Consider the following 55,425-nt stretch of genomic DNA (forward strand, 5'->3'; position numbering starts at 1 on the left):
GTTCCGCAAGATCCTGATCGCCAACCGAGGAGAAATCGCCTGCCGCGTGGCGGCCACCTGCCGCCGGCTGGGCATCCGCACCGTGGCGGTGTACTCGGACGCCGACGCCGACGCGCGCCACGTGGCCTTCTGCGACGAGGCCGTGCACATCGGCGGCGCCGCCGCGCGCGACAGCTACCTGCGCGCCGACCACATCATCGAGGTGGCGCGCGCCACCGGCGCCCAGGCCATCCACCCCGGCTACGGCTTCCTCTCCGAGAACGAGGGCTTCGCCGAGGCCTGCGCGGCCGCCGGCCTGGTCTTCATCGGCCCGCCGGCCTCGGCCATCCGCGCCATGGGCAGCAAGAGCGCGGCCAAGCAGCTGATGGAGACCGCCGCCGTGCCGCTGGTGCCCGGCTACCACGGCGAGGACCAGGACCCGGCGCTGCTGCGCCGCGAGGCCGACCGCATCGGCTACCCGGTGCTGCTCAAGGCCAGCGCCGGCGGCGGCGGCAAGGGCATGCGCGTGGTCGAGGCGCCCGAGGCCTTCGAGGCCGCGCTGGCCTCGGTCAAGCGCGAGGCGCTGGCCAGCTTCGGCGACGAGCGCGTGCTGGTCGAGAAGTACCTGACGCGCCCGCGCCACATCGAGATCCAGGTCTTCGCCGACAGCCAGGGCCACTGTGTCTACCTGTTCGAGCGCGACTGCTCGGTGCAGCGGCGCCACCAGAAGGTGCTGGAAGAGGCGCCGGCGCCGGGCATGAGCGAGGAACGCCGGCGCGCCATGGGCGAGGCGGCGGTGGCCGCGGCGCGCGCGGTGGGCTACGTGGGCGCCGGCACGGTGGAGTTCATCGCCAACCAGGACGGTAGCTTCTACTTCATGGAGATGAACACGCGGCTGCAGGTCGAGCACCCGGTGACCGAGATGATCACCGGGCAGGACCTGGTCGAGTGGCAGCTGCGCGTGGCCGCGGGCGAGCCGCTGCCGCTGGCGCAGGAGCACCTGCGCATCGACGGCCACGCGCTGGAGGCGCGCATCTACGCCGAGAACCCGGACAAGCAGTTCCTGCCCTCGACCGGCACGCTGCGCTACCTGCGCACGCCGGCGGCGGTGCAGTTCATGCGCGGCGGCGCGGTCGACGGCAACCCGCACGGCCCGGCCGGCGTGCGCATCGACGCGGGTGTGCGCGAGGGCGACACCATCAGCCCCTACTACGACCCGATGATCGCCAAGCTGATCGTGTGGGGGCGCGACCGCGACGAGGCGCTGGCGCGCATGCGCCAGGCGCTGGCGGCCTACCAGGTGGTGGGGCTGTCGACCAACGTGGCCTTCCTGCAGCGGCTGGTGGCGTGCGAGGCCTTCGCGCAGGCGGACCTGGACACCGGGCTGATCGAACGCAACCGGGCAGTGCTGTTCCCGCCGGCGGCGCCGGTGGGCATGGAGGCCATCGCGCTGGCGGTGGCGGCGCTGCAGGCGCGCGAGGCGGCCGAGCGCCGCGTCGACGAGGCCGATCCCCACTCGCCCTGGGTGCGTGCCGGGGCCTGGCGCCTCAATGGCCGGGCCCGGCGCGAACTGCGCCTGGCCAAGGCCGACGGGACCATCCTGGAGGTCGCGCTGGTCGAGCAGGGCGGCCGTGCCACGCTGTTCTTCGCCGACCAGGCCGCGCCGTTCGCGGCGGCCTGTGCTGCCGCGGACGTCCGCGTGGACCTGGGCACGCGCCGGGTGCACGGCCAGGTGCACGCCGACGGGGAGCGCTTCCACCTCTTCCATGATGGCCGCCACGACGTCCTGACCCTGCTGGACCCGCTCGCCCATGCCGGCGAGGGCGAGGGGGAGGGCGGCAAGCTGACCGCGCCGATGCCGGGCAAGGTCATCGCCGTGCTGGTCGAGGCCGGCGCCAGCGTCGTGCGCGGCACGCCGCTGCTGGTGATGGAGGCGATGAAGATGGAGCACACCATCAGCGCGCCGGTCGACGGTACCGTCGGCGAACTGCTGTACGCGGTCGGCGACCAGGTCAGCGAAGGGGCGCAGCTGCTGACCTTCGCCGGACGTGCCTGATACATGCCCGCGGCGCGCGCCGGCGCGCCAGGGCTGCGTCTGCGGCGCGGGTCTGCCACAATAGCAGGCGGTACGGCGCGCGGCCCGCGGCAGCGCGCGCCGTGCCGGATAGCCCACACAGACAAGACAGGGCGGCGCGCCTGGCTGCCCGGACACGCGTTGGAGAGCCCCAGATGAAGTTGCAGTTGTATGTGCCGGACGGCCGGTATGCACCGTGGATCGAAGGCTTCGCCCAGGCCCTGCCCGAGGCGCAGTGCCTGACCTGGGAAGGCAGCCGGGGCGAGCAGGCGGACTATGCCGTGGTGTGGCGCCCGCCGCTGGAGATGCTGCGCGGGCGCACCGACCTGAAGGCCGTGTTCAACCTGGGCGCCGGCGTCGACGGCATCCTGCGCCTGCGCGACCAGGATCTCGCCGCGCTGCCCGCGGGCGTGCCCATCGTGCGCCTGGACGACGCCGGCATGGCCGCGCAGATGGCCGAGTACGTGACGCATGCGGTGCTGCGCCACTTCCGCCGCCTCGACGACTACGCCGGCCAGCAGCGCGCCGGCGCCTGGAAGTTCCTCAAGCCGTACCGGCGCGAGGAATTCCCCGTCGGCGTGATGGGCATCGGCACGCTCGGCACGCATATCGCGCGCACGCTGGCCGGCTTCGGCTTCCCGGTGCGCGGCTGGAGCCGCAGCGCCAAGACCGTGGAAGGCGTACAGGGCTTCCATGGCGAGGACGGCCGCGCCGCCTTCCTCGACGGCCTGCGCGTGCTGGTCAACGTGCTGCCGCTGACGCCGGAGACCGAGAACGTCGTCGACGCCGCGCTGCTGGCGCGGTTGGCCAAGGGCGCTTACTTCATCAACGTGGCGCGCGGGCAGCATGTGGTCGAGGAAGACCTGCTCGCCGCCGTCCAGCAGGGGCAGCTCGCCGGCGCCACGCTCGACGTGTTCCGCGTCGAGCCGCTGCCGGCCGAGCATCCTTTCTGGGGCGAGCCCCGCATCACCATCACGCCGCACATCTCGGCGCTCACGCTGCGCGAGGACAGCATCGCGCAGATCGCCGGCAAGATCCGCGCGCTGGCCGAGGGCCGGACGGTCGCCGGCGTGGTGGACCTGCAGCGCGGCTACTGACGCGACGGAATCGAGGAGGGCGGCCACGCGCCCGCACGGCGCATGGAAGCGCATCAGAGGAACAGAGGAGACACAGCATGAACACGCCTGGTTATGTGAAGGTTGTCGAAGTGGGGCCGCGTGACGGCCTGCAGAACGAGAAGGAGATCGTGCCCACCGAGGTCAAGGTGGCGCTGGTGGACCGACTGACCGAGGCCGGCTTCGTCAATATCGAGGCCGCCTCCTTCGTCTCGCCGAAATGGGTGCCGCAGATGGCCGACAGCGCCGACGTGATGGCGCGCATCCAGCGCCGTCCGGGCACGCTGTATTCGGCGCTGACGCCCAATATGAAAGGCTTCGAGGCGGCGGTGGAGGCCGGTGCGGACGAGGTGGTGATCTTCGGCGCGGCCAGCGAGGCCTTCTCGCAGAAGAATATCAACTGCTCGATCGCCGAATCGATCGCGCGCTTCGCGCCGGTCGCGGCCGCGGCCAAGGAACGCGGCCTGCGCCTGCGCGCCAGCGTCTCGTGCGCGCTGGGCTGTCCCTACCAGGGCGAGGTGCCGGTGTCGGCCGTGGTGGACGTGGTGCGCCGCATGCGCGAACTGGGCTGCGACGAGATCGATATCGCCGACACCATCGGTGTGGGCACGCCGGCGCGGGTGCAGGAAGTGATGCGCGCGGCGGCAGCCGAATTCCCCATCGACCGGCTGTCGGGGCACTTCCACGATACGTACGGACAGGCGCTGTCCAATATCCTGGCCAGCCTCGATGTCGGCATCGCCATCTTCCACGCCTCGGTGGCCGGCCTGGGCGGCTGTCCCTATGCCAAGGGCGCCACCGGCAACGTGGCCACCGAAGACGTGCTGTACATGCTGCAGGGCATGGGTATCCACACCGGCATCGACCTGGAGCAGGTGGTACGCGCGGGCGACTTCATCTCGCGCGCCATCGGCCGACCCAACAACTCGCGCGTCGGCCGCGCCCTGCTGACCAAGTGGGGAAGCGCCGAGGCGCCGGCCACCTGTGTCTGAGCGCATGGGGCCACCGGAGCGCCCGGGCATGAGCGAAGGCAATGCAGCGGCGGCGCCGGAGGCGCTGCCGGAATCCGCGCAGCGTGTGGCCGGCCTGCTGGCCGGGCTCGGCCACGACCGGCCCGTGGTGATGCTGCCGGCCACCGGCAAGACCTCGGCGGAAGCCGCCGCCGGCCTGGGTTGCAGCGTGGCGGAAATCGCCAAGTCCATCCTCTTCCGCCGCCTAGCCGACGATGCGCCGGTGCTGGTCATCGCCAGCGGCAGCAACCGTGTCGACGAGGACAAGGTGGCGGCGCGCGTGGGCGCGCTCGGCAAGGCCGACGCGCGTTTCGTGCGCGAGAAGACGGGCTATGCCATCGGCGGCGTCTGCCCGATCGGCCACCGGGTCGAGCCGCTGATGCTGATCGACCGCGACCTGTTCCGCTACCAGAGCCTGTGGGCGGCGGCAGGGCATCCGCATGCGGTGTTCAATCTGACACCCTCGCAGCTGCAGGCGATGACGGGGGCCGAGGTGGCCGACGTGGCGCAGGACGCGCAGCGCTAGGATCGGCCTCCGCCAGGCCGCTGGTTTGCTCCCCTCTCCCACTTGTGGGAGAGGGGAGACCACATTCGCAACTGCAACTGCAACTGCAACTGCGATCGCGCCTGTGACAGCCGCCGCCATCATCGCGGCCGGCCGCGCAGCCGCCTACCCTCAGGAGAATCCGTGCCCTGGACCACCGTGCAACTCGCCGACCTGCAGCGCCAGGCCGAGGCCGCGCAGCGCGCGGTGCCCGTGCCTTCGCCCTGCCGCAATGTCTGCCGCATGGATGCAGCCGGCGGCTGGTGCGAGGGCTGCCTGCGCACCATCGACGAGATCGCGGCGTGGTCGAACGCCGCCGAAGCCGACAAGCGGCGCATCTGGGCCAGCCTGCCCGGGCGCGCGCAGCAGCTTGCCGGCAGCGGCACGATGCCACCACAATAGCCCCATGCCCACACCCACCTCTGCTCCTGCCGCACCGTTCGCCCTGCCTGCCACGCTGCGCGTGTTCGAGCGTGGCTGGCTGTCGGCCAACAATATCCTGTTCGTCGACGGCGACGAGACCGCCCTGGTCGATTCCGGCTATGTCACGCACAGCGCGCAGACACTGGCGCTGGTCGAGGCCGGGCTGGGCGGCCGGCCGCTGCGGCGCCTGATCAATACCCATCTGCATTCCGACCACTGCGGCGGCAATGCCGCGCTGCAGGCGCGCTGGCAGCCGCGCACCGCGATTCCTGCCGCCGAGGCGGAGGCGGTGCGGCGTTGGGATGCCGAGGCGCTCAGCTTCGTCGAGACCGGGCAGCAGTGCGATCCCTTCGGCTTCGACGAGCTGCTGCGCGATGGCGATGAACTCATGCTGGGCGGTATCGCCTGGCGCGTGGTAGCCGCGCCGGGGCACGATCCGCATGCGGTCATGCTGTACGCGCCGGACGAGCGCATCCTGATTTCGGGCGACGCCTTGTGGGAAAACGGCTTCGGCGTGATCTTTCCCGAGCTGGACGGCGAGAGCGGCTTCGCCGAGCAGGCCGCGGTGCTGGAGTGCATCGCCGGGCTGGTGCCGAAGCTGGTGATTCCGGGACACGGGCGCCTGTTCAGCGATGTGGAAGGGGCCCTGGCGCGGGCGCGCGGCCGGCTCGGCCACCTGCGCGCCGATCCGCGCCGCAATGCCTCGCATGCGGTCAAGGTGCTGGTCAAGTTCAAGCTGCTGGAACAGGGCAGCATGCGCCTGGACGCGCTGCAGGCCTGGATGGAGGCGGCGCCGCTGATGCAGCGCATCCACGCGCGCTTCCTGTCGGAGCAGCCGCTCGGTGCTATGCTCGACGAAGTGGTGCGGTCGCTGGCGGGCATCGGCGCGCTGGCGCTGCAGGATGGGCTGGTGGTGGATCGCGGCTGAGCGATCGCAGCGGGAGGAGGGCGTATGCCGAGGATGCCATGGTGGCCGGACCTGCACCAGGCGCGGCCTGAGGTAGATCTGCCTGAAAGGGAGGCACGGAATCGCATGATGCAGACGCTGCATGGACAGGGGTTCATGTTGCGGCCGTTCCGGCACGCCGACGTGCCGCAATTCGTGGCTGCCGTGCGCGAGTCGCGCGCCAGCGTGGGCGTCTGGATGCCGTGGGCGCACGAGGGCTACGATGCGCTCGACGCGCAGGCCTGGTTCGATATCTGCGCCGACAACCTGGCCGCCGGGTCCAGCTACGACGTCGGCGTGTATTCGCCCGATGGCCGCGAGCTCTATGGCGGTGTCGCCGTCAGCGATGTCCACAGCGCCTACAACATGGGCAATCTCGGCTACTGGATCCGCGCCAGCCGCCAGCGCCAGGGCCTGGCCTCGCGCGCGGCGGCGATGATGGCCTGCTTCGCCTTCCACCGCCTGCGCCTGACGCGGCTGGAGATCGTGGCGGCCGAGCACAACGCGGCCAGCCGCGGCGTGGCGGAGAAGATCGGCGCGCAGTTCGAATGCATCGCGCGCAACCGCCTGGTCATGCACGGGCTGCCATGCGCGGCTGCGGTCTATTCGCTGGTGCCGGAATCGTTCGGCCCGGCCAGCCTGGGAGGGAGAGGGTGAAGGGCAGTTGCCTGCGCGGGGCCGTGCGCTTCGAGATCGACCGGCTCGACGGGCCGATCGTGCATTGCCCGTGCCGGACCTGCCAAAAGGCGCATGCGGCGGCCATCCCCTCCTATCCGTATACGGAGTGGCCGCCCGGCCCGCGCTGAACCGCCGCGCGGACCGGCCCGCCGCCACGCGGGTGCTCAGAAGGTCGTGCGCAGGCCCACCTTGACGCTGCGTCCCGCCAGCGGCGCGATGTCGCGCAGCAGGGAGGTCGCATTGCGCGCGTCCTGGTTGGTCAGGTTATCGCCGCGCAGGTAGACCAGGGTCTGGGTGCCGGCCAGCTTGAACTTGTAGCTCAGCGCGAGGCCCAGCAGCGTATAAGCCTCGGTCGGCGTGTCGTTGGCCGGCACGCGGGTCTGGCGCGCGGCATAGGTGACGTCCACGCGCGCGTTCCAGGGGCCCGCGCCGTAGATCAGCGCGCCGCCCAGGCGCAGCGGCGCCAGGCGCGGCAGCGGCTCGCCGGTGTCGCGGTTCTTGCCGCGTACCAGGTCGACGCGGCCTTCCAGGTCGAGGCTGTCGCCGGCGAAGGCGAGTCGCTCGGCCAGGCGCGTGCGGCCTTCCGCCTCGAGGCCATACAGCGTGGCGGGCACGCCTGCGTAGCGGAACTCCGGCAGGGCGCCTGCGGTGCCCGCGGCGACCACGTCGCCCGCCTCATCGCGTGCATGGCCGGTGGCCTGCAGCGCCAGGTAGTTGGCGAAGCGGTTGTAGTAGCCGGACAGGCTGGCGCTGTGGGGCCCGTTCTTGAAGCGCACGCCGAGGTCCAGCGAGGTGGCGCGTTCCTTGGCCGCGTTCGGGTCGCCGACTTCCCAGGTGCCGGTGGCCACGTGCGGGCCGTTGGCGAACAGCTCGTAGAAGGTCGGCGCGCGCTCGGTATAGGCCAGGTTGCTGCTCAGCGACCAGGCCGGCGTCAGCTTGTAGAGCAGGCCGGCCGACGCGCTGGCGGCGTTGAAGCTGCGGCTGGCGTCGCTGAAGCGCTCGTTGCCGTTGGCACTGGATCTGACGCGGCTGTGGTCGAGCCGGCCGCCCAGGTCCAGCTTGAGGTCGCCGCCGGCGGCCAGGGGCAGTTCCTCGAACACGAACAGGGCCGCGTTGTCGGTGTCGGTACTGGGCACGAAGGCTTCCTCGCCCAGCGCCGAGAAGCGGGTCTGGCCGAACTGGGCGCCGACCACGCCGCGCAGCGGGCCGATGTTGCCATGGCGTGCTTCCACGCGCGCATCCCAGCCGCGGTTGCGGAAGATGGTGCCGGTCGCGCCGTGCTCGATTTCCTTGTGCTCGTACTCGGTGTGGCTGAAGCTCGCCTTGACCGCCTCCAGCCAGCCGCCGGTGGCGCCGGACAACTCGCGTGCCTCGCCGGCCAGGGCGAAGCGGTCCTGCTTCATCTTCAGGCGCACGTCGGACTCGGCGGGGGTACCGTATTCGTTGCGGTAGGCGCTGTAGTTGGCGCCGACGAAGCCATCGGCCCAGGTATAGGCGCCGCCCAGCGAGCCGCCGTCCTGCTGGGCGCTGGTATTGGGCAGGCGGCCGTAGGCCTCGCTCTCGCCTTCGGCGAGGGGCTGGCTGGCACGCAGCGCGGCGCTGCGCGCGAAGCCGGGAATGCGCTGGTCGCTGGTCTTGCGGGCAAAGGCATCGGCGTGGATGGCGAAGCGGCCGTTGCCGGCCTCGAGCAGGGCGCTGGCGCCGCGCCCCTGGTCGCCGCCGGCGGTGGCGCTGGTGTCGAGCGCGCCGCCGACGCCTTCCACCGGTGCCTTCGGAATGCGGTTGTCGATCACGTTGACCACGCCGCCGATGGCGTTGCCGCCGTACATCAGCGCGGCCGGGCCGCGCACCACTTCGATCCGCTCGGCCACCAGCGGGTCGACCGGCACCGCGTGGTCATAGGACAGCGAGGAGGCGTCGACGGTGCTGCCGCCGTCCTGCAGGATCTTGATGCGGTCGGCGTCGAGGCCGCGGATCACCGGCCGGCTGGCATTGGGTCCGAAACCGGTCGAGGAGACACCGGGCAGGCCATCCAGGGTCTGGCCCAGCGTGCTGCCCTGGCGCAGCGTCAAGGCATCGCCCTGCAGCGCGCTGGCGGGCGCGACCATCTCGTTGAGTTCGCTGCCGAGCGGGTTGGCGGTGACCACCACGGTCTTCAGGGTGTTGCGCTCGGCGCTTTCCGCGGCGTCCGCGCTTTCGGCGGGAGCGCCTTGCGCATAGGCGCCGCCCGAGGCGAGCAGGGCGGTGAGCGCGGAGATGGCGCGCAGGGCGGAGCGTGAGGGGCGCCGCGAGGCGTTCTTCTTGTGGGCTTGCAGGTTGGGCATGGCTCGCAATCGATAGGGGCCGCGCCGGCGCGGTGCCGGCGCGGAGCGACGCGCGGGGCAAGTGTCCTGAATCACAAATTCGTTGACTCGGTGCGTCCTGAGTCCGTCGATAAGCCGTGCGATGCGCCGTCACGAATGCCCGCAAGGCTCCAGCCTTGCTGCGCGTCGTTCCTGGCCTCGAACGTCTTCTCTGCAGACCGGGCGATCCAACGAATGGAAGAATCAGGACACTAGGCGCCGCCGGGCGCGTGCGGGTATGCGACGGGCCCGGCCGGCGGCGGTCCGCGGGTCGGTGGATGCTGGTGGAGGCGGGGCCGCTCGGGCCCCGGGGATCAGGCGAGTGCGAGCGCTGCCGGTGGGGCGCGCGGATGGAAGGCTGTGAGGGGGGCGAGGTCGGGCCGGGCCGCCTCGGCGCTGGCCGGCGCGTGCGGGTGCCCGTGCGCGAGCACGCCGGGCAGGGCCAGGCTGCAATGCGTGTCGGCCAGGGCCGCCGCATCGAAGAGGACACAAGAGTGGCCGCCGCCCCGCAGGGCGAGCGGGTCGCGCGGGCCTTCATCGAGGGTGCCGTCGGCCAGCGGGTCGGCCAGCGGGTCCGACAGCAGGCCGGCCGCAGCCGGCGCCGCTTCGGCGGCCGCCAGCAGCGGCTGGTTCTGCAGGCCGCCGTGCAGGACGCGGTGCGTCAGGCCGGCATGCTGGGCCAGCAGCAGGCACAGCGAGAGCCAGAGCGCGTGCGCCAGGCTCGGCCGGCGCGGCGCGTGCCGTTCAGTGCGCATGCCCGCAGTCGCAGCGGTCCGGATCGTGACCGCAGTCGTCGTCGCCGTCGTCGCCGTCGAGGCCGTCGAAGGTGTCGTCCCAGGCGGGGAAGGGGTCTTGCCAGGCAGCCCAGGCGGACGGGCCGGCGGCCATCTCGGCATCGTCCAGCAGGCAGGCGTCGAGCAGGGCTTCCAGCGCGGCGCGGTCCATGTCCTGGCCGATGAAGACCAGTTCCTGGCGGCGGTCGCCGAAGCGTGCAGGCTGGCCGTCCTCGTCCAGCATGTCGGCCTCGATGGCGGCGCGGGCCTCGTCCTCGGCCGGCCATTCGGCCGGATCGACGGCCGCCCACCAGGCACCGGCGCCGCCATGGCGGCAGACGCCGCCGGCCTGGCTCCAGCTGCCTGCGGTGTCCATGCGGCCGGCCAGCCAGAAGAAGCCCTTGGAGCGCAGCACGTTGCCATGCTCGCGCAGCCAGTCACCATGGATCAGCGCGGCGAAGCGCTGTGGATGGAAGGGGCGGCGGCGGCGGTAGACGAAGCTGCCGATGCCGTAGGCGGCGGTCTCGGGCACATGCTCGCCGCGCAGTTCGGCCAGCCAGCCGGGGGCCGCGGCGGCGGCCTCGAAATCGAAGCGGCCGGTGTCGAGCAGGCGCGCCAGCGGCACCTGGCCGAAGGAGGCGGCCACGATGTCGGCGCGCGGGTTGAGGGTGTGCAGGATGCCGGCCAGGCGCTCGCGTTCGGCTGCGCTGACCAGGTCGATCTTGTTCAGCACGATCACGTCGCAGAACTCGACCTGCTCGATCAGCAGGTCGACCACGGTACGGTCGTCGTCTTCGTCGCGCGCCTGGCCGCGGTCGCTCAGGTAGTCGGCTTCGTTGAAATCGCGCAGGAAGTGGGCGGCATCCACCACCGTGACCATGGTGTCGAGGCGGGCGACCTGGTCCAGCGTGGTGCCGTGCTCGTCCTCGAAGGTGAAGGTCTCGGCGATCGGCAGCGGCTCGGCCACGCCGGTGGACTCGACCAGCAGGTAGTCGAAGCGGCCTTCGCGCGCGAGCTTGCCGATCTCGGTCAGCAGGTCCTCGCGCAAGGTGCAGCAGATGCAGCCGTTGGACAGCTCGATCAGCCGCTCGCCGGCCTGGGCCACGCGTCCGTCGCCGACCAGGCGCGCATCGATGTTGACGTCGGCGAGGTCGTTGACGATCACAGCGACCCGCTTGCCCTCGCGGTTGGCGAGCACGTGGTTGAGCAGGGTGGTCTTGCCGGCGCCGAGGAATCCGGACAGCACGGTGACGGGCAGGCGATCGGCCATGACAAGCGGAGCGCCGCGTGGCGCTGGTTATTGCAACAAAGTTGCGACTGTAACAGAAAGCCGGCCCGACGCACAGCCGGGCCCAGGCCTCCATCTTAGGCCGGTGTCGATGACACCACAAAGACAGAATGACTGCCCGCCGCCGGCCAGGTGGCGGGCGCGCAGGGCGGCCCGCACAAAACAAAACGGCCCGGCAAGCCGGGCCGTGCTCTGGCGGGGGCGCGCTGCCCGCCGGAAGCCGGCAATGCTCAGTCGCCGAACAGCTTCTGGCGCAGTTCGCGGCGCTGCTGGGCTTCCAGCGACAGCGTGGCGGTGGGGCGCGCCAGCAGGCGCGGCACGCCGATCGGCTCGCCGGTTTCCTCGCACCAGCCGTACTCGCCGGATTCGATGCGGACCAGGGCCTGCTCGACCTTCTTCAGCAGCTTGCGCTCGCGATCGCGGGTGCGCAGCTCGAGGGCATGCTCTTCCTCGATGGTGGCGCGGTCGGCCGGATCCGGCACGATGACCGTTTCGCGCAGGTGCTCCGTCGTCTGGTCGGCGTTCTTCAGGATGTCGTCGCGCAGCTGTTCAAGGCGATGCTTGAAGAAAGCGAGTTGCGCTTCATTCATGTAATCCTTGTCGCCCATCTTCAGGATTTCAGCTTCAGTCAGAAGTTTATTGCTGCTCATGGTTGCTGCTGATTCTCTTGTTGATGCGACCGGCGGGGCGGGGCTCCGCTCGGGTGCAGTGTCCGGCTGCTTGCGCGGCGTGGACGTTTCACTCTGGCTGGCTGCAGTCTTGCTGCTTCGCGTGCCTCCCTTGGACCCGCTTGCAGCGGCGCGCGCCGTGTCACTGCGGGATCCCGATGCCGCCTTGCGGGACGGCGCCTCTATCGTCTCGGCCGCAACGCTAGCTGTCTTGCTGCGGCTTTCCTTCGTTTTTGTTGCGGCTGACATGGGACACCTCTCTTTCGCGTCGATCTGGGATGACGCTTGCCGGTGCCCCGGGGCGGAATCAGGCGGTCTCCGCACGAAGCACTGCGACCGCGCCTGGCGACCCACCTCGTACCGACGACGGACGCCGTCCTGCCGAACTCGGGTGGCGAATTCCAAGCCACGCCGCCCGCACTAAATCCGACCTATTGTACTTGAACAAATTTTTCCGAGATACGGGGGAAAACCGGTCGATTTTGGCGGTCTTTTCCGATCCAGACCCCAAATCCCACCCGAAAGGGGGGCATGCGGGGCCGGACCGGCGGGCCGGCGCTCAGGCCAGGCAGTTGGCCAGGCCCTTCAGGATGGCGTCCTTGGGCAGGTCGACGCCGATGAACACCATCTTGGTGCCAGGCGTTTCGTCGCCCCACTTGGCCCCGACATCGCTGCCCATCAACTGGTGCACGCCCTGGAACACGACCTTGCGGTCCACGTTCTGCATGTACAGCACGCCCTTGTAGCGCAGCAGTTTCTCGCCGTACACCGACAGGATGCCGGACAGGAACTCCTCCAGCTTGCCATAGTGGAAAGGTTGCTCGCTGCGGAAGACGAAGGAAGCGATGCGATCGGTGTGATGGTGGTGGTGGTGGTGATCGTGCGCATGGCCGTGGCCATGGTCGCCATGAGCGTCATGGCCATGGTCATGGCCACAGTCGGCGCCGCACTGCTCGCCGTGCTCGTGGTCATGCCCGTGGTCGTGATCGTGCTCGTCGTCGGCGCGCAGGAAGTCGGGGTCGATCTCCAGCTTGGCGTTCAGGTTGAAGCCGCGCAGGTCGAAGATGGCGTCGATCGGCGCTTCGCCGAAGTGCGCGGTGCGGATCGGCGCGCGCGGGTTCATGTGCAGCAGGCGGTGGCGCAGCTCCGCCACCTCGGGCTCGCCGACCAGGTCGGCCTTGGTGATGAAGATGGCGTCGGCGAAGCCCACCTGGCGCTGCGCCTCTTCCTGCTTGTCCAGCTGCTGCTCGGCGTGCTTGGCGTCGACCAGCGTGACCACCGCGTCGAGCAGGTAGCGCTGCGCGATCTCCTCGTCCATGAAGAAGGTCTGCGCCACCGGACCGGGATTGGCCACGCCGGTGGTTTCGATCACGACGCGATCGAAGTCGATCTCGCCGGCATCGCGGCGGCTGATCAGCTGCGACAGCGCGGCCACCAGGTCGCCGCGGATGGTGCAGCAGATGCAGCCGTTGCTCATCTGCACGATCTGCTCGCGGCCGTCCTGCACCAGGATCTCGTTGTCGATGTTCTCTTCGCCGAACTCGTTCTCGATCACGGCGATCTTCATGCCGTGCTGCTCGTTCAGGATGCGCTTGAGCAGCGTGGTCTTGCCGCTGCCGAGGAAGCCCGTCAGGATGGTGACCGGGATCAGTTTGGACATTGTCGTTCTCCGTGGAAGGGGAAAGGCGCGGCGCCGCACGGGCGGGCGGTGCCGCCTCGTTTATTCGGGTTGCGCCGGCGCTGCCTGCCGCGCAGGTTCGGTGCGCGCGCCGCATTCGGCGCAGATGCCATTGACGGTCAGCTCGACGTGTTCGACGGCGAAGCCGCTGGGCACGCGCGGGGCGTCCAGCCCGGCGGGCACGCTGCCGTCGTCCAGGCAGAAGGTGCGGTCGCAGCGCGTGCAGTGGAAATGGCTGTGCCGGCGATGGACCTGGGCGCGCGCCGCCTCGTGCTCGACCAGGCTGAAGCGGAAGACGCGGTCGTTGCCGGCGCGCTTCTGCGCCAGGCCTTGTTCGACCAGCCAGTCGAGCACGCGGTAGACGGTCACGCGGTCGATGGCTTCGCCGGTGGCGGGAATGCGGTCGAGCACCGCCTGGTGGGTCAGGGCTTCGTCGCTGCCGATCAGGCAGGCCAGGATGCACAGGCGCGGCTGCGTCACGCGCGCGCCCAGCCGCCGCAGGCGTTCGCGCGCGTCGTCCAGGGCGGCTGCGGCCGGCGCGCCGGCCGGCCAGGTCTCGGAGGGGTGGGTCATGACCCGATTTAACCATAGCCCCCTGGGTGATGCAATTTAGTTGCAATTCTGGCGGGGCTGGCCATGCCTTGGCTTCCGTCGCGGCGAATGCGCCTATCATCGCCAACAAGAGGCCGGCGTCCCGCCGCGGGGCGCCGCCGCCAGGGAGGAGACCCGAGATGCTCAATGACGCGAGCGCGCTGCTGTATCCCAACTTCGAACCCTTGCGCCTGAAGGTGGGCGGCGCGGAGATCGCCGGCGTGCGGGGCGGCTCCGGCCCGCCGCTGCTGCTGCTGCATGGCTTTCCCCAGAGCCACCTGATCTGGCACAAGGTGGCGCCGGCGCTGGCCGACCACTTCACCGTGATCGCCACCGACCTGCGCGGCTATGGCAGCAGTTCGGCGCCGCCCGGCGGGCCCGGGCATGCCGCCTACAGCAAGCGCGCCATGGCGCAGGACCAGGTCGCGCTGATGGCGGCGCTCGGCTACCCGCGCTTCGCGCTGTGCGCCCACGATCGCGGCGCGCGCGTGGCGCACCGGCTCTGCATGGACCATCCGGAGGCGGTCAGCCGCCTGATGCTGCTCGATATCGCCCCCACGCTGGCCATGTACGAGCGCACCAGCATGGCCTTCGCCGCCGCCTACTGGCACTGGTTCTTCCTGATCCAGCCAGAGCCCCTGCCGGAAACCCTGATCAATGCCGAGCCCGACTTCTTCCTGGCGCGCTGCCTGGGCCTGGGCATGCGCCAGGGCGGTCCCGAGCCGTTCGCCGCCGATGCCCTGGCCGCCTATGGCGCAGCCATGCGCGAACCGGCGCGCGTGCATGCCATGTGCGAGGACTACCGTGCCTCGGCCGGCGTCGACCTGGAGCACGACCGCGCCGACCGCGAGGCCGGGCGCCGGCTGGCGCCCCCGCTGCGGGTGCTGTGGGGCGAGCACGGCGTGGTCGCGCGCTGCTTCGAGCCGCTGGCGCTGTGGCAGGAAGTCGCGCAGGACGTCAGCGGGCAGGCGCTGCCCTGCGGTCACTACGTGCCGGAGGAGGCCGCCGAGGCACTGGCCGGGGAGATGCTGGCCTTCTTCCGTTGAGGCGGTTGCGGCGCCGGCACGCCGGAGCGCCAGGGCGGCCAGGCACCCGGTGCAGCGCCGCGACGGCCTGTTTTGTGACGCTTGTTTCTCATATCTCCTGTTTTCCGTTCCACCAGGCAGGCGGCCGCTGCGCCGCCAGGCCGCTCCGCCGCCACAGCCAGCGACCGGGTTAGCACTAATGTGTCTGGATGTCTGCAATTGATAGCATTGCGCTCCGCCCACCCCGGAGCCGGCGCATTGCCGCGGGGTGACGCCGGGGCGAGGCCGGATCTGCGGCGCCTCGCGGCACTGGGCGGCCCGCCGCGAGCGGCGGCGGGCACGCGCCTGGCGAATCCGGCCGGGCGCCATACCGTGGACGGGAACAACAGGGTATCCAGGAGAGAAGATGAAACGAGTTGCACTGAAGGTGGCGGCCGCGCTGGCGGTCGGTCTGATTTGGGTGACGCCTGGCGCACATGCTGACGAGTATCCGGGCAGCAAGCCGGTGTCGGCCGTGGTGCCGTTCTCCGCCGGCGGTCCGACCGACAAGGTTGCGCGCGAGCTGACCATGATCATGTCCAAGCACCTGGGTACCCAGATCGTCATCGAGAACCTGGGTGGCGCCGGCGGCACCATCGGCGCCAAGAAGGTCGCGCAGGCGCGCAACGACGGCTACACCATCCTGATCCACCACATCGGCATGTCGACCGCGCCGGCGTTGTACCGCAACCTCGGCTTCGACCCGCTCAAGGATTTCGAGATGGTGGGCGAGATCGCCGACGTGCCGATGGTGATGGTCGGCAACAAGAACCTGCCGCCGAGCAACTTCAAGGACCTGCTGCCGTACATCAAGGCCAATGCCAGCAAGCTCTCGCTGGCCAATGCCGGTATCGGCTCGGCTTCGCACCTGTGCGGCCTGCTGTTCCAGAGCGCGATCCAGACCGAGCTGACCACGGTGCCCTACAAGGGCACGGCGCCGGCGCTGACCGACATCCTGGGCGGCCAGGTCAACCTGATATGCGACCAGACCACCAATATCGCCGGCCAGCTCAAGGCGGGCTCGCTCAAGCCCTACGCCGCCATGCAGGCGCGCCGCGTAGAAGCCTTCAAGGACATCCCGACCGCGGGCGAGCAGGGCCTGCCGGGCGTGGAAGTGAAGATCTGGCACGCCATGTACGCGCCCAAGGGCACGCCCAAGCCGGTCATCGACAAGCTGTCGGCGGCCCTGCAGAAGGCCGTGGCCGACCCCAATTTCCGTGCCAAGATGGCCGAACTGGGTGCCGAGGCGGTACCGGCCCAGCGCGCCACGCCGGATTCGCTGCGCACCTTCCTCGCCGGCGAGATCAACAAGTGGACTCCGGTGATCCGCAAGGCCGGCGTCTACGCCGACTGATCCGCGCCCAGGCTGCCCGGCGGGCGGCTTGCCCAGCGCAAAAGGCCACGCCGGCGGCGTGGCCTTTTGCTTTGCGGCGCCGCTGCGCCGCGCCGGCGGGGGGGCGTCTATAGTGAGGGAACCGCTGTGCGGCGCGTGCGCCGCGCAGCCTCCCGGGCGCCGGCCCTTGAATTCGCGCCGGCCGCCGCCACTTGCTGGGCAGATCCCCTCTCCGAAGCCATCATGGAACAGTATCACGGCACCACTATTCTCAGCGTACGCCGCGGCAACCAGGTCGCGCTCGGCGGTGACGGGCAGGTCACGCTCGGCAACGTCGTCATGAAGGGCACGGCGCGCAAGGTACGCCGTATCTACAACGGCAAGGTACTGGTCGGCTTCGCCGGCAGCACGGCCGACGCTTTCTCCCTGCTCGACCGTTTCGAGGCCAAGCTGGAGAAACACCAGGGCCAGCTGACGCGCGCTGCCGTGGACCTCGCCAAGGACTGGCGTTCCGACCGCGCCCTGCGCCGCCTGGAGGCCATGCTGATCGTCGCCGACCGCGACACCACGCTGGTGCTGACCGGCAACGGCGACGTGCTCGATCCCGAGGGCGGCGTGGCCGCGATCGGCTCGGGCGGCTCCTACGCCCAGTCGGCGGCCAAGGCCCTGGTCGAGAATACCGACCTGGCCCCCAAGGACATCGTGGAGAAGTCGCTCACCATCGCCGGCGAACTCTGCATCTACACCAACACCAATTTCGTCATCGAGACGCTGGAATGAGCGTCGGGCGGCCCGCCCCCGGCCATCACTGAACGGATACCATGTCGCAAACCATGACCCCGTCGGAAATCGTTTCCGAACTCGACAAGCACATCATCGGCCAGGACAAGGCCAAGAAGGCCGTGGCCGTCGCCCTGCGCAACCGCTGGCGCCGCCAGCAGGTGGCCGAGCCCCTGCGCCAGGAAATCACGCCGAAGAACATCCTGATGATCGGGCCGACCGGCGTCGGCAAGACCGAGATCGCGCGCCGCCTGGCCAAGCTCGCCGACGCGCCCTTCATCAAGATCGAGGCCACCAAGTTCACCGAGGTGGGCTATGTGGGCCGCGACGTCGACACCATCGTGCGCGACCTCGCCGAGATGGCGGTCAAGCAGACGCGCGAATCGGAGATGAAGAAGGTGCGCGTCAAGGCCGAGGAGGCCGCCGAGGACCGCCTGCTCGACGTGCTGCTGCCGCCCGCGCGCGACGTCGGCTTCGCCCAGCCCGAGGAGAAGGACACCAACACCCGCCAGGTCTTCCGCAAGAAGCTGCGCGAGGGCCAGCTCGACGACAAGGAGATCGAGCTCGAGGTGTCGGCCGGCCTGCCGAGCATGGACATCATGGGGCCGCCGGGCATGGAGGAAATGACCGAGCAGATCCGCTCGATGTTCGCCGGCATGGGCCAGGGCAAGAAGGCGCGCCGCAAGATGAAGGTCAAGGAAGCCTTCAAGCTGCTGGTCGACGAGGAAGCCGCCAAGCTCGTCAATGACGAGGAGCTCAAGCACAAGGCCGTGGCCAATGTCGAGCAGAACGGCATCGTGTTCCTGGACGAGATCGACAAGATCGCCAGCCGCAGCGAGATCGGCGGCGGCGAGGTGTCGCGCCAGGGCGTGCAGCGCGACCTGCTGCCGCTGGTCGAGGGCACCACGGTGAGCACCAAGTACGGCATGATCCGGACCGACCATATCCTGTTCATCGCTTCCGGCGCCTTCCACCTGTCCAAGCCCAGCGACCTGATTCCCGAACTGCAGGGCCGCTTCCCCATCCGCGTCGAGCTGGAGTCGCTGTCGGTATCCGACTTCGAGGCCATCCTGACCCAGACCGATGCCAGCCTGACCAAGCAGTACCAGGCGCTGCTGGCCACCGAAGAGGTCAACCTGGTGTTCGCGCCGGACGGCATCCGCCGGCTGGCCGAGATCGCCTTCTCGGTCAACGAGAAGGTCGAGAACATCGGCGCGCGCCGCCTCTACACGGTGATGGAACGCTTGCTGGAAGACCTGTCGTTCCACGCGGCCAAGTCGTCGGGCGAGACGATCACTGTCGACGCCGCTTACGTCGACGCGCGCCTGGGCGACCTGGTCGGCAACGAGGACCTGTCGCGTTACGTGCTCTGAGCGCACGCGGCATCGGGGCCCTGGTCCGCTTACCGCGGCCGACCGGGCCGCAACAAAAGCGCACCGCAAGGTGCGCTTTTTTTTGTTCCTCGTCCTGGTTCCTCACCCTTGACCTCGGTCTTGCGTCCCGGCTGCCCTGCGGGAATCGACCGACACGCCTTTCGGCGGGGCACGCCTGCTGTGACGTCCGGCGCGCTCCTAAGCTTGTTCTCGCGGGCCGGACCGGACAACCCGGCTGCGCGCTGTCCATCTATCCATCCATCGCACGTGCGCGCGCGCCGTGCTGTGCCAAGCAGGGGGCTGTCATGAATTGGGACCAGATCGCAGGCAAGTGGGACCAGGCCAAGGGCCGGATCAAGGAGAAGTGGGGCCAGCTGACCGACGATGACCTGGCACGCATCCAGGGCAAGCGCGACCAGCTCGCCGGCCGGATCCAGGAGCGTTACGGCTACACCAAGGAGCGCGTGGAAGAAGAACTCAAGGCCTGGGAGCGTGACTCACGCTGGTAAGCCAGGTAAGCATTGGTAAGTGCGCTGGCGCCTGCCGGCGCGCGCTGCGAAGCTGTGCGGCCGCAGTCGCTTGAGGGCGCTGCGGCCGTCGCCTGTACGGGGCGCACGGCGTGGCCGCCGCGGCCCGCCGTGCCCATTTCCGCCGGCATGGCCCGGCTTCGCCGAGGAGGACGAGATGAAACGCGAACTGATGATTTCCACCGCCGTGCTGTGCGGCCTGGCGGCGGCCACGCTGTTCCTGTGCGCGCGGCCCGGACCGGCGGCGGCGCCGGACGCCGCGGCGGCTTGCAGCGCCGGTGGCGGCGCGCCGGCGGCGCGCTTGCCGGCGCTGGTGACTGCCGCCCACGCCGGCACCGTCGTTCCGGCAGGCACCCCCAGCGGGGCTGCGCCGCTGGCGCAGGCCATGCAGGCCGCCGACCTGGTCTGGCGCGCCGATCGCCATGCCGCGGATGCCTTGCGGCTGGCCGATCGCGTAGGCGACGACGACGGCCTGGCCTGGAACTACGTGCAGTTGCGACTCTGAACGCGGGCACGTCCCGCCGGCACCTCCCGTCAGCGCGAGACCGGCCGCTTGCCCAGCTTGCGCTGCAGCGTGCGGCGATGCATGTTCAGCGCGCGCGCCGTTGCCGAGATATTGCCGCCGTGCTCGTTGAGCACGCGCTGGATGTGCTCCCATTCGAGCCGTGCCACCGACAGCGGCACCGGCTCTTCCAGCGCGGCTTCCGCCGCGTCCTCCGACACCCCCGCCATCAGCGCCGTCAGGATCGAGTCGACGTTGGCCGGCTTGGCCAGGTATTCATCCGCGCCCTGCTTGACCGCCGTGACCGCGGTGGCGATGCTCGCATAGCCGGTCAGGATCAGGATGCGCGCGTGCGGCAGCGCGGTACGCAGCGGGCCGATCAGGTGCAGGCCCGAGTCCGCCGGAGCGGTGCCGCCGGCCTCGGCGGGCGCGTTCAGGTGCAGGTCCAGCGTGACATAGGCGAAGGCGGTGCGTTCGGCCAGTGCCAGCGCCTCCTGGCGGGTGTGCGCCACCTGCACGGCGTAGCCGCGGCGTGCCAGCGCGCGCGCCAGCGTGCCGGCGAAGACGGTGTCGTCGTCGACGACCAGGAAGGGGGCGCCGGCGGGGTCGCCCGGAGCGTCGCCGGCAGCGGTGGGGGGGACTTCATTCATGGCGGATCTCGGGAGATGTCTCGGGAAACAGGCTTGGAGGATTCAGGCGCCGGCGGCCGCGCGCGCGGCCAGGGGCAGGCGCAGCTCGGCGACGGTGCCGCCGCCGGCATGGTCGTGCCAGCTCAGGCGGCCGCCCATGCGCAGCGCCGTGCTTTGCGCCAGGTAGGCGCCGATACCCTGGCCGCCGTGCGAGCTGGCCACCGGGGCTTCGCCCAGGTGCTGGCGCAGCAGCGGTGCGATGCCGCCGCCGTGGTCGGCCACGCGGAAGCACAGCGTGGCGTGCGGGGTGCCGCTTTCCAGCGCGATCGACAATTGCAGCGGCGGGGTGGCGCCCTGCTGGCTGCGCGCCGCGTTGTCGAGCAGGATGGTGAGGATCTGGCCGACCCGGGCCGGCTCGATTTCCTGCGCGGCGGCCGCGGGCGCGGCACTGGCTTGCAGCTGCGCCTGCGGGTGGCGCAATTGCCAGCGCTCGACGAAGGCCGGCAGCCAGGAGGCGATGGCTTGGGGCGCCACCGTGGCATGGTCTTCGCGCAGCCGGGCCAGGATCGACTTGCACAGCTCGATCTGCTGCTCCATGGTCTGCAGGTCGGCCAGGTAGCCTGCCACCGGCGTGGCGCCGTGCTGGCGGTGCTCGGCATCGCCGCGCAGTTCGCCCGCGATCACCGCCAGCGTGGACAGCGGCGTGCCGATCTCATGGGCCACCGCGGCGGCCTGCGCATTGAGCGCTTCCACGCGCGCCTCGCGCAGCAACTGCTCCTGCGCCTGGCTGAGCTGGGCGTCGCGCTGGCGCAGCACGCCGGACAGCCGCGCCACGAAAAAGGCGATCATCACCGCGCTGGCGACGAAGTTCAGCCACATGCCGGCCAGGTGGTAGTTGACCGCGTTGTCCGGGTTGATCAGGTTCAGCGGCACGTATTCGAGCAGCAGCACCGAATAGCAGGCCAGCGCGAACAGCGCCAGCGCCATCACCATGCGCCACGGCAGGATGGCCGCCGCGATCGCCAGTCCCGGCAGGTAGAAGGAGACGAAGGGATTGGTGGCGCCGCCGGTGAAGAACAGGATGGCGGACAGCGCGGTCAGGTCGACCATCAGCTGACCCATCAGTTCCGCGTCGCTGGGCGCGGCGTCGTCGCTGGAGTGCAGATGCAGCCGCAGGCCCGTCATCAGGTTGAACAGGGTCTGCAGCGCGAAGATGATCAGCAGCGGGCGGTAGGGCAGGATGACGCCGGCCAGCGCCTCGCAGGTCAGCAGCATGGTCGCCTGCGCGCTCAGCAGCGCCCAGCGCAGCCAGAACAGCCGGCGCAGGCTCACCAGGTTGTGGCGCGCCTGGCCGTCGGCCGCCGGCGCGAAGGGGGCGTACAGGAAGAGAGCGGATGGCATGGCGGCAGTGTAGCAACGCACGCGCCGGTCGGCCGGCGCGTGCGACACCTTGCCGCATTGGTGCGCCGGCGCGGCGCTGCCAGACTGGACGATCCGCCCGCGCGCCAAGATGCCGGACGCTGGCCGCCACCGTCCCGCGTGGTCTAATGTGAGTCCTGCAGCAGAACCAACCAGACCCATCTTCAGGAGAGTCAGTCATGCATGCCAAGTTCCGTGCGGCCCGCGCCGCCGCTTCCTGTGTCGCCCTGTTCGCCGCCCTGGCCTCCGGCGCGGCGCTGGCCCAGGTCGACGTCAGCAATGCCTGGGCGCGCGGCACCGTGCCGGCCCAGACCGCCTCCGGGGCTTTCATGACCCTGCACGCCCATGAGGCGGCCAAGCTGGTGGGCGTGTCCTCGCCCGTCGCGGCCAGCGTGGAGCTGCACGAGATGAAGATGGACGGCAGCGTGATGCGCATGCGCCCGGTGGCCTCGATCGACCTGCCCAAGATGCAGGACGTCGAACTGAAGCCGGGCGGCTACCACGTGATGCTGATGGGCCTGAAGGGCCAGCTCAAGGCCGGCGACAAGGTGCCCCTGACGCTGAAGATCGAGCAGGGCGGCAAGGTCACCGAGCAGCGCGTCGAAGCCGAGGTGCGCGACCTGGGCGCCATGGGGCAGGGAGCCATGGGGCAAGGTGGCCAAGGTGGCCATAGCGGCCACATGCACTGAGCGCCGCCGCAGGGCACGGGCAGCCGCCATGGCCAACAAGCAGCTGGGCACCCGGCAGAAGCTGGTCTACCGTGGCGGCACCGGCGTGCCGGCGCGCGGCGCGGCCCGGCCGCCCGCTCCGCCACCGCGCCGCGGGCGCGCGCCTCTTCCAGCGTCCCCTCCCGCGCCCGGCGCAGGAACCTTGCCGCAGCCCTCGCCTGGCCGGCCAGCCGTCCGCCGCGGCGGCCCGGCCGCGAAGCGGCACGATACGCCGTCGGGCCAGCCCGCCGGGGCAGCCGAGCAGTCTGACGGCTGCGGCGACGCCGACGATGCCGGCGATTCCAGTGCTCAGCCGCGCAGGCTGATCGATTCTCCCGATTCCTGACCCGCGGCCGCGGCCACCACCCGTTCGCGCAGCCACATGTGGCCGGGATCCGCTTCGATGCGCTCGTGCCAGATCATGCTGAAGGTCAGCCCCGGCAGCGCGAACGGCGGGTCGAACACGGCGAAGCGCGGGTCTTCCTGCAGCGCGGCCAGGCTGCGCCGTGCCGTCGTCAGTACCAGGTTGGTCCCGGCGATCAGCGCGGGCGCCACGCTCCAGTGCGGCAGCACGCAGGCGATCTTGCGGCGGCCGCCGAGCTTGGCCACGGCCGCGTCGATGGCGTCGACGCGCTCGCTGTGCGTGGCCACCAGCACATGGGAACGCGCCAGGTAGGCGACCTGGTCGAGCCGGCCGTTGTCGCGTACCGTGGCGGCGTCGACCGCGCAGGCATAGTCATCCTCGAACAGCGTCTGTGCGCGCACGCTTTCCGGCGGATTGGCGAACACGCCCAGCGCGGCGTCGATCTCGCCGTCCGCCACCTTGGCCGTCATTGCCTCACGGCTGGCCTGCGTCACCACCAGGTCGATGCCCGGCGCGGCCTTGCGCACCGCGCGCAGCAGGCGCGGCAGCACCACCATGGCGCCGTAGTCGGACATGGCCAGGCGGAAGGTGCGGCGCGCGGTCGCCGGCTGGAAGCCGGACGGCCCCAGCAGGATGCGCACCTGCGCCAGCGCCTCGGCCAGCGGGCCGGAGAGCTCGTGGGCGCGCGCGGTCAGCACCAGGCCGCCCTGGCCGCGCACCAGCAGCGGATCGTCGAGCAGTTGGCGCAGGCGGCCGAGCGCATGGCTGACGGCCGGCTGGCTCAGGTGCAGGCGCAGCGCCGCGCGCGAGATATGGCGTTCCGCCAGCAGGGCTTCCAGCACCACCAGCAGGTTCAGGTCGATAGCACGTAGATTATTCATGCTGCGAATATTAAATCTTTGAAGTCGGAATTGGAATTTTTAAAGGGAATATTTGAAACTGAGCGCTCTCGGATATTCCTCGGATCGCGCCATGGCTTCGCTTCTCGCTTCCCCCTCCGCCCTGCTGCCGTCGCTGCTGATGGGCGTCGCCGCCGGCGCGGTCATTCCCCTGCAGGCCGGGGCCAACGGCGGGCTGGGCCGCGCGCTGGGCCATCCCTTGTGGGCGACCCTGGTCTCGCTGCTGGTCAGCCTGGTGGCGGTGGTGCTGGTGCTGGCGGCGCTGCGCGTGCCGCTGCCGGCGGTCGGTGCGGCCGCCGGCGTGCGCGGCTGGATGTGGAGCGGTGGCCTGCTCGGTGCCTTCTATATCACCGCCGCGCTGGTGCTGGCGCCGCGGCTGGGCGCGGGCAGCTTCATCGCCGCGGTGGTGGCAGGGCAGATGCTGGCGGCGCTGGCGGCCGACCGGTTCGGCCTGGCCGGGTTTGCCGTGCGCGAACTGAGCGCTGCGCGCCTGGGCGGGGCCTTGCTGGTGGTGCTGGGGGTGGCGGTGATGCAGTGGGGCGGTGCGCCAGGCGTGCGGGCCGCGGCCGGCGCCTGAGCCCGGGCGCCCCGCTCAGTCCTGTCCGGCGCGGCGCTGCCGCAGGCAGTCGGGACAGAGGCAGTGCCGGCCCGGCACGATGGCGCGCGCCGGCAGCAGCGGCTCGCTGGCGCACCAGCAGGCGGGCAGGCCGGCCGCGTGGCCGCAGACGAAACCCTTGCCGCAGCGGCTGCAGTGCTCGACCGGCCGCAACTGGCCGGTCAGCACGGCGCAGGCGGGGGCGGGAGGCGGGGCCGGCCGGTCGCTCATGTGGCGTTTGCCTCAGCCTTCCCGGCGTGGCCCGGCCGCGCCGTCGTCGCGGCCGAGGTGGCGCATGGCGGCGCGCATCAGGCGCATCTGGCCGGCGAACCGGGTGCAGGCGTCGCAGATCGTCAGGTGGCTGCGCACGCGCAGGCGCTGGACCCAGCCGAGTTCGCGGTCCAGCCCCTGCATGGTGAGCTGGTGCACCTCGTGGCAGGTCGGCATCAGGCGGCGGCGTGGCGGCGTATCAGGCATGGTTTCCTAGGAGGGGCGGGCGGGTTCCCGGGCCGGCCGGCATCAGCCCGCGCGCTGGCCGAACCAGTTCAGCTCGAGGCATTCGCGCAGGCGCATGCGGGCACGGTAGAGCATCACCCACAGATTGGTCGCGCTGATCTGCAGATCCTGACAGATTTCCTCCGATTCCAGTTCCAGCCACTCGCGCATCATGAAGACGCGCCCGATCTTGGCCGGCAGCCGGTCCACGCACAGTTGCAGGATTTCGAAGAACTCGCGCCGCTCGAAGGTGCGGTCGGGATCGCCCCAGTCGGACGGCGGGGTCTGGTAGTGGCCGTTGCGGGCGAACAGGGCGTCGAAGGCTTCGAGGTCGGACTGCTCGTCGCCGTCCTCGCCCGCGCTCAGCGCCAGCGTCACTTCGCGGCGGCCGCTGCGCAGCGTGTCGATGATCTTGTGCTTGAGGATGCCGATCAGGTAGGTCTTGAGCGCTGACTGGCCGGCGAAGCGCTCGGGGTGTTCCAGCGCCGCCAGCAGCGTTTCCGACACCGTGTCCTCGGCCAGCGCCTCGTCGCGCAGCTGCAGCAGGGCGAAGCGCAGCAGGTGGGGGCGCAGGGACTGCAGTTCGTCAGGATCGAGGGGCATCGGCGCGGCCTGCGGCAAGGTTGAGGGGGCGGGCGGCGGGCATCGCTCGCTGTTGCGCGCATCGCACGTGCGGGGCGCCGCGCCGGGCCTTCCCGGCCGCCGCCAGCGCTGCGTCGGGCGGTGTGCGCGCGCGGCACGCGGTTTCTTGTAAAATCGGCGCCTGCCGCTCCCGGCGACCGGTGCCACGCCTTCCACGGAAGGCGGCGAACCCGCCGCGCAGCGATTTTGACACGATCATGATACTTGTTGAACCTCTCGGATGTCCCCTGCCATGAACGCCGACGCACCCGGGCCTGCCGTCACCTCGGTAGCCGCCATCGCCCCCTCCCTGAAGGCTGAGATCCTCGCCGAGGCGCTGCCTTATATCCGCAAGTTCCACGGCAAGACCATCGTGGTCAAGTACGGCGGCAACGCCATGACCGAGGAGAAGCTCAAGCACGGCTTCGCGCGCGATGTGATCCTGCTCAAGCTGGTCGGCATGAATCCGGTGGTGGTGCACGGCGGCGGCCCGCAGATCGACGAGGCGCTGAAGAAGGTCGGCAAGGTCGGCACCTTCATCCAGGGCATGCGCGTCACCGACGAAGAGACCATGGAAGTGGTCGAGTGGGTGCTGGGCGGCGAGGTGCAGCAGGATATCGTGATGCTGATCAACCAGTACGGCGGCCAGGCCGTCGGCCTGACCGGCAAGGATGGCGGGCTGATCCGCGCCAAGCGCCTGCAGATGCCGGACCGCGAGAATCCGGGCACCTTCATCGACATCGGCTTCGTCGGCGACATCGAGGCGATCAACCCGGCGGTGGTGCGCGCCCTGCAGGACGACGCCTTCATTCCCGTGATCTCGCCGATCGGCTTCTCCGACGACGGCCAGGCCTACAACATCAACGCCGACGTGGTCGCCGGCAAGATGGCCGAGATCCTGAAGGCCGAGAAGCTGGTGATGATGACCAACATCCCCGGCGTGATGGACAAGAAGGGCAATCTGCTGACCGACCTGTCGGCGCGCGAGATCGAGGAGCTGTTCGCCGACGGCACCATCTCCGGCGGCATGCTGCCGAAGATCTCGTCGGCGCTCGATGCCGCCAAGAGCGGCGTCAATTCGGTGCACATCATCGACGGCCGCATCGAGCACTCGCTGCTGCTGGAAATTCTTACCGAGCAGGCGTTCGGCACCATGATCCGCTCGCACTGAGCGGACCCGTCGCGGCGGCGCCTGCACGCCGCCGCGACCGTTACTCCACTTCTCGACGGCTTGTCCTACCCCTACCCAACGCGAACGCATGGCACGCGCCGCGGCCGCCTGCGCCGCGCCGCCGGCAATACGGCCGGGCCCACCGTCTGGCTGTTCGATCTCGACAATACGCTGCACGATGCCTCGCACGCCATTTTCCCGGCCATCAACCGGCAGATGACGGCCTACGTGGCGCGCGTGCTCGGCTGTGACGAGGCCCGTGCCAGCGAGGTGCGCGTGGCCTACTGGCAGCGCTACGGCGCCACGCTGCTGGGCATGATCCGGCACCACGGCGTCGACGCCGCCGATTTCCTGCGCGCCGCGCACGACTTTCCCGAGCTGGCGCGCATGGTCAAGGTCAGGCGCGGCCTGGCCGCACACCTGCGGCGCCTGCCCGGGCGCAAGATCCTGGTGACCAATGCGCCGCAGGACTATGCGCTGGCGGTGCTGCGCATCGCCGGCATCGCCCAGTATTTCGAACGCGTAGTGGCGATCGAGCAGATGTGGGTGCACGGGCACCTGCGGCCCAAGCCCGATCGCCGCATGCTGCGCCGGTTGCTGGCACAGGAGCGCATCGCGCCGCACCGCGCCGTGCTGGTCGAGGACACGCTGTCGCACCTGAAGCGCTACGCGGGCATGGGCATCGGCACCGCCTGGGTCACCGGCTACCTGCGCGCGCTGGCGCCGGCCCGCCCGCAGGCCTTGCCGGCTCCGGCCGAGGCCGCGGTGCCGGGCGTCACCGCCGACGCCGTGCTGCGTACCACCCTCGCGGCCGAGGATGGCCGCCATGCCCCGCACACCGCGCAGGAGCGCGCCGTGACCCTGGTCGCGGCCGAGGCCCAGGTACCGCCAGCCGGGTCCGAAGGGCGCCAGCCGCCGGCACCGCAGGCGATGCCGGACAGCGCGCCGCGGGTGCGCGCCCGCGTCGTCAATCGTCCCGCCTATGTGAAGGTAAAAGTACAATCCATGCATCAACTCCAACGACAACGACAAACGCGGAGCAAGGGTCATGATGCACAGTAACGGGCACACTAGCGGCCCGGCGCCGGCCGCGCCCGCCGGCGCCGTCCAGGACGGCGGCGACGCCGCCGCGCCCGCGCGCAAGCGTCCCCGCCCGGGCGAGCGCCGCATCCAGATCCTGCAGACCCTGGCCGGCATGCTCGAGCATCCGCGCGGGGAGAAGATCACCACCGCTGCGCTGGCGGCCAAGCTCGGCGTGTCCGAGGCGGCCCTGTACCGGCACTTCGCCAGCAAGGCGCAGATGTTCGAAGGCCTGATCGGCTTCATCGAGCAGTCGGTGTTCGGCCTCATCAACCAGATCACCACGCAGGAAGAGCACGGCCTGCGCCAGGCGCATGCGATCGTGCGCATGCTGCTGTCCTTCGCCGAGAAGAATCCGGGCATGACGCGCGTGCTGACCGGCGAGGCGCTGGTCGGCGAGCACGAGCGCCTGCAGGAGCGCATCAACCAGATGATCGACCGCATCGAGGCCTCGCTGCGCCAGTGCCTGAAGGTCGCCGTCAGCCAGGGCGCCTTCCCGCCCGACGCGGACGTGTCGATGCGCGCCGCGCTGATCGTGTCCGCGGTGCAGGGCCAGTGGCACCGCTATGCCAAGAGCGGTTTCCGCAAGCTGCCGGGCGAGCACGCCGAGGCCCAGCTGCGCGTGCTGCTGGGCTGACGCGCTGTCGCCGGCGGTGCCCCGCCGGGCACCGCTCCGCTTCCCCGCGCCGCGATCCACGCGGATTGCTCTATAATGTGCCGGTCGCGCCGATTTGATGACTGGCTTGCGGGCGCGCGGCAGCCAGGTGGTGTCCGGATTCCGGTACCGCCCGCCTGCGAATATAAATGCGGCTAAAGAGGTTGGGCCGGCGCCACTGCAACACTGCAACACTGCGACAGAGCAACACTGCAGAGATGCCGCCGGCACGCGGGAAACCGCGGGAGCCCGACTTGGCTGCGATGAGGTTTGCGCAATGCCGGTCGGGTTTTTTTATGCCCGTGCACCAACGGGCTCCATTCATGACAGACGTTGCTCCGCCGCCTGCCCTGCGCGACCTGCCGCCCGATTCCGTCGGCATCGTCGCGCCGCAGCGCATGCATTTCCCCGAGCCGCTCAAGCTGCGCAACGGTTCTTCGATCGCCGGCTACGACCTGATGGTCGAGACCTACGGCACCCTCAACGCCGAGCGCAGCAACGCCGTGCTGGTCTGCCACGCGCTCAATGCCTCCCACCACGTGGCCGGCATCTATGCCGACGACCCGCGCGACGTGGGCTGGTGGGACAATATGGTCGGTCCGGGCAAGCCGCTCGACACCGACCGTTTCTTCGTCATCGGCGTCAACAATCTCGGTTCCTGCTTCGGCTCGACCGGCCCCATGAGTCCCAATCCGGCCACCGGCCTGCCCTATGGCGCGGCCTTCCCGGTGGTGACGGTGGAGGACTGGGTCAATGCGCAGGCGCGCGTGGCCGATGCGTTCGGCATCCGCCAGTTCGCCGCGGTGATGGGCGGCAGCCTCGGCGGCATGCAGGCGGTGGCCTGGAGCCTGATGTACCCGGAGCGCCTGCGCCACTGCATCGTGGTCGCCTCCACGCCCAAGCTGTCGGCGCAGAACATCGCCTTCAACGAGGTTGCGCGCAGCGCCATCCTGTCCGACCCCGATTTCCACGGCGGCAACTACTACGCGCACGGCGTCAAGCCCAAGCGCGGCCTGCGCGTGGCCCGCATGATCGGCCACATCACCTACCTGTCCGACGAGGACATGGCGGAGAAATTCGGCCGCGAGCTGAAGACCGAGGACATCCGCTTCTCCTTCGACGTCGAGTTCCAGGTGGAGAGCTACCTGCGCTACCAGGGCGACAAGTTCGCCGAGTATTTCGACGCCAACACCTACCTGCTGATCACGCGCGCGCTCGATTACTTCGACCCCGCGCTGGCCTTCGGCGGCAACCTGACCCGCGCGATGGCGCAGACCCAGGCGAGCTTCCTGGTGGCCAGCTTCACCACCGACTGGCGCTTCGCCCCCAACCGCAGCCGCGAGATCGTCAAGGCACTGCTCGACAACAAGCGCCCGGTCACCTACGCCGAGATCGACGCACCGCATGGCCACGACGCCTTCCTGCTCGACGACGCGCGCTACCACAACCTGATGCGCGCCTACTACGAGCGCGTCGCTGAGGAGATCGGCGCATGAATGCCGCGGCCAATCCCAATATCCTGGCGCTGCGCCCCGACTTCCGCGCCATCGCGCGCTGGGTCGAGCCGAACTCGACCGTGCTCGATCTCGGCTGCGGCGACGGCAGCCTGCTGCGCGTGCTGCAGGACGAACTGTCGGTGCAGGCCTACGGCGTGGAGATCCGCGACGAGGGCGTGCTGTCATGCGCGCAGAAGGGTGTGCACGTGATCCAGCAGGACCTGGAGGGCGGGCTCAAGCTGTTCGAGGACAAGAGCTTCGACACGGTGATCCTGTCGCAGACCCTGCAGACCATCCACAACACCGCGCAGGTGCTGCGCGACACGCTGCGCGTGGGACGCGAGTGCATCGTGTCCTTCCCCAACTTCGGCTACTGGCCGCACCGGCTGTCGGTGTTCCGCGGCAGCATGCCGGTGTCGGAGTCGCTGCCCTACCAGTGGTACGACACCCCCAACGTGCGCGTGCTGACCATCAAGGATTTCGAGGCGCTGGCGCCCAAGGTCGGCCTGCGCGTGCTCGACCGCGTGGTCATGCACGAGGGCGTGACGGTCAACTGGGCCGCCAACTGGCGCGGCAGCCTGGCCGTCTACCGCGTCTGCTCGGCCTGAGCCGGCGCGGCCAGGTGGTCGATGAAGGCGCGCACCTTGGGGGCCAGGTGCCGCGTCGGCGTGTACACGGCGTAGGCGGTGCCGGCATAGGGTTCCAGCACGCGCCAGTCGTCGAGCACGCTCACCAGGCTGCCGTCGGCCAGGCCCTGCGCCGCGGCGAAGTCGGGCACCAGCCCGATGCCGGCGCCGGCCGCGGCCATCGCCACGATGGCCGCGCTGTTGTTCACCGTTACCCGCGGCGGCACCCGCACGGTGACCGTCTCGGCCATTTCGGCCGTGGCGTTGCTGTCGCTTTCCGCCCCTGCTGCTTTTCCCGCCTCTGCCGTTTCCCCCTCCGTCGCGCGGTCCTCGCGCCGCAGCGTCCATTGCTCGCCGAATGCGCCGTAGCCCAGGTACAGGCAAGGCAGCGCCGGCAGTGCCGCGGGCGTGCCTGGCACGCCGTGGCGTGCCAGGAAGGCCGGTGCGGCCACCAGCCGGTAGCGCACCGCGCATAGCGGCCGCGCCACCAGGCCCGGCGCCAGGTCGCGCGCGATGCGCACGGCCACGTCGACGCCTTCCTCGACCAGGTCCACCAGGCGATCGGTCAGCGACAGTTGCAGTTCCAGTCCCGCATGGCGCGCCAGCAGCGCGGGCAGGCGCGGGGCCAGCCAGGCCTGGCCGAACGAGACCGGGGCGCTGACGCGCAGCAGGCCGCGCGGCTCGCCCGGCTGGGCGCCGGCCAGCGCCTCGACCTCGCGCGCGCCCGCCAGCATGCGCGTGCAGGCCGCGTAGACCGCACGGCCCGGCTCGGTCAGCGCGACCGCGCGCGTGGTCCGCTGCAGCAGGGCGGTTCCCAGCGCCGCCTCCAGCCGCGACACATGGCGGCTGGCCGCCGAAGGTGTCATGCCGAGCTGGCGCGCGGCCGCTGAGAAACTGCCGGCATCGACCACGCGGGCGAACACGGCCATGGCATTGAGGGAGGGCATCGGCATCCGCAGTCGCTCCTTGGGGTGTCGGATTTTGACTTTTTGTCACATGGTAATTGTTCAGTGGACGGATTGTTGATCTGGATGGCGGGTGGAAGAATGGCCCGCACCGGTCCTCCGCTGACCTCGACGCAAATCCCGACATGACGAATCCCGCATCCGCGCCGCCGGCGCACGCCGCGACAGGCGGCACCTGGCGCATGGTCGCCGCCATGGCGCTGTCCGGCACCATCGGCGCTTTCGTGGTGATGAGCGGCCAGCCGCCCATCGACGTGGTCTGGTTCCGTTGCCTGCTGGGCGGCCTGGCGCTGCTCGGCGCGCTGGCGCTGCAGCGGGGCTGGAGGCCCATGGACACACGCCAGTGGAGCTGGCTGGCGCTCGGCGGCATCGCGCTGATCCTGAACTGGATCTGCCTGTTCTCGGCCTACCGCTACAGCGGCATCTCGATCGCCACCGTGGTCTATCACACCCAGCCCTTCTTCCTGCTGTGGCTGGTGGCGCTGTTCCAGCGCGAGCGCGTGGGCGCCGGGCGGCTGCCGTGGCTGCTGCTGGCCTTTGCCGGTGTCGTGCTGATCACCGGGCTGGAGCACGGCGGCAGCGGCACGCCTGGCCGGCTGCTGGCCGGCGTCGCGCTGTCCCTGGTTGCGGCCCTGCTGTATGCCGTCACCACCTTCGCCACGCGCCGGCTGCAGGGCCTGCCGCCGGCCCAGATCGCCGGCCTGCAGATGCTGCTGGGAGTGCCGCTGCTGCTGCCGCTGGCCCACCCGGCCCCGGGCAGCTACGGCGCGCAGGCCTGGGGGGCGCTGCTGGCGCTGGGGCTGCTGCATACCGGCGTGATGTACACCTGGCTGTATGCCGCCTTCCAGCGCCTCGGCGTGCTGTCGATCGCGACCCTGTCCTTCATCTATCCGCTGGTCGCCATCGCGATCGATGTGCTCGTCTTTCGCGTCGTACTGAGCCCGGCGCAACTGGCGGGCATGGCCCTGGTGCTGCTGGCCGTGGTTGCCAACCAGCGCGGCTGGCAACTGCCGGGCGGACGCCAGGCTGCGGGCCGTTGAAGGCAGCCGGGCCAGGGCGGGCTCATGCGGGCGATCTGCCGGCCGTGGCACGCGACCAGGCTTGACGGTCAGGCTGACTACGACTACTGTAGCCATCGTTGCCGAACGATCGTACTTTTTTCCATGTCCTCAGTCTCCGCAGTTTCCGCAGACGCGGCCGGAACGCTGGCGCCGCACCCCTTCGACGACGCGCTGGCGCTCGAACCGGCCGGTCCCGACCGCTTCCTCGGCCGCACCACGCCGGCCTACTGGAACATGATCGGCCCCTTCGGCGGCATCACCGCCGCCACGCTGCTGCAGGCGGTGCTGCAGCATCCGCAGCGGCTGGGCGACCCGATCGCGCTGACCGTGAACTTCGCCGGCCCGATCGCCGAAGGTCCGTTCGAGATCGAGGCGCGGCCCTCGCGCACCAACCGCTCGACCCAGCACTGGAGCCTGGAACTGCGCCAGCAGGGCGTGGTGGCGACCACCGCCAGCGCCGTCTTCGCCGTGCGACGCGAGACCTGGGGTTGCGGCGAGGCCGTGCGTCCGGAGGCGCCGCCGCCGGAGCAGGTGCCGGCGGCGGGCGGCTTCGCCCCGGTGCGCTGGCTCAAGGCCTACGATATGCGCCCGCTGCGCGGTGCCAAGCCGAGCGCCGAGGCAGGCACGGAGCATCCGGACAGCCTGACGCAGTTCTGGCTGCGCGACGCGCCGGCGCGTACGCCCGACTTTGCCGCCGTGGCTTCGTGGTGCGATACCTTCTATCCGCGCATCTTCCTCAAGCGCGCCGGCTTCGTGCCGGCCGGCACGGTGTCGCTGACCACCTATTTCCATGCCGACGCCGCCACGCTGGCGGCGCTGGGCGACAGCCACGTGCTGGCCAGCGCCCGGGCGCAGGTGTTCCGGCAGGGCTACTTCGACCAGAGCGCGCAGATCTGGAGCGCCGCCGGCGAGCTGCTGGCGACCTCGCACCAGATCGTCTACTACAAGGAATAGCCGGCGGCGGGCCCGGCCCCGGCTGCCGGCTTCAGTTGCCGGCGCGGGCCTCGGCCTCGTAGCGGTGGATGGTGCCGCGCATGGCGCGCAGCAGCAGCACGCCCGGAATCGCGATGGCCACCGTGCCGAGATAGAAGGGCGCCCAGCCCCAGGCTTCCACCAGGTAGCCCGAACTCGGTCCCACATAGACGCGGCCGATCGAAGCCAGCGCTGACAGCAGTGCATACTGCGTGGCCGAGAAGGAGCGGTTGCACAAGGCCATCAGCAGCGCGACGAAGGCGGCCGTGCCCATGCCGCCGCACAGGTTCTCCACGCCGATGGCGGCGCCCATGGTCCACAGGTGCTGCGGCGTGACCGCCAGCATCCAGTAGCCCAGATTGGACACGGCCTGCAGCACGCCGAACAGCAGCAGGGAGCGGTACAGGCCCAGGCGCACCATCAGCGTGCCGCCGAACAGGGCGCCGACGATGGTGGCGGCCAGGCCCAGCGTCTTGTTGACGATGCCGACCTCGCCCGCCGAAAAGCCGACGCCGCGGATCAGGAAGGTGGTCGAGAGCGCGCCGGCGAAGGCATCGCCCAGCTTGTACAGCACGATCAGCAGCAGGAGCCACCAGGCCCCGGGGCGCGAGAAGAAGTCGCGCAGCGGGCCGAGCACCGCCTCTTCCAGCGAGCGCGGCGCGCGCGCCGGCGCGTCCGGCTCGGGCGCCCACAGCAGGGACAGCACGCAGGCGGCCATCAGCGCCGCCATCAGCAGGTACATCTGCGGCCAGCCCAGCACGCGGTCGGCCAGCCACAGCGCCAGTCCACCCGAGACCAGCATGGCCAGCCGGTAGCCCAGCACCTTGACCGCCGCGCCCACGCCGCGCTCGGCCGGCTGCAGCACATCGGTGCTGTAGGCGTCGAAGACGATGTCCTGCGAGGCCGACAGGAAGGCCACCAGCGCGGCCAGCGCGGCCAGTGCCCACAGCGCTTCGCGCGGCGGGCAGAAGGCCATGCCGGCGATGGCGGCGGCGAGGCCGAGCTGGGTCAGCAACAGCCAGCCGCGGCGGCGGCCCAGCCGCGGCGGCGTGTAGCGGTCCATCAGCGGCGCCCACAGGAATTTGAAGATATAGGCCTGGCCCACCAGGGAGAAGAAGCCGATCGTCTTGATGTCCAGGCCCTCGACGGTCATCCAGGCCTGCAGCGTGCCGGAGGTCAGCGCCAGCGGCAGGCCGGATGCGAAGCCCAGCGCCAGCATGGCGCCGATACGGCGGTTGCGGAAGATGTCGAGATAGTCGTGGAAGGTCATGAATGCATGGACGGACGGCTGGGCAGGCGTGCCGGGCCGCGGCGGAATCTCGCCTGCGGCCGCGCGGGCGCCGTGTATTATTGCATCACCCTGACCGGCATCCGAACGGCCTTCGCTCCCTTCGCCAGTATGCCGGCCTTTTTTCATGACCGAGGTTGTGACATGTCCCGTCGCCAGTGTGTTCGGCAGCCCGCCAAGGCCATGCCAGGCCGGCCGCTCTGCGCGGCGCTCGGCCTTGCGCTGGTCCTGCTCCCGCTTCCGCTCCTAGCCCAGGAGGACGGCATCCGGCTCGAAGACCGCAACGCCTCGATCCGCAAGATCGTGCCGCTCGAGGATATCGAGCGGCAGGCGGCGCAGGAGTACGAGCAGATCAAGCAGGAGGCGGTGGCACAGCGCACGCTGATGCCCGACAACAATCCGCAGCTCATCCGCCTGCGCGCGATCGCGCGCCGCCTGCTGCCCGAGACCGTGCGCTGGAACGAGCGCGCGCGGCAGTGGAACTGGGAAGTCAACCTGATCAACACCCGCCAGGTCAATGCCTTCTGCATGCCCGGCGGCAAGATCGCCTTCTACGCGGGCCTGCTCGACCGCCTCAAGCTGACCGACGACGAAGTGGCGATGGCCATGGGGCACGAGATCGCCCACGCGCTGCGCGAGCACGCGCGCGAGCGCGCTGCCCAGTCCGAGATCACCAACCTTGGCGCCAACGTGATCTCGCAGCTGTTCGGCTTCGGCAACCTGGGCAATATGGCCCTGGGCACCGGCGCCCACCTGCTGACACTGCGCTTCTCGCGCGCCGACGAGACCGAAGCCGACCTGGTCGGCATGGACATCGCCGCGCGCGCCGGCTATGACCCGCGCTCCTCGGTCTCGCTGTGGCAGAAGATGGGCACGGTCACGCAGTCGCAGGCCGGCGCCGAATTCCTCTCCACCCATCCCTCCGGGCGCAGCCGTATCGCCGAGCTGGAGAAGCACATGCCTGAGGTGCTGCCGCTGTATGTGCAGGCGCGCAATATGACGATGAGTGAGTTGCCGCCTTATCAGGCGAATATGAAGAATCTGGGGGATGCGCCGGTGGATAGCGGGGATGAGGATAAGCAGAGGCCGTTGAAGAAGTAGGGTGGCTGGCGCTGGCTGCTTTGGCGCTTGGGTTGGGGCGTTTTCGGTGTGCGAGGCAACGGCCTGTTTCGACTCCCCTGCGGGGAGCCGACTTACTTTCTTGGTCTCGCCCAAGAAAGTAAGCAAAGAAGGCGACCCGGGTGCGGCGAAGACCCCTCGCGAATGGGCCCCGGCCGCCGCGCCCGTCCGAACTCGCGGCCTGCGGCCGCTCAGACAGCGGACGGGCTTCATCGGCGGCCGGGGCCCATTCGCGAGGCGCCGCACACGGGAGGGAAAGGCCAAACCATTGGTTTGCGAATGGGCTCGCTTTTGCGTAACGGCCAAGCTTGCTAAGGCTTTGTGTTCGGCCAGCTTGCTGGCCGAACACCTCCACCCGAAGCGAAGCGAGGTGTGGCATCTTTTCCCTGCCGTGTGCGGCGCCTCGCGTGCTGGGGCAAAGAGCGGAAAAGAGGGCCCCCTGTCTGAGGATCGCCTTAAGGCGATCCGAGTTGGGGCCCGGCCGCTCTTTGCCCCAGCACGCGAGGGGGTTTTAAGCCGCACCCGGCGCGCCTTCTTTGCCTACTTTCTTGGGCAAGACCAAGAAAGTAGGTCGGCTCCCCCGCAGGGGGAGTCGAAACAGGCCGTTGTCACACTGACCGATACCACTCGAATCCACGCGCAAAAGCCTTGCGTCACGAAAGCGAGTCGGCTCCCCCGCAGGGGGAGTCGAAACCGGCCGTTGCCTCGCAGACCGACATCGCCCGAACTCAAGCCCCAGAGCACCAAGTCACGAACGTCGAGCCCAATTCACATAGACCCCAACCAATCCCCCAAAAGAAAAATGCCGCCCAGCTCCCGCTGAACGGCATCGATCCGGCATCGGCCCCGCAACCCGCAGGGCCCCGGGGCAGGAAAAGATCAGGCAGTCAGCCCGGTCGCTTCATCCGCCCCCACATGCACGTTCATGCACTGCACCGCCGCACCGGCGGCACCCTTGCCCAGGTTGTCCAGACGCGCCATCAGCACCACATGCTCCGGCGTGCCGAAGACGAACAGGTCGACCCGGTTGGTGTCATTGCAGCCCTGCACATCGAAGGCCCCGGCGTCGAGGTTGCTGTCGGCGTCGAACGGCAGCACGCGCACGAACTGCTCGCCTTCGTAGTGCTGGCGGTAGATCTCGACGATCTGCTCGGGCGAGACCTTGCGTGCCAGGCGGTCCGGGTAGACCGGCACGGTCACGGCCAGGCCCTTGAGGAAGTTGCCGACCACCGGGGTAAATACCGGCGCCTGCGCCAGGCCGGTCTGCACGCGCATTTCGGGCAGGTGCTTGTGGGTCAGGCCCAGGGCGTAGGGACGCGGGCTGGTCAGCTTGGGGTTATCGCCGGCTTCGTACTCGGCGATCATCTTCTTGCCGCCGCCGCTGTAGCCGGTCAGCGAGAAGGCCGAGACCGGATAGTCGGCCTGCATCACGCCGGCTTCGACCAGCGGGCGCACCGCGGTGATGAAGGCGCTGGCGTGGCAGCCGGGCACGGCGATGCGCTTGCTCTGGCGCACCTTGTCACGCTGGCCGCGCGTCAGTTCGGGCAGGCCGTAGGCCCAGTCGTCGCTGGTGCGGAAGGCCGTGCTGGCGTCGATGATGCAGGTGTCCGGGTTGGTCACCAGGGACACCGCCTCGCGCGAGGCCACGTCGGGCAGGCACAGGAAAGCGACGTCGGCGGCATTCAGGAAGCGCGCGCGTTCGGCCGGGTCCTTGCGCTTGTCCTCGGCGATGCGCAGCAGTTCCACGTCGGGACGACCGGAGAGATAGTCGAGCAGCCGGAGACCGGTGGTGCCTTCCTGACCATCGACGAACACTTTGAAAACCATGGCGGACTCACTGGGGTTGGACGTTGCGGACCCGCCGCGCAAGGCGGGGCCCTGCATTGTAGCGGGGTTGCTGACGCACTGCAGCATGCGATCGCCCGTGGCAGCGGGCGCCGCAGGCGCACGTGCCCTACAAGGCGAAATCGTAGTCGATCGACAGCGGTGCGTGGTCGCTGAACTTCTCGTCCTTGTAGATGGACGTGGCGCTTGCCGTCTCGGCGATCTTCTGCGTGGCCAGGTGGTAATCGATGCGCCACCCCACGTTCTTGGCATAGGCCTGGCCGCGGTTGCTCCACCACGTGTATTGCTCGGGGCGCGGGTCGAGGCGGCGGAACACGTCGACATAGCCGTGCGTGTCGAACAGTTCGCCGATCCAGGCGCGTTCCTCGGGCAGGAAGCCTGAGTTCTTCAGGTTGCCCTTCCAGTTCTTGATGTCGATTTCCTTGTGCGCGATGTTGACGTCTCCGCACAGCACGATCTCGCGCCCGCTGGCCTTGAGCTGCAGCAGGTGGGGCAGGAAGGCTTCCATGAAGCGGAACTTGGCCAGCTGGCGCTCTTCCGAACTGGAACCCGAGGGCACATAGACGGAAATCACCGCCAGGTGCGGATACTGCACCTCGACGTAGCGGCCCTCGTTATCGAACTCGGTGTTGCCGAAGCCGGTGATGACGCGTTCCGGGCGGTGACGGGTGTAGAGGCCGACACCGCTGTAGCCCTTCTTCTCCGCATAGTGGAAGTAGCCGTGGTAGCCATGTGGCGCCAGGAACGCTTCGGTCATGTCGGCGGCCTGCGCCTTGAGTTCCTGTACGCAGACCATGTCGGCGTCCTGCTTGCCCATCCACTCGAAAAACCCCTTCTTGGAGGCGGAGCGGATGCCGTTGAGGTTGGCGCTGATAATCCGTAACATCTCGGGAAATTTCGATATAGAGAGAAAAGATGACGCAGCAGACTACGCCTTCCGCCACGCAGCCGGGGGAAGCGGCCGAACTCAGGCAGACCTTCATCCGCTTCGCGCTCGACGCAGGCGTGCTGTCCTTTGGCGAATTCGTCACCAAGGCCGGCCGCAAGTCGCCGTATTTCTTCAATGCCGGCCTGTTCAACCAGGGCGGCATGCTGGGTCAGGTGGCGCAATTCTACGCGAAGACCCTGCTGGCCTCGGGCCTGGAGTTCGACGTGCTGTTCGGGCCGGCCTACAAGGGCATCACGCTGGCCTCGGCCACGGCGGTGGCGCTGGCCGGCATGGGCCGCGACGTGGGTTTCGCCTATAACCGCAAGGAAGCCAAGGACCATGGCGAGGGCGGCACCCTGGTGGGCGCCAAGCTGCGTGGCAAGGTGGTGATCATCGACGACGTGATCTCGGCCGGCACCTCGGTGCGCGAGTCGATGCAGATGATCCGTGCCGCCGGCGCCGAGCCGGCCGCGGTGCTGATCGCGCTGGACCGCATGGAGAAGAGCGGCACGGCCGACCAGGTCGGGACCCATTCGGCGGTGCAGGACGTGCAGCGCGAGTATGGTGTGCCGGTGATCTCGATCGCCAGCCTGGGCGACCTGCTGGCCTATCTCGACGCCTCCCAGGATCCGGCGCTGGGGGCCTCGCGCGAGGCCGTGGCCGCCTACCGCGCACGCTACGGCGTCTGACGACGCGGCCGCGGGCTTGCCTCGCGGCGGCGTGGCGGCGGCCTGCGCAGGCCGCCGCCGCATGCAGCGTTCCGCGGGAGGAAGAGGTGGTGCGCCGCGTGATGCTGGGCGGTACCGTCGACGGCGTCTTCACCACGGTGGACGATGTCGCGCGCACGGCGCTGTTCCTGTGTGCCTTCCCGACCGCGGCGTTGACCGAGAAGTCCTTCATTGTCAGCCACGGCTGGTATATGCAGTAAATGAGGGCAAGCGTGGCCGGCCGCCCCGGGACGGCCGCCCGGGGTTTGAACGAGGCAGACGGAGGAACGGGCGTGGCAGGGAACGGGCAGGGTGGGGCGCGGCGCGCGCCGGCACGCCGCGGCAACGGTGCACAGGTGCCGGCCGCGGTGAAGAGGGCAAGGGCTGGAGCATCGGCCACAGCCGCCACAGCGGCCACAGCGGCCACAGCGCCGCGGCAGGCGCACGCGGCGCCGGCGGTCCCGCATGCCGCGAGCATCGAAGCACTGGCGCGCGCCTACCGCGTGCGGGCGCTGGTGCTGCAAGGCGGCGGGGCGCTGGGCTCCTACCAGGGCGGTGTCTACCAGGGCCTGGCGGAGCACGGTATCGAGCCGGACTGGGTCGCGGGCATCTCGATCGGCGCGCTCAATGCCGCCGTGATCGCCGGCAATGCGCCCCAGCGGCGCGTCGAACAGCTGCGCAACTTCTGGGAGTACATCTGCGGGCAGCCCTGGCTGCCGAGCCTCCCGCACGGCTGGATGGACTGGGACGCGGTCGACTGGCCGGATCCGCTGCGCTTGTGGTACGACGGCTGGCATGCCATGCGCGCGGTGCTGGAGGGCCAGCGCGGCTTCTTCGTGCCGCGTTCGCTGCCCAAGCTGCTGTCAGGCCATGTGCCGACCGGGCAGGCCAGCTTCTACGACACCTCGGCGCTGCGCGCCACGCTGGAGCGTTTCGCCGATTTCGACCGCATCAACGACCACCGCGCGATGCGCGTTTCGCTCGGCGCGGTCAATGTGCACACCGGCAACTTCGCCTACTTCGACAACACGCGCGAGACGCTGCGGCCCGAACACTTCATGGCCTCGGGCGCGCTGCCGCCGGGCTTTCCTGCGGTGGAGGTCGACGGTGAGTACTACTGGGACGGCGGTCTCGTCTCCAATACGCCCTTGGCCGAGGTGCTGAGCGCGCAGCCGCGGCGCGATGCGCTGATCTTCCAGGTCGACCTGTGGAGCGCGCGCGGGCACCTGCCGCACAACCTGATGGAAGTGGCGGAGCGGCAGAAGGATATCCAGTATTCGAGCCGCACGCGCGCGGTGACCGATGCCCTGTGCGAGCAGCAGAACCTGCGCCGCCTGCTCAGCGAGGTGCTGGAGCTGGTGCCGCCGGCCGGGCGCGAGGACCCCTGGTACAAGCGCGCGCTCGAGCACGCCTGCACGGCGCGGCGCAACGTGGTCCACCTGATCTACCGCGACAAGAGCTTCGAGGGCAATGCCAAGGACTACCAGTTCGGCCGGCTGGCGATGGAGGAACACTGGGAAAGCGGTCTGGCCGATATCCGCCAGACCCTGCAGCATCCGGAATGGCTGGCCATGCCCAGTGCCGAGCATCCCTTCGTGACCCACGACGTGCACCGGGACCGGGGCCACGGCGAGTAGCGGGTACAGTGGGCCGGGTGCGGCGTTCAGTCGACCTTCAGTCGACCTTCAGGCCCGCGAGTTCCGGCTTGGCGGGCGGATAGGCCGGCTTCATGGCGCTGAACACGGCGAACAGGATCTCGGCGACCATCAGGTTGCGGTGCGTCTTCGAGTCCGCCGGCACCACGTACCAGGGTGTCTCGGGCGTGCTGGTGGCCGCGATGGCGTCCTCGTAGGCCGCCATGTACTCCTTCCAGTACTTGCGCTCGGCCAGGTCGGTGGTGTCGAATTTCCAGTGCTTCTCGGGATCGGCCAGGCGCGCCTCCAGGCGCGCTTTCTGCTCTTCCTTGGAAATGTGCAGGAAGCACTTGACGACGGTGGTGCCGGTCTCGGTCAGCATTCTCTCGAAGTCGCGCAGCTGCCGGTAGCGGCGCTCGCATTCGGCCTTGTCGATCCAGCCGTGCACGCGCGTGATCAGCACGTCTTCGTAATGGCTGCGGTTGAAGACCACGATTTCGCCGCGCCGCGGCACCTGGGCATGGACGCGCCACAGGTAGTCGTGCGCCAGCTCTTCCGGCGTGGGCGACTTGAAGGCGACCACGCGGATGCCGAGCGGGTCGAAGGTGCGGAACACGCTGCGCACCGTGCCGTCCTTGCCGGCGGTGTCCATGCCTTGCAGCACGACCAGCAGCTTGCGCTGGTGTTCGGCATAGAACACGTCCTGCATGGCGTCGAGTTTCTCGCAGATATCGTCCAGGCGCGCCAGGTCGGCGGCCTTGTCGCCGCTCGAGATGGGCTTGGCGCCGGCGGCGAACTCGGCAAGACGGAAGTCCTTGCCATGGGTGATGCGGAAATTCTCCAGCGTCATCGTGCGCTCCAAGGGCGCGCCCCGCTGCCGCCAAGTGGCGAAAGGGGCGCCAAGCCCCCATGATCAGACCGGCAGCCGGTCGAGGTCAATGCTGCCTTCGAATACCGTCGTGGCGGGGCCGGTCATCAGTACCGGGCTGGCGCCGCCGGCCCAGGCGATGGTGAGGTCGCCGCCGTGCGTATGCACCTTGACCGGCGAGTCGAGCAGGCCGCGCCGGATGCCGGCCACCACCGCCGCGCAGGCGCCGGTGCCGCAGGCCAGCGTTTCGCCAGCGCCGCGCTCGAACACGCGCAGCCGCACCGTGCCGCGCTCGACGATCTCCATGAAGCCCGCGTTGACGCGCTGCGGGAAGCTGGCGTGGTGCTCGATCAGCGGGCCATCCTGCAGGACCGGGAAGTGCTCCACGTCGTCCACCACCTGCACTGCGTGCGGGTTGCCCATCGACACCGGCGTGATCCATGCGGTACGGCCGTTGACCTCGAGCCCGTACTGGGTGTCCTCGCCTTCGCTGCGCTGCGGCAGGCCGGCCGGAACAAAGGGGACCTGCGCGGGTTCCAGCTCGGGCGCGCCCATGTCGACCGTGACCTGTCCGTCGTCCTGCAGGGTCAGCGTGATCAGCCCTTTCATCACCTGGACGCGCACCGAGCGCTTGTCGGTCATGCCGCGGTCGGACACGAAGCGCACGAAGCAGCGCGCGCCGTTGCCGCAGTGCTCGACCTCGCCGCCGTCGGCGTTGAAGATGCGGTAGCGGAAATCGGCGTCATCGCGCGTGGCGGGCTCGACCACCAGCATCTGGTCGGCGCCCACGCCGAAATGACGGTCGGCGAGCGCGCGCCACTGGGCCGGGCTCAGGTCGATCTTCTGGTGGATGCCGTCCAGCACGACGAAGTCGTTGCCGGCACCCTGCATCTTGGTGAACTGGAGTTTCATGTCAGCGATTGTAGCCCGCGCCCGCCGGCACCGCCGGCGCGGCCGCGGGCCGGTCTCAGTAAACTTCCGGCTCGCCCGGAGGACGGTGCTTGAAACGCTTGTGCACCCAGTAGTATTCGGCGATGCGGGGGCGGATGCAGTCTTCGAAGAAGGCATTCATGCGCCGCGTGTCCTCGCTGACGTTCTCGCCCGGATAGCCGTCCCAGGGCGGGAGGATATGCAGCACATAGCCGCCGTAGTCGGGCAGCATCTCGGTATAGATCGGCACGACCTTGGCGCCGGTCAGCCGCGCCAGGCGCGCCACCGAGGTCAGGGTCAGCGCGGGCACGCCGAAGAACGGCACGAACTCCGAATCGCGTTCGCCGAAGTCCATGTCGGCGATCAGCTGCAGCGCCTCGCCCTTCTTCAGGCAGCGCAGGATATCGCGCGCGCTGTCGCTGCGCGAGATCATATTGGCGCCGAAGCGGCCGCGCGCCTCCTTCAGAAAGGCGTCGAACAGGCGGTTCTTCTGCTGGGTGTAGAGCGAGGCGCCCGAGCGGCCCACGTGGTCGCGCAGGTGGATGGTCAGGCGGATGGCGCCCGCTTCCACGCCCGACAGGTGCATGGTGACGAGGATGTGCGGCGTGCCGTCCAGCGCCACCAGGTCGGCCTGGTCATCGATCTGCACCCAGCGGCGCATCTGTTTCTCGCTGCCGGTCCAGAAGATGCCGCGCTCGGCAAAGCTGCGGAAGACCTGGCGGAAGGTCTGGCGCGACAGCGCCTGGATCTCCGCCTCGCTCTTGTCGGGAAAGCACAGCCGCAGATTGGTCTCGACCACGCGGCGGCGGCTGCTCGGCACGCAGTGCAGCAGGCTGCCGAGCGCTTCGCCGAAGCGCGCGACGAGCGGATAGGGCAGCTTGCCCAGCACGCTCAGCAGGCCGATGCCGAGCCGGGTCAGGACGCGGCTCATGGGGTGCTCGGGTCGGTGGCGGCCTGCGGCGGCAGGCTGGCGCCCGCCGGATGCTTGTAGCGGTTGTAGCCCCACAGGTACTGGGTCGGCGCGTCGGCCACCAGCGATTCCACGGTGCGGTTGATGACGGCGGCGGCGGCCGACGGGTCGTCGGGCAGCATGCCGTCGATCACGCGCAGGTGGGCGCGGTAGCCGCCGCCATGCGGCAGGCGCTCGGCGAACACCATCACGATCGGCGCGCCGGTGAGCTGCTGCAGGCGCTGTACCAGGCTCATGGTGTAGGCAGGCTTGCCGAAGAAGGGCGCCCAGGCGCCCTCGCCGGCGCTCGGTACCTGGTCGGGCAGGATGCCGACTGCCTGGCCGCGCTTGAGTGCCTTGACCAGCATGCGCACGCCGCGCGGGGTGGCCGGCGCCATGGCGATGTTGTCGCGCCCGCGCATGCGTTCGACGAAGTCGCGCAGCCAGGGCTGGTGCGGCGGCTTGAACAGGCAGGTTACGGGACGGCGCAGCGCGTAGGATTGCGGCAGCACTTCGAAGCAGCCCAGGTGGGGCGTCAGGATGATCAGCCCCTTGCCGTGCGCATCCTGCAGCCTGTCCAGCTCGGGCCAGACGCGGTCGTTGAAATCATAGAGCTTCGCCTTGAGGGTCTTGCGGCTCCAGAAGTAGGGCATCTCCAGCATCATGCGGCCCGTCGAGCGCGCGGCATCGGCCAGCATGGCATCGGTGGCGGCCGGGAAGGCCAGGCGGAAGTTCTCGTCGAGCCGGGTGGCATAGCGGCCGGGCAGGCGCGCTGCCAGCAGGCCGAGGATGCCGCCGGCGGCATGCAGCCAGCGCAGCGGCAGCCGGGAGATCAGCCAGAACAGGAAAGTCATCGTTTCGGTAGGCCGGGTAGGTCGGTCTCGCCGCCGCGCACGCCGGGGGCTGCGCAGGCCGGCGTGGCGGCTACGTCGGCGAGGGCACGGTGCAAGGCAGCAAATAGCCGCGTATAATAGCGCGTATCGCCGAGTTAACTGACAACTTGCGGGGCGATACCGCTCTACCCGGGCGGAATGTAAATACCGCTAAAGCGTCGCCGCTGGAGCTGACCAGGCTGGCACGCAATAGCCAACCTGGAGAATAAGTTCGTGGCAAACGACTTCCTGTTCACTTCGGAATCCGTTTCCGAAGGCCATCCCGACAAGGTCGCCGACCAGATTTCCGACGCCATCCTGGACGCCATCCTGTCCCAGGACAAGTATGCCCGCGTCGCCGCCGAGACCCTCTGCAACACCGGACTGGTGGTGCTGGCCGGCGAGATCACGACGACCGCCAACGTCGACTACATCCAGGTCGCACGCGATACGATCAAGCGCATCGGTTACGACAACACCGACTACGGCATCGACTACAAGGGCTGTGCAGTGCTGGTCGCCTACGACAAGCAGTCGCCTGACATCGCCCAGGGCGTCGACCGCGCCTCGGACGACTACCTGAACCAGGGTGCCGGCGACCAGGGCCTGATGTTCGGCTACGCCTGCGACGAAACCCCGGAACTGATGCCGTTCCCGATCTACTACGCGCACCGCCTGGTCGAGCGCCAGTCGCTGCTGCGCCGTGACGGCCGCCTGCCCTGGCTGCGCCCGGATGCCAAGTCGCAGGTGACCGTGCGTTATGTGGACGGCAAGCCGCACAGTGTCGATACCGTCGTGCTGTCGACCCAGCACTCGCCCGAGATCAGCCAGGCCCAGATCCGCGAGGCGGTGATCGAGGAGATCATCAAGCCGGTGCTGCCGGCCGAGATGCTGAAGGAAACCAAGTACCTGGTGAACCCGACCGGCCGCTTCGTCATCGGCGGCCCGCAGGGCGACTGCGGCCTGACCGGCCGCAAGATCATCGTCGACACCTATGGCGGCGCCTCGCCGCACGGCGGCGGTGCCTTCTCCGGCAAGGATCCGTCCAAGGTCGACCGCTCGGCCGCCTACGCCGCCCGCTACGTCGCCAAGAACGTGGTGGCCGCAGGCCTGGCGCGCCAGTGCCAGGTGCAGGTCAGCTACGCCATCGGCGTGGCGCGTCCGATCAATATCACGGTCTACACGGAAGGCACAGGCAAGATTTCGGACGAGAAGATCGCCGAACTGGTGCAGGAGCATTTCGACCTGCGTCCGAAGGGCATCGTGCAGATGCTGGACCTGCTGCGCCCGATCTATGAGAAGACCGCCGCCTACGGCCACTTCGGCCGCGAGGAGCCGGAGTTCTCGTGGGAAGCCACCGACAAGGCCGCCGCGCTGCGCGCCGCCGCCGGCCTCTGAGCCGCTGACGGCCTGGCCGGGACTGCTCCGGCCTGACGCCATCAGGCGCGATCAGACGTCACCCGACGCCGCCCCCCGGGGCGGCGTTTTCGTTTCAGCCGCGGGCGGCCGGGACGCCGGCGCCCCCCTTGTCCGAGGTCAAGCGGCGCACGCGGCGCCGGCACCGCTCCGGATAGGGCGGGGTAGAATGCCGCCATCGCGTGGCCGGGCCGCGCCGCCGCGCGCGCGGTGGTTGCCGTGCCCACTGCCGGCCGCCAGCCCATCAAGGATTGCCATGGCTACTGCCCAGACCCGCGCCCCGTCGCCGGCCGATCGTTCCCAGGCCGCCGCGCCCGCGCTCGACCTGATCCGTCCCCAGCCCTACACCGATTGGCAGCCGCAGGTTTCACCGGCGACTGCGGCGGCGTTGCGCCGTGAACTGGAGCAGGGCTGCGTGCTGTACTTTCCCGAGTTGAAGTTCCACTTCGAGCCGGGCGAGGAGCGCTTCCTCGACAGCCGCTGGTCGGACGGCAAGTCCAAGAACATCAACCTGCGTGCCGACAGCGGCGCTGTGCGCGGCGCGGTGGGCAGCGCAGCCGACCTGGCCGCCATGTCGGCGCTGGTGCGGCGCTATGCCGAGTACAGCGAGAAGCTGGTGCTGACCCTGTTCCCCGAGTACGGTCCGCACATGAAGCGCGCCGGCACCTCGCTGCGGCCCAGCGAGATCGCCGGGCGGCCGGTGAGCTGGCGCAAGGACGATACGCGGCTGCACGTGGATTCCTTCCCCTCCAATCCGCTGCTCGGGCAGCGCCTGCTGCGCGTGTTCCACAACATCGACCCGGACGCGCCGCGCGTCTGGCGCGTGGGCGAGCCCTTCGGCGACTTCGCGCGCCGCTTCGTGCCGCAGACGCGCGGCATGTGGCCGGGCCAGGCATGGCTGATGAAGCAGCTCCACATCACCAAGCGCAGGCGTTCGGAATACGACCATCGCATGCTGCAGCTGCACGACCTCGCCAAGGCCGACCTGGACTACCAGGCGCAGGTGCCGCAGCAGGAGTTCCACTTCCCGCCCGGCTCGACCTGGATCGTCTTCAGCGACCAGGTCCTGCATGCGGCGATGCGCGGCCGCGCGATGATGGAACAGACCTTCTACCTGGCGCCCAAGGCCATCTCCGACCACACGCATTCGCCCGAGGCGGTGCTGTCGCGCATGCTCGGACGGCCGATGCTGGCCGGCTGAGCCCGCCCGCGCCGGGCCGGCACCATGCCCCGGCCGGCACCCGTCCCCGGCTTGTTCCTCCCGCCGTGCGAACGCCCGCACAGCGGCGCTCGTGCATGACCCCGGTGCCATTCCCAGCAGCGGCGCGAACGCCTACACTGGTTCTCGTGGCGCATGCGGTCCCGACGGCAAGACCGCGGGGCGGCGCCCGCACCGGATGACTGCCTTGCAGGACAAGGCGGCGCGCAGGCGGGGGAACAGATGGAACGCGAATTCGATTTCGTCATCGTCGGCGCAGGCTCCGCTGGCTGCGCCCTGGCGGGACGCCTGGCGGACAGTGGCGGCGACAGCATCGCCCTGGTGGAGGCCGGAGGGCGCGACCACCACACGCTGGTGTGGACGCCGGCCGGCTACGCCGCGCTGCTGCCCCGCGCGGGGGCACGCAACTATGGCTATGCCACGGTGCCGCAGCCCGGCCTCGACGGCCGCCGCGGCTACCAGCCGCGCGGGCGTGGCCTGGGCGGCAGCTCCTCCCTCAATGGCATGATCTACCTGCGCGGCCGCCCCGGTGACTACGACGACTGGGCCGCGGCGGGGTGCGATGGATGGTCCTGGGACGACGTGCTGCCTTACTTCCGCCGGGCCGAATGCAATGTGCGCGTGGACGGGCGCGACGACCACCCGCTGCACGGCGGCAGCGGACCGCAGCAAGTAAGCGACCTGCGCACGCCCAATCCCTTCGGCCAGCGTTTCATCGAAGCCGCGCAGCAAGCGGGCTATCCGTACAACGACGACTTCAACGGCGAAACCCAGCAAGGCGCCGGCTGGTACCAGGTCACGCAGCACGGCGGCGAACGCTGGAACGCGGCGCGCGCCTACCTGCACGGCGGCCGCGGCGGCGCGGCCTGCAACGGCGGTCGCGCCAACCTGCACGTGCTGGCCGGCCTGCCGGTCCTGCGCATCGCCTTCGCCGGCCGGCGCGCCATCGGCGTGATGGTCCGGCAGGACGGCCGCGAGCAACTGATTCGGGCGCGCCGTGAAGTGATCGTCAGTGCCGGCGCCTTCGGTTCGCCGCAACTGCTGATGGTCTCCGGCGTGGGGCCGGCGCGGCACCTCGGCGAGTTCGGCATTCCCATGGTGCACGACCTGCCGGGCGTTGGCGGCAACCTGCAGGACCACCTCGGGGTGGCGCTGCACAAGCGCGTGGGTTCGCCGGAACTGTTCGGGGTGTCGCTGGGCGGCGTGTTCCGCCTGCTGGGCGAGATCCTGCGCTACCGGCGCGACCGCAGCGGCATGCTCAGCTCCAACTATGCCGAGGCCGGCGCCTTCGTGTGCAGCCGTGCGGGGCTCGACGAGCCGGATCTGCAACTGCATTTCGTCGTCGCCATGGCCGACGACCACCTGCGCAGGATGCACCTCGGCCACGGCTATTCCTGCCACGTCTGCCTGCTGCGGCCGCGCAGCCGCGGCGAGGTCAGGCTGGCCTCGCCCGATATGCGGGCTGCGCCGCGCATCGACCCCGGCTACCTGTCCGACGTGCGCGACCTCGACGATCTCGTCGCCGGCGTGCGCATCGTGCGCAGCATCTTCGCCATGCCGCAGCTGGCCGCACTCGGCGGCAAGGAACTGTATTCCGCCGGCCTGCGCGCCGATGGCAGCGACGACGATGCGGTGCGCGCCTTCATCCGTGCCCGCGCCGACACCATCTACCATCCGGTCGGCACCTGCCGCATGGGCATGGACACGCGGGCGGTGGTCGATCCGCAACTGCGGGTGCGCGGTGTGCAGGCGCTGCGCGTGGTGGATGCGTCGATCATGCCGACGCTGGTCGGCGGCAGCACCAATGCCCCGGCCATCATGATCGGCGAGCGCGCGCACGACCTGATCCGCTTCGCGCCGCACGTCACGCTGCGGCTGCCCGAGCCGGCGCTGGAGGCCTGAGTCGCTACGCCCGGATGCCGACGGGGCGGCGGGGCAGGGTGCTGCGGCACCGCGCCCCATGCCTCGGTCCGGGCCGAGGCTCCGCTCAGGCCGCGGCCAGGCGGAAGGCGCCGACCGCCTCGCGCAGCTTGGCCGCCTGGTCGTCGAGCGACTGCGCCGCGGCCGCGGCTTCCTCCACCAGCGCGGCGTTCTGCTGCGTGACCTGGTCCATCTGGCCGACCGCCTGGTTCACCTGGGTGATGCCCGCGCTCTGTTCGCCGGAAGCGGCGGCGATCTCCGCGATGATGTCCGACACGCGCTTCACCGCCTGGCGGATCTCCTCCATGGTGCCGCCGACGCTCTCCGCCTGCTGCGAGCCTTCACGCACGGTCGTTACCGAGGTGTCGATCAGTTCCTTGATTTCCTTGGCCGCGCTCGACGAGCGCTGGGCCAGGCTGCGCACCTCGCCGGCCACCACGGCGAAGCCGCGCCCCTGCTCGCCCGCGCGCGCAGCTTCCACCGCTGCGTTCAGTGCCAGGATGTTGGTCTGGAAGGCGATGCCCTCGATCAGTCCGGTGATCTCGGCGATGCGGCCGGCGTTGTCGCTGATGGCGGTCATGGTGCTGGCCATCTGCTGCACCGAGGCGCTGCCTTGTTCGGCCACGCTGGCGGCATTGGCGGCCAGCGAGCTGGCCTGGCGCGCGTTGTCGGCATTGTGCTTGACCGTGGTGGTCAGCTCTTCCATGCTCGATGCGGTTTCTTCCAGCGACGCGGCCTGCTGCTCGGTGCGCGAGGAGAGATCGGTGTTGCCCGCGGCGATCTGGCTGGCCGCCACCGTCACCGACTCGGTCGAGCGCCGCACTTCGCCCAGCGTGGCGGCGACGCGCTCCACCAGGCGGTTGAAGGCGTCGGCGGTACGGCCTACCTCGTCCAGCCGGCCCACCGTGGCGCGGTGGCCGAGGTCGAGCGTCGTGCTGACGTGTTCGAGCGAGCCCTGGATCTGTGCCAGGCTGTCATGGATGCGGCGGTAGAGCGAGAAGGCGAGCACGGCGGTGATCAGGATGGCCATCGCGATGGCGATCGAGAAGGCGCGCACCGCGAAGGTGTAGGCGGCCTTGTTGCTGGCGACCAGCTCGGCACCCATGCGCGCATTGTAGTCGCCGTGATCGAGGATGGCCTTGCGCAGCGCGGCGGAGGCCTGGTCGAGTTCGCCGCGCACCAGCATCAGGTGCGTTTCGGCGTCGCCGCTGGCGCGCGATTTCTCCAGGAACGGTCCCTGCGCGGCGCGGTAGCGCGACATGGCTGCGCGGTCGGTCTCGAGCATCTTGCGGTCGGTGTCGTCGGAGATGTCCTCGCGCTCGTACTTGGAGAGGGCGGTCTCGAAGCTCTTGGCGGCATCGGCCAGCATGCCTTCTGCTTCGCTTTTCAGTTCCGGGGTATCGGCGAGCGCATGGCGGTAGAGCGCCACCCGCATGGCCGTGACGGCGCGCTCCATGGTGTCGAGGTCGCGCACGCTGGTGAGGGTGTTGTCGTTGAAGTACTCGAAGCGCTCTTCCGAGCGGCTCATCTGCCAGATGCCGCCAAGGCCGACGAAGAGCAGTGCCAGCAGGGCCAGCGACAGGGTGAGCAACAAGCGTTGGGACAGGTTCATTGGGGGAACGGATGCGAATGCAGCGCCGCCTCGTGTGACGAATGGGATCCAGGCGGCGCTTTTTATTGTTTCAGCTTGCCGCTACCACGTGACGGTTTACGGCGTGCCGCCCCTGCCCCTGAAGTGCCATCTCGTTCCGGATACAAAAGGGCTCGCTGCGCCACAGGAAAACGGGGCGCTCGCGCGCCCCGTCCTCGTCTCATGTCTCAGCGTGGTGTATCGGCGGCGGCGGCCGCGGCCCGCTTCAGGCCGGCCAGGCGCGTGCCGCCACGCGGCGCAGTGTCTCGGGCGGCGCATCCAGCGTGCCGAAGACGCGGCCGTGCTGGTGCCCGAGCCGGCTGGCGACGAACAGTGCGGCGCTTTCGGCATCGGCATGGGCCAGCATCAGCGCCGCCTGCGCGGTCAGCACCAGCCCCTGGGCGAAACGCCGGGCACCGGCTTCGAGCGTGTCGGGCGCGGCGCGCAGCTGCGCCTGCAGCGAAGCCAGCTCGGCCCGCACCGCCGGGTGGCCGCCCGCGCGCTGGGCCAGGTCCTGCAGCAGCCGTGCGCCGTCCTCCGGGCTGCGCTGCAGCGCACGCAGCACATCCAGGCACATGATGTTGCCCGAGCCTTCCCAGATCGAGTTGACCGGCGCCTCGCGGTACAGGCGCGCCATCGGGCTCTCCTCGACGTAACCGTTGCCGCCCCACACCTCCATCGCCTCGCCGGTGGCCTCGATGGTGCGCTTGCAGACCCAGAACTTGGCGGCGGGCGTGACCACGCGCTTCCAGGCCGAGGCCAGCGCGTCGCCGTCGGCGCGCTCGAAGGCATGGGCCAGTTCCATCATCAGCAGCGTGGCGGCGGTGCTTTCCAAGGCCAGGTCGGCCAGCACGTTGTCCATCAGCGGCTGGTCGGCCAGCAGCCGGCCGAAGGCCATGCGGTGGCGCGCGTGATGCAGGGCCTGCACCAGCGCCGCGCGCAGCAGTGCCGCGCTGCCGATCACGCAATCCAGCCGCGTGTAGGTCGCCATCTCGATGATGGTGGGGATGCCGCGCCCTTCCTCGCCGATCAGGATGCCGGTGGCGTCGCGGAACTCGACTTCGCTGCTCGAGTTGGAACGGTTGCCGAGCTTGTCCTTGAGGCGCTGGATCTGCACCGCGTTCTTGCTGCCGTCGTCGCGCCAGCGCGGCACGAAGAAGCACGACAGCGGCCCGTCCTCCGCGCCCACGCGCGCCACCACCAGGTGCGCGTCGCACATCGGCGCGGAGAAGAACCACTTGTGGCCGGTCAGCGCGTATGCGGCGCCGCGTCCCTCGCCGCGCAGCGGGCGCGCCACCGTGGTGTTGCTGCGCACGTCCGAGCCGCCCTGCTTCTCGGTCATGCCCATGCCGATCATGATGGCGCGCTTGTCGCGCCAGGGCAGGTCGCGGGCGTCGTGCTCGGCGCTGTACAGGCGCGGTGCCAGTTCGGCGAACAGCGCGCTCTCCTTGGCCAGCACCGGGATGCTGGCCAGCGTCATGGTGACCGGGCACAGCGAGCCGGCCTCGACCTGGGCCTGCAGGAAATAGCCGGCGGTGCGCGCCGCCCAGGCGCCCTCGCGCGGCTGCGAGAACGGCAGCGCCTGGAGCTGCTGGCCGCGCAGCAGGCCCAGCAGGCTGTGCCAGCTGGCATGGAAGTCGACGCGGTCGATGCGCTCGCCGGTGCGGCTGTGGGTGTGCAGCTCCGGCGGGTGGCGGTTGGCCTGCGCGCCCCACTCCAGCACCTCGGGCTGGCCCAGGCGCGCGCCGAAATCCTCCAGCGCGCCGGCATGCCAGGCGCCGCCCAGCCGGTCCAGCGCGGTCCGCAGCGCCGGGTCGGTGGCGAAGAGGTTGTACCCGGACAGCTCGGGCACCTGGTTGAACACGCGGTGCGTGGCGGCGTCGGTCATCTTGTCCTGTCTCCTGGCTGAGGGGCTGGGGCTGCGTTGCGACGGTCCTGCTGCTGGCATGGTAGGCCATTTGCCGGACATTCCCGTAAGGCGGCGGCCGGCGGCGCGCTGTCCGGCCGCCGCGCGTGGCGGCACTGGTGCCACCGCGCGAGCCTGCATGGGTCCATGGCGGCACGCGGGGTGCCCCCGCAGCCGCTTGGTGGCGGCACCCCCGGCGCGCTGCGTCCCGCGGGCGCGCCGTTTCGAAACAAGGCTGGCGCCTGCACCCCGCTTGTGCTTAAATTGAGCCCGTTGGATGAAACAGGGGTGCCGCGCGGATGGGCCGTGCGGCTGAGAGAGTCCCTTCGAACCCGATCCGGCTAGTACCGGCGTGGGAAGTTTCATGTAAGCCGAACCGCTCTGCCTTTCGCAAGGCACATGCCCCCCCGGCCAAGCCGGCACGGCATGCTCACCGCGCTCCTGGTTTCGTCCATCCCCCGCACGAGAGAGGACGACACTATGGCCCGCAACAATTCCGCCCCCGCCGCATCCTTCGAGACGCTCGCCAGCGATCTCGACCAGAAGTTTGCCTACCCGGCTTCCAGCAAGACCTACCTGACCGGCAGCCGGCCCGATATCCGCGTGCCCTCGCGCACCATCCTGCAGACCGCCACGCGCACCGAGAAGGGCGAGATGGCCAACCCGCCGATCCCGGTCTACGACACCTCGGGTCCTTACAGCGATCCCGACGTGCATATCGACCTCAAGGCAGGCCTGCCTTCGGTGCGCGGCAAGTGGATCGAGGAGCGCGGCGACACGGAAATCCTGTCCGGCCTGTCCTCCGAGTACGGGCGCGCACGCGCCAACGATCCCGCCACGGCCCACCTGCGCTTCTCGCAACTGACCAACCCGCGCCGCGCCAAGGCCGGTGCCAATGTCTCCCAGATGCACTATGCGCGCCGCGGCATCGTCACGCCGGAGATGGAGTATGTTGCGCTGCGCGAATCGCTGAACCTGCAGGCGCTGTACGACAAGCCCGAGTACAAGGCGCTGCTGCGCCAGCACCCCGGCAACGCGCTGGGCGCCGGCCTGCCGCTGCGTCCGGAAGACATCACGCCCGAGTTCGTGCGCAAGGAAATCGCCGCCGGCCGCGCCATCATCCCCGCCAACATCAACCACACCGAACTGGAGCCGATGGCGATCGGGCGCAATTTCCGCGTCAAGATCAACGGCAACCTCGGCAATTCGGCCGTGACCTCCTCGCTGGCCGAGGAAGTGGAAAAGATGGTGTGGTCGATCCGCTGGGGCGCGGACACCATCATGGACCTGTCCACCGGCAAGCACATCCACGAAACGCGCGAATGGATCCTGCGCAATTCGCCGGTGCCGATCGGCACGGTGCCGATCTACCAGGCGCTGGACAAGACCGGTGGCATCGCCGAGGACCTGACCTGGGAGATGTTCCGCGACACGCTGATCGAGCAGGCCGAGCAGGGCGTGGACTACTTCACCATCCACGCCGGCGTGCTGCTGCGCTACGTGCCGCTGACCGCTGACCGCGTCACCGGCATCGTTTCGCGCGGCGGCTCGATCATGGCCAAGTGGTGCCTGGCCCACCACAAGGAAAACTTCCTGTACACGCACTTCGACGAGATCTGCGAGATCATGAAGGCGTACGACGTGTCGTTCAGCCTGGGCGACGGCCTGCGTCCGGGCTGCATCGCCGATTCCAACGACGATGCCCAGTTCGGCGAACTGCGCACCCTGGGCGAACTGACCGCCAAGGCGTGGCAGCACGATGTGCAGGTGATGATCGAAGGTCCGGGCCACGTGCCGCTGCAGCGCATCCAGGCCAATATGGACGAGGAGCTGAAGCACTGCTACGAAGCCCCGTTCTACACCCTGGGACCGCTGGTCACCGACATCGCGCCGGGCTACGACCATATCACCAGCGGCATCGGCGCCGCCAACATCGGCTGGATGGGCACCGCCATGCTGTGCTACGTCACGCCCAAGGAGCACCTGGGCCTGCCCGACAAGGAAGACGTGCGCGAAGGCATCATCACCTACAAGATCGCGGCGCACGCGGCCGATCTCGCCAAGGGCTGGCCGGGCGCGCAGCTGCGTGACAACGCGCTGTCCAAGGCCCGCTTCGAGTTCCGCTGGGAAGACCAGTTCAACCTCGGCCTCGATCCGGAGCGCGCGCGCTCGTACCACGATGCCACGCTGCCGGCCGAAGGCGCCAAGATCGCGCACTTCTGCTCGATGTGCGGCCCGAAGTTCTGCTCGATGAAGATCACGCAGGAAGTGCGCGACTACGCCGCCTCGCTGCCCGAGGCCGAGAAGGGCATGCAGGAGAAGTCGATCGAGTTCGTCAAGCAAGGCGGCAAGATCTACTCGTAAGGCTTCGGCCCACACGCCACGCGGGCATGCCCGCGATCCCGGAGCGGTCCGCGCGCCTGGCGCGCCGGCCGCTCCCAGATGCACAGGAGGCCGGCCGCGCGGCGCACAGGCGCCCGCGCGGCCGGCACAACGAATCCCATGACACAGCAGTCGTTTGATGTCGCCATTCTCGGCGCCGGCCTGTCCGGGCGCATCGCCGCCTGGTTGCTTTCACGCGCCGGCGCGCGCGTGGCCCTGGTCGAGCGCATGGGCCCGGATGGCGCGGGCTCGGCCGCCCACGTGGCGGCGGCCATGCTGGCCCCGCTGGCGGAATCCGCCATCGCCGAGCGCCGCATCGTCGAGCTGGGCATTGCCAGCGTCGACCTGTGGCGCGCCTGGGTGGCCGAG

Annotated in this window: 52 protein-coding genes, 1 pseudogene and 1 riboswitch (2 of these 54 cut by a window edge); of the genes and pseudogenes, 31 read left to right on the top strand and 22 right to left on the bottom strand. The window is 69.7% G+C overall.

The annotated features are described in order from the left end of the window. The 7 genes from BKK81_RS03280 to BKK81_RS03310 form a co-directional block, all read left to right on the top strand. Positions 1-2,035, top strand: the 3' portion of a protein-coding gene (locus tag BKK81_RS03280; RefSeq protein WP_071010741.1) for an acetyl/propionyl/methylcrotonyl-CoA carboxylase subunit alpha. 2 nt of this gene lie to the left of the window's left edge; 2,035 of the gene's 2,037 nt are visible here — the last part of the coding sequence; its start codon straddles the left edge of the window (only 1 of its three bases is visible, at position 1); it ends in the stop codon at positions 2,033-2,035. Positions 2,036-2,208: 173 nt separating this feature from the next. Continuing rightward, entirely contained in the window at positions 2,209-3,150 is a 942-nt protein-coding gene (locus BKK81_RS03285; RefSeq protein WP_071010742.1) for a 2-hydroxyacid dehydrogenase, read from the top strand. A 77-nt stretch (positions 3,151-3,227) separates the two neighbouring features. Then, positions 3,228-4,160 (top strand): hydroxymethylglutaryl-CoA lyase, encoded by a 933-nt coding sequence (locus BKK81_RS03290; protein WP_071010743.1) that lies wholly within the window; start codon positions 3,228-3,230, stop codon positions 4,158-4,160. A gap of 28 nt (positions 4,161-4,188) precedes the next feature. After that, positions 4,189-4,704 (top strand): YbaK/EbsC family protein, encoded by a 516-nt coding sequence (locus BKK81_RS03295; RefSeq protein WP_071010744.1) that lies wholly within the window; start codon positions 4,189-4,191, stop codon positions 4,702-4,704. Positions 4,705-4,866: 162 nt separating this feature from the next. Then, a complete protein-coding gene (locus BKK81_RS35105; RefSeq protein WP_071010745.1) occupies positions 4,867-5,124 on the top strand; it encodes a DUF1289 domain-containing protein in 258 nt (85 codons plus the stop codon). 4 nt (positions 5,125-5,128) lie between these two features. After that, the gene (locus tag BKK81_RS03305) at positions 5,129-6,073 is read left to right on the top strand and encodes an MBL fold metallo-hydrolase (RefSeq protein WP_071010746.1); all 945 of its coding nucleotides are present in this window, start codon (positions 5,129-5,131) and stop codon (positions 6,071-6,073) included. Between the two features lie 105 nt (positions 6,074-6,178). Then, positions 6,179-6,748, top strand: a complete 570-nt coding sequence (locus tag BKK81_RS03310; protein WP_231907968.1) for a GNAT family N-acetyltransferase — start codon at positions 6,179-6,181, stop codon at positions 6,746-6,748. A gap of 185 nt (positions 6,749-6,933) precedes the next feature. Here the strand turns inward: BKK81_RS03310 and BKK81_RS03315 are convergent, their stop codons facing one another. From BKK81_RS03315 to BKK81_RS03340, 6 genes are all read right to left on the bottom strand, one after another. Beyond that, positions 6,934-9,093 (bottom strand): TonB-dependent receptor, encoded by a 2,160-nt coding sequence (locus BKK81_RS03315; protein WP_071010747.1) that lies wholly within the window; start codon positions 9,091-9,093, stop codon positions 6,934-6,936. Positions 9,094-9,425: 332 nt separating this feature from the next. Further along, positions 9,426-9,866, bottom strand: coding sequence for a hypothetical protein (locus BKK81_RS03320; protein WP_071010748.1), 441 nt, complete (start codon positions 9,864-9,866; stop codon positions 9,426-9,428). After that, positions 9,856-11,154: a zinc metallochaperone GTPase ZigA gene (gene zigA / locus BKK81_RS03325; RefSeq protein ID WP_071010749.1), complete on the bottom strand. Its 1,299-nt coding sequence runs from the start codon at positions 11,152-11,154 to the stop codon at positions 9,856-9,858. The genes BKK81_RS03320 and zigA overlap by 11 nt, the downstream gene beginning before the upstream one ends. A gap of 248 nt (positions 11,155-11,402) precedes the next feature. Then, positions 11,403-12,089 carry an RNA polymerase-binding protein DksA gene (gene dksA / locus BKK81_RS36245; RefSeq protein ID WP_231907969.1) on the bottom strand — a complete coding sequence of 229 codons (687 nt, stop codon included), beginning with the start codon at positions 12,087-12,089 and terminating at the stop codon, positions 11,403-11,405. Between the two features lie 310 nt (positions 12,090-12,399). Beyond that, positions 12,400-13,500, bottom strand: coding sequence for a CobW family GTP-binding protein (locus BKK81_RS03335; protein ID WP_071010751.1), 1,101 nt, complete (start codon positions 13,498-13,500; stop codon positions 12,400-12,402). A gap of 60 nt (positions 13,501-13,560) precedes the next feature. After that, positions 13,561-14,091, bottom strand: coding sequence for a Fur family transcriptional regulator (locus BKK81_RS03340; RefSeq protein ID WP_071010752.1), 531 nt, complete (start codon positions 14,089-14,091; stop codon positions 13,561-13,563). A gap of 158 nt (positions 14,092-14,249) precedes the next feature. On the opposite strand from BKK81_RS03340, the gene BKK81_RS03345 reads away from it, so the two are divergent. The 6 genes from BKK81_RS03345 (at position 14,250) to BKK81_RS03370 (ending at position 19,691) form a co-directional block, all read left to right on the top strand. Next, positions 14,250-15,155 (top strand): alpha/beta fold hydrolase, encoded by a 906-nt coding sequence (locus BKK81_RS03345; protein WP_071010753.1) that lies wholly within the window; start codon positions 14,250-14,252, stop codon positions 15,153-15,155. Between the two features lie 385 nt (positions 15,156-15,540). Further along, positions 15,541-16,527 carry a tripartite tricarboxylate transporter substrate-binding protein gene (locus BKK81_RS03350; RefSeq protein WP_071010754.1) on the top strand — a complete coding sequence of 329 codons (987 nt, stop codon included), beginning with the start codon at positions 15,541-15,543 and terminating at the stop codon, positions 16,525-16,527. 222 nt (positions 16,528-16,749) lie between these two features. Further along, entirely contained in the window at positions 16,750-17,286 is a 537-nt protein-coding gene (gene hslV, locus BKK81_RS03355; protein ID WP_071010755.1) for an ATP-dependent protease subunit HslV, read from the top strand. Between the two features lie 41 nt (positions 17,287-17,327). Next, positions 17,328-18,659, top strand: a complete 1,332-nt coding sequence (gene hslU, locus BKK81_RS03360) for an ATP-dependent protease ATPase subunit HslU (RefSeq protein WP_071010756.1) — start codon at positions 17,328-17,330, stop codon at positions 18,657-18,659. Between the two features lie 305 nt (positions 18,660-18,964). Next, on the top strand, positions 18,965-19,168 hold the full coding sequence (locus BKK81_RS03365) for a CsbD family protein (RefSeq protein WP_071010757.1): 204 nt from the start codon (positions 18,965-18,967) through the stop codon (positions 19,166-19,168). Between the two features lie 175 nt (positions 19,169-19,343). After that, entirely contained in the window at positions 19,344-19,691 is a 348-nt protein-coding gene (locus BKK81_RS03370; protein WP_071010758.1) for a hypothetical protein, read from the top strand. Between the two features lie 29 nt (positions 19,692-19,720). Here the strand turns inward: BKK81_RS03370 and BKK81_RS03375 are convergent, their stop codons facing one another. Then, positions 19,721-20,338 (bottom strand): response regulator transcription factor, encoded by a 618-nt coding sequence (locus tag BKK81_RS03375; protein ID WP_071010759.1) that lies wholly within the window; start codon positions 20,336-20,338, stop codon positions 19,721-19,723. Between the two features lie 42 nt (positions 20,339-20,380). After that, positions 20,381-21,718 (bottom strand): ATP-binding protein, encoded by a 1,338-nt coding sequence (locus tag BKK81_RS03380; RefSeq protein WP_083384193.1) that lies wholly within the window; start codon positions 21,716-21,718, stop codon positions 20,381-20,383. A gap of 197 nt (positions 21,719-21,915) precedes the next feature. Between BKK81_RS03380 and BKK81_RS03385 the strand changes: the two genes are divergently transcribed. Next, complete coding sequence (locus tag BKK81_RS03385; protein WP_071010760.1) at positions 21,916-22,425, top strand: copper chaperone PCu(A)C; 510 nt, start codon at positions 21,916-21,918, stop codon at positions 22,423-22,425. A gap of 327 nt (positions 22,426-22,752) precedes the next feature. Here the strand turns inward: BKK81_RS03385 and BKK81_RS03390 are convergent, their stop codons facing one another. Continuing rightward, positions 22,753-23,688 (bottom strand): LysR family transcriptional regulator, encoded by a 936-nt coding sequence (locus tag BKK81_RS03390; RefSeq protein ID WP_071010761.1) that lies wholly within the window; start codon positions 23,686-23,688, stop codon positions 22,753-22,755. A 91-nt stretch (positions 23,689-23,779) separates the two neighbouring features. Between BKK81_RS03390 and BKK81_RS03395 the strand changes: the two genes are divergently transcribed. Continuing rightward, positions 23,780-24,283, top strand: coding sequence for a DMT family transporter (locus BKK81_RS03395; RefSeq protein ID WP_071010762.1), 504 nt, complete (start codon positions 23,780-23,782; stop codon positions 24,281-24,283). Positions 24,284-24,298: 15 nt separating this feature from the next. Here BKK81_RS03395 and BKK81_RS03400 read toward each other — a convergent pair whose 3' ends face one another. From BKK81_RS03400 to BKK81_RS03410, 3 genes are read right to left on the bottom strand one after another with little or no spacing between them, the layout of a single operon-like run. Further along, entirely contained in the window at positions 24,299-24,532 is a 234-nt protein-coding gene (locus BKK81_RS03400) for a cysteine-rich CWC family protein (RefSeq protein ID WP_071010763.1), read from the bottom strand. 12 nt (positions 24,533-24,544) lie between these two features. Next, positions 24,545-24,778 (bottom strand): zf-HC2 domain-containing protein, encoded by a 234-nt coding sequence (locus tag BKK81_RS03405; protein WP_071010764.1) that lies wholly within the window; start codon positions 24,776-24,778, stop codon positions 24,545-24,547. A 42-nt stretch (positions 24,779-24,820) separates the two neighbouring features. After that, positions 24,821-25,399 carry a sigma-70 family RNA polymerase sigma factor gene (locus BKK81_RS03410; RefSeq protein WP_071015998.1) on the bottom strand — a complete coding sequence of 193 codons (579 nt, stop codon included), beginning with the start codon at positions 25,397-25,399 and terminating at the stop codon, positions 24,821-24,823. Between the two features lie 271 nt (positions 25,400-25,670). Between BKK81_RS03410 and argB the strand changes: the two genes are divergently transcribed. The 5 genes from argB to metW all read left to right on the top strand — a co-directional run bounded on the left by argB (position 25,671) and on the right by metW (position 30,427). Further along, the gene (gene argB / locus BKK81_RS03415) at positions 25,671-26,588 is read left to right on the top strand and encodes an acetylglutamate kinase (RefSeq protein ID WP_071010765.1); all 918 of its coding nucleotides are present in this window, start codon (positions 25,671-25,673) and stop codon (positions 26,586-26,588) included. 60 nt (positions 26,589-26,648) lie between these two features. Next, entirely contained in the window at positions 26,649-27,650 is a 1,002-nt protein-coding gene (locus tag BKK81_RS03420; protein ID WP_071010766.1) for a pyrimidine 5'-nucleotidase, read from the top strand. Beyond that, on the top strand, positions 27,637-28,305 hold the full coding sequence (gene slmA, locus BKK81_RS03425; RefSeq protein ID WP_071010767.1) for a nucleoid occlusion factor SlmA: 669 nt from the start codon (positions 27,637-27,639) through the stop codon (positions 28,303-28,305). The genes BKK81_RS03420 and slmA overlap by 14 nt, the downstream gene beginning before the upstream one ends. 341 nt (positions 28,306-28,646) lie before the next feature. Further along, on the top strand, positions 28,647-29,819 hold the full coding sequence (metX, locus tag BKK81_RS03430) for a homoserine O-succinyltransferase MetX (RefSeq protein ID WP_071010768.1): 1,173 nt from the start codon (positions 28,647-28,649) through the stop codon (positions 29,817-29,819). Then, positions 29,816-30,427: a methionine biosynthesis protein MetW gene (gene metW / locus BKK81_RS03435; protein ID WP_071010769.1), complete on the top strand. Its 612-nt coding sequence runs from the start codon at positions 29,816-29,818 to the stop codon at positions 30,425-30,427. The genes metX and metW overlap by 4 nt, the downstream gene beginning before the upstream one ends. Here metW and BKK81_RS03440 read toward each other — a convergent pair. Then, positions 30,406-31,398: a LysR family transcriptional regulator gene (locus BKK81_RS03440; protein ID WP_071010770.1), complete on the bottom strand. Its 993-nt coding sequence runs from the start codon at positions 31,396-31,398 to the stop codon at positions 30,406-30,408. The two genes, metW and BKK81_RS03440, sit on opposite strands and share 22 nt — an antisense overlap. Before the next feature lie 137 nt (positions 31,399-31,535). On the opposite strand from BKK81_RS03440, the gene BKK81_RS03445 reads away from it, so the two are divergent. Both BKK81_RS03445 and BKK81_RS03450 read left to right on the top strand, forming a co-directional pair. Next, entirely contained in the window at positions 31,536-32,450 is a 915-nt protein-coding gene (locus BKK81_RS03445; RefSeq protein ID WP_071010771.1) for a DMT family transporter, read from the top strand. Positions 32,451-32,573: 123 nt separating this feature from the next. Next, positions 32,574-33,425, top strand: coding sequence for an acyl-CoA thioesterase (locus tag BKK81_RS03450; protein ID WP_071010772.1), 852 nt, complete (start codon positions 32,574-32,576; stop codon positions 33,423-33,425). A 31-nt stretch (positions 33,426-33,456) separates the two neighbouring features. Here the strand turns inward: BKK81_RS03450 and BKK81_RS03455 are convergent, their stop codons facing one another. Then, a complete protein-coding gene (locus BKK81_RS03455; RefSeq protein WP_071010773.1) occupies positions 33,457-34,713 on the bottom strand; it encodes a muropeptide transporter in 1,257 nt (418 codons plus the stop codon). Between the two features lie 162 nt (positions 34,714-34,875). On the opposite strand from BKK81_RS03455, the gene BKK81_RS03460 reads away from it, so the two are divergent. Next, positions 34,876-35,832 carry a M48 family metallopeptidase gene (locus tag BKK81_RS03460; RefSeq protein ID WP_071010774.1) on the top strand — a complete coding sequence of 319 codons (957 nt, stop codon included), beginning with the start codon at positions 34,876-34,878 and terminating at the stop codon, positions 35,830-35,832. A gap of 897 nt (positions 35,833-36,729) precedes the next feature. Here BKK81_RS03460 and argC read toward each other — a convergent pair. Together argC and BKK81_RS03470 are read right to left on the bottom strand one after the other, a co-directional pair. Then, positions 36,730-37,677 carry an N-acetyl-gamma-glutamyl-phosphate reductase gene (argC, locus tag BKK81_RS03465; protein WP_071010775.1) on the bottom strand — a complete coding sequence of 316 codons (948 nt, stop codon included), beginning with the start codon at positions 37,675-37,677 and terminating at the stop codon, positions 36,730-36,732. Between the two features lie 127 nt (positions 37,678-37,804). Further along, positions 37,805-38,581: an exodeoxyribonuclease III gene (locus BKK81_RS03470; protein WP_071010776.1), complete on the bottom strand. Its 777-nt coding sequence runs from the start codon at positions 38,579-38,581 to the stop codon at positions 37,805-37,807. 29 nt (positions 38,582-38,610) lie between these two features. Between BKK81_RS03470 and pyrE the strand changes: the two genes are divergently transcribed. The 3 genes and pseudogenes from pyrE (at position 38,611) to BKK81_RS03480 (ending at position 40,967) form a co-directional block, all read left to right on the top strand. Continuing rightward, complete coding sequence (pyrE, locus tag BKK81_RS03475; RefSeq protein ID WP_071010777.1) at positions 38,611-39,312, top strand: orotate phosphoribosyltransferase; 702 nt, start codon at positions 38,611-38,613, stop codon at positions 39,310-39,312. Positions 39,313-39,389: 77 nt separating this feature from the next. Next, a pseudogene (locus BKK81_RS34040) lies at positions 39,390-39,551 on the top strand (3-hydroxybutyrate dehydrogenase); the annotation flags it as partial. A gap of 135 nt (positions 39,552-39,686) precedes the next feature. Next, positions 39,687-40,967, top strand: a complete 1,281-nt coding sequence (locus BKK81_RS03480) for a DUF3734 domain-containing protein (protein ID WP_071016000.1) — start codon at positions 39,687-39,689, stop codon at positions 40,965-40,967. A gap of 37 nt (positions 40,968-41,004) precedes the next feature. Here the strand turns inward: BKK81_RS03480 and BKK81_RS03485 are convergent, their stop codons facing one another. The 4 genes from BKK81_RS03485 to BKK81_RS03500 all read right to left on the bottom strand — a co-directional run bounded on the left by BKK81_RS03485 (position 41,005) and on the right by BKK81_RS03500 (position 44,565). After that, positions 41,005-41,814, bottom strand: coding sequence for a polyphosphate kinase 2 family protein (locus BKK81_RS03485; protein ID WP_071010778.1), 810 nt, complete (start codon positions 41,812-41,814; stop codon positions 41,005-41,007). 63 nt (positions 41,815-41,877) lie between these two features. Then, positions 41,878-42,744: a diaminopimelate epimerase gene (dapF, locus tag BKK81_RS03490; RefSeq protein WP_071010779.1), complete on the bottom strand. Its 867-nt coding sequence runs from the start codon at positions 42,742-42,744 to the stop codon at positions 41,878-41,880. 55 nt (positions 42,745-42,799) lie between these two features. Further along, a complete protein-coding gene (locus BKK81_RS03495) occupies positions 42,800-43,693 on the bottom strand; it encodes a lipid A biosynthesis lauroyl acyltransferase (protein WP_071010780.1) in 894 nt (297 codons plus the stop codon). Then, complete coding sequence (locus BKK81_RS03500; RefSeq protein WP_071010781.1) at positions 43,690-44,565, bottom strand: lysophospholipid acyltransferase family protein; 876 nt, start codon at positions 44,563-44,565, stop codon at positions 43,690-43,692. The genes BKK81_RS03495 and BKK81_RS03500 overlap by 4 nt, the downstream gene beginning before the upstream one ends. Before the next feature lie 252 nt (positions 44,566-44,817). Here BKK81_RS03500 and metK point away from each other — a divergent pair, with 252 nt between their 5' ends. From metK to BKK81_RS03515, 3 genes are all read left to right on the top strand, one after another. Continuing rightward, entirely contained in the window at positions 44,818-45,981 is a 1,164-nt protein-coding gene (gene metK, locus BKK81_RS03505; protein WP_071010782.1) for a methionine adenosyltransferase, read from the top strand. Positions 45,982-46,255: 274 nt separating this feature from the next. Next, entirely contained in the window at positions 46,256-47,200 is a 945-nt protein-coding gene (locus BKK81_RS03510) for a Kdo hydroxylase family protein (RefSeq protein WP_071010783.1), read from the top strand. Between the two features lie 240 nt (positions 47,201-47,440). Continuing rightward, complete coding sequence (locus BKK81_RS03515) at positions 47,441-49,120, top strand: GMC family oxidoreductase (RefSeq protein ID WP_071010784.1); 1,680 nt, start codon at positions 47,441-47,443, stop codon at positions 49,118-49,120. Positions 49,121-49,205: 85 nt separating this feature from the next. Here the strand turns inward: BKK81_RS03515 and BKK81_RS36815 are convergent, their stop codons facing one another. Next, positions 49,206-50,750 carry a methyl-accepting chemotaxis protein gene (locus BKK81_RS36815; protein WP_071010785.1) on the bottom strand — a complete coding sequence of 515 codons (1,545 nt, stop codon included), beginning with the start codon at positions 50,748-50,750 and terminating at the stop codon, positions 49,206-49,208. A 244-nt stretch (positions 50,751-50,994) separates the two neighbouring features. Continuing rightward, positions 50,995-52,656: an acyl-CoA dehydrogenase family protein gene (locus BKK81_RS03525; protein WP_071010786.1), complete on the bottom strand. Its 1,662-nt coding sequence runs from the start codon at positions 52,654-52,656 to the stop codon at positions 50,995-50,997. A gap of 292 nt (positions 52,657-52,948) precedes the next feature. Beyond that, positions 52,949-53,050, top strand: a riboswitch (TPP riboswitch). Between the two features lie 104 nt (positions 53,051-53,154). On the opposite strand from BKK81_RS03525, the gene thiC reads away from it, so the two are divergent. Then, on the top strand, positions 53,155-55,038 hold the full coding sequence (gene thiC / locus BKK81_RS03530; RefSeq protein WP_071010787.1) for a phosphomethylpyrimidine synthase ThiC: 1,884 nt from the start codon (positions 53,155-53,157) through the stop codon (positions 55,036-55,038). A 138-nt stretch (positions 55,039-55,176) separates the two neighbouring features. Then, positions 55,177-55,425: the 5' end (the start) of an FAD-dependent oxidoreductase gene (locus BKK81_RS03535; RefSeq protein ID WP_071010788.1), read on the top strand. It continues 918 nt past the right edge of the window; 249 of the gene's 1,167 nt are visible here — the first part of the coding sequence; its start codon is at positions 55,177-55,179; its stop codon lies beyond the right edge, outside the window.

This window comes from Cupriavidus sp. USMAHM13, from assembly GCF_001854285.1.
GTDB classification, from domain to species: Bacteria; Pseudomonadota; Gammaproteobacteria; order Burkholderiales; family Burkholderiaceae; genus Cupriavidus; species Cupriavidus malaysiensis.

Coding starts and splice junctions, on each gene's coding strand:
- BKK81_RS03510 (WP_071010783.1), top strand. CDS start 46,256: ATGGCTACTGCCCAGACCCGCGCCCCGTCGCCGGCCGATCGTTCCCAG.
- BKK81_RS03455 (WP_071010773.1), bottom strand. CDS start 34,713: ATGACCTTCCACGACTATCTCGACATCTTCCGCAACCGCCGTATCGGC.
- BKK81_RS03440 (WP_071010770.1), bottom strand. CDS start 31,398: ATGCCGATGCCCTCCCTCAATGCCATGGCCGTGTTCGCCCGCGTGGTC.
- BKK81_RS03380 (WP_083384193.1), bottom strand. CDS start 21,718: ATGCCATCCGCTCTCTTCCTGTACGCCCCCTTCGCGCCGGCGGCCGAC.
- BKK81_RS03485 (WP_071010778.1), bottom strand. CDS start 41,814: ATGACGCTGGAGAATTTCCGCATCACCCATGGCAAGGACTTCCGTCTT.
- pyrE (WP_071010777.1), top strand. CDS start 38,611: ATGACGCAGCAGACTACGCCTTCCGCCACGCAGCCGGGGGAAGCGGCC.
- BKK81_RS03290 (WP_071010743.1), top strand. CDS start 3,228: ATGAACACGCCTGGTTATGTGAAGGTTGTCGAAGTGGGGCCGCGTGAC.
- BKK81_RS03500 (WP_071010781.1), bottom strand. CDS start 44,565: ATGACTTTCCTGTTCTGGCTGATCTCCCGGCTGCCGCTGCGCTGGCTG.
- BKK81_RS03525 (WP_071010786.1), bottom strand. CDS start 52,656: ATGACCGACGCCGCCACGCACCGCGTGTTCAACCAGGTGCCCGAGCTG.
- BKK81_RS03470 (WP_071010776.1), bottom strand. CDS start 38,581: ATGTTACGGATTATCAGCGCCAACCTCAACGGCATCCGCTCCGCCTCC.
- dapF (WP_071010779.1), bottom strand. CDS start 42,744: ATGAAACTCCAGTTCACCAAGATGCAGGGTGCCGGCAACGACTTCGTC.
- BKK81_RS03385 (WP_071010760.1), top strand. CDS start 21,916: ATGCATGCCAAGTTCCGTGCGGCCCGCGCCGCCGCTTCCTGTGTCGCC.
- slmA (WP_071010767.1), top strand. CDS start 27,637: ATGATGCACAGTAACGGGCACACTAGCGGCCCGGCGCCGGCCGCGCCC.
- BKK81_RS03285 (WP_071010742.1), top strand. CDS start 2,209: ATGAAGTTGCAGTTGTATGTGCCGGACGGCCGGTATGCACCGTGGATC.
- BKK81_RS03495 (WP_071010780.1), bottom strand. CDS start 43,693: ATGAGCCGCGTCCTGACCCGGCTCGGCATCGGCCTGCTGAGCGTGCTG.
- thiC (WP_071010787.1), top strand. CDS start 53,155: ATGGCCCGCAACAATTCCGCCCCCGCCGCATCCTTCGAGACGCTCGCC.
- BKK81_RS03295 (WP_071010744.1), top strand. CDS start 4,189: ATGAGCGAAGGCAATGCAGCGGCGGCGCCGGAGGCGCTGCCGGAATCC.
- BKK81_RS03320 (WP_071010748.1), bottom strand. CDS start 9,866: ATGCGCACTGAACGGCACGCGCCGCGCCGGCCGAGCCTGGCGCACGCG.
- BKK81_RS03445 (WP_071010771.1), top strand. CDS start 31,536: ATGACGAATCCCGCATCCGCGCCGCCGGCGCACGCCGCGACAGGCGGC.
- BKK81_RS03315 (WP_071010747.1), bottom strand. CDS start 9,093: ATGCCCAACCTGCAAGCCCACAAGAAGAACGCCTCGCGGCGCCCCTCA.
- BKK81_RS03345 (WP_071010753.1), top strand. CDS start 14,250: ATGCTCAATGACGCGAGCGCGCTGCTGTATCCCAACTTCGAACCCTTG.
- BKK81_RS03310 (WP_231907968.1), top strand. CDS start 6,179: ATGATGCAGACGCTGCATGGACAGGGGTTCATGTTGCGGCCGTTCCGG.
- hslU (WP_071010756.1), top strand. CDS start 17,328: ATGTCGCAAACCATGACCCCGTCGGAAATCGTTTCCGAACTCGACAAG.
- zigA (WP_071010749.1), bottom strand. CDS start 11,154: ATGGCCGATCGCCTGCCCGTCACCGTGCTGTCCGGATTCCTCGGCGCC.
- BKK81_RS03305 (WP_071010746.1), top strand. CDS start 5,129: ATGCCCACACCCACCTCTGCTCCTGCCGCACCGTTCGCCCTGCCTGCC.
- dksA (WP_231907969.1), bottom strand. CDS start 12,089: ATGTCAGCCGCAACAAAAACGAAGGAAAGCCGCAGCAAGACAGCTAGC.
- BKK81_RS03370 (WP_071010758.1), top strand. CDS start 19,344: ATGAAACGCGAACTGATGATTTCCACCGCCGTGCTGTGCGGCCTGGCG.
- BKK81_RS03350 (WP_071010754.1), top strand. CDS start 15,541: ATGAAACGAGTTGCACTGAAGGTGGCGGCCGCGCTGGCGGTCGGTCTG.
- BKK81_RS03335 (WP_071010751.1), bottom strand. CDS start 13,500: ATGTCCAAACTGATCCCGGTCACCATCCTGACGGGCTTCCTCGGCAGC.
- BKK81_RS03515 (WP_071010784.1), top strand. CDS start 47,441: ATGGAACGCGAATTCGATTTCGTCATCGTCGGCGCAGGCTCCGCTGGC.
- BKK81_RS03365 (WP_071010757.1), top strand. CDS start 18,965: ATGAATTGGGACCAGATCGCAGGCAAGTGGGACCAGGCCAAGGGCCGG.
- argB (WP_071010765.1), top strand. CDS start 25,671: ATGAACGCCGACGCACCCGGGCCTGCCGTCACCTCGGTAGCCGCCATC.
- BKK81_RS03340 (WP_071010752.1), bottom strand. CDS start 14,091: ATGACCCACCCCTCCGAGACCTGGCCGGCCGGCGCGCCGGCCGCAGCC.
- BKK81_RS03410 (WP_071015998.1), bottom strand. CDS start 25,399: ATGCCCCTCGATCCTGACGAACTGCAGTCCCTGCGCCCCCACCTGCTG.
- BKK81_RS03405 (WP_071010764.1), bottom strand. CDS start 24,778: ATGCCTGATACGCCGCCACGCCGCCGCCTGATGCCGACCTGCCACGAG.
- metX (WP_071010768.1), top strand. CDS start 28,647: ATGACAGACGTTGCTCCGCCGCCTGCCCTGCGCGACCTGCCGCCCGAT.
- BKK81_RS03375 (WP_071010759.1), bottom strand. CDS start 20,338: ATGAATGAAGTCCCCCCCACCGCTGCCGGCGACGCTCCGGGCGACCCC.
- BKK81_RS03390 (WP_071010761.1), bottom strand. CDS start 23,688: ATGAATAATCTACGTGCTATCGACCTGAACCTGCTGGTGGTGCTGGAA.
- BKK81_RS36815 (WP_071010785.1), bottom strand. CDS start 50,750: ATGAACCTGTCCCAACGCTTGTTGCTCACCCTGTCGCTGGCCCTGCTG.
- metW (WP_071010769.1), top strand. CDS start 29,816: ATGAATGCCGCGGCCAATCCCAATATCCTGGCGCTGCGCCCCGACTTC.
- BKK81_RS03400 (WP_071010763.1), bottom strand. CDS start 24,532: ATGAGCGACCGGCCGGCCCCGCCTCCCGCCCCCGCCTGCGCCGTGCTG.
- argC (WP_071010775.1), bottom strand. CDS start 37,677: ATGGTTTTCAAAGTGTTCGTCGATGGTCAGGAAGGCACCACCGGTCTC.
- BKK81_RS03450 (WP_071010772.1), top strand. CDS start 32,574: ATGTCCTCAGTCTCCGCAGTTTCCGCAGACGCGGCCGGAACGCTGGCG.
- BKK81_RS03460 (WP_071010774.1), top strand. CDS start 34,876: ATGTCCCGTCGCCAGTGTGTTCGGCAGCCCGCCAAGGCCATGCCAGGC.
- hslV (WP_071010755.1), top strand. CDS start 16,750: ATGGAACAGTATCACGGCACCACTATTCTCAGCGTACGCCGCGGCAAC.
- BKK81_RS03395 (WP_071010762.1), top strand. CDS start 23,780: ATGGCTTCGCTTCTCGCTTCCCCCTCCGCCCTGCTGCCGTCGCTGCTG.